This window comes from Pseudomonas sp. RG1, assembly GCF_025910115.1.
Lineage (GTDB): Bacteria > Pseudomonadota > Gammaproteobacteria > Pseudomonadales > Pseudomonadaceae > Aquipseudomonas > Aquipseudomonas atacamensis.
This window is the reverse complement of the sequence record NZ_JAPCIK010000040.1, coordinates 57,672-112,820: the sequence shown is the minus strand read 5'-3', so window position 1 is coordinate 112,820 and position 55,149 is coordinate 57,672. Positions and strand designations below refer to the sequence as shown.

Below are 55,149 nucleotides of genomic sequence, written 5' to 3'. Positions count from 1 at the left end.
CGCGCTCTTCAGCTCGCCACGCAATGGATAGGCACGGTCGACGGCTTTGATGCTCGACAGCTGAATGCCGTTGTCGGTGGCAATGACGCTGGAAAACTCCACCACTTGTGCATGATTGAGGCGCAGTTCGGTGCCGCTGCGGATTTGCTCCTCGCGGGCCGGCGAGCTGCCTTCAAGGACCAGATCGGCACCGAGAAACTCGGTAGCGCGCAGCATCATCGCGCCATTGAGGCGGGCGCCGAAATAGCCGATCGCGGTGCTCGCCGCGACGGCCACCACCAGCGCAAAGAACAACACGCGCAATTCTCCGGCGCGGGCATCGCGCATGAGCTGGCGCAGGGCAAGACTGAACAGACGCAACAGCGGCAGACGTGCCATCAAGGCTCCAGAGGGGCGACCAGCAGCCCGGCTTCAAGACGGATCAGGCGCCGGCAGCGATGGGCCAGGCGTTCGTCGTGGGTCACCAGCACCAGGGTGGTGCCGCGTTCCTTGTTCAATTCGAACAGCAAGTCGCTGATGCGCTCGCCGGTGTGGCTGTCGAGGTTGCCGGTCGGCTCGTCGGCGAACAGCACGTCCGGTTCGGCCGCGAAGGCGCGGGCGATGGCCACGCGCTGCTGTTCACCACCGGAGAGCTGGCGCGGCGAGTGGGTCAGGCGCTGGCCGAGGCCGACGCGCTGAAGCAATTGCGTGGCGCGCTCGCGGGCATCTTTGCGGCCGTCGAGCTCAAGCGGCAGCATGACGTTTTCCAGCGCATTGAGGCTGTCGAGCAACTGGAACGACTGGAAGACAAACCCGACGTGCTCGGCACGGATTCGTGCGCGCTGGTCTTCGTCGAGATTGCTCAGGCCCTGGCCGGCGAGGGTGACTTCGCCGCTGCTCGGCAGGTCGAGGCCGGCGAGCAGGCCGAGGAGGGTGGATTTGCCGGAACCGGACGCGCCGACGATGGCCAGGCTGTCGCCCTTGTTCAGTTCCAGGCTGAGTTCGTGCAGGATAGTCAGTTCACCTTCCGCGCTAGGGACCACTTTGCTGAGGTTCTTCGCGGTGAGAATGCTTGCGCCCATGGAGAATCCGATGCGTGTATGGTTTTTGAGTGCTGGCCTGGCCTTGATGTGCATGGCCCAGAACGCAGCGGCGGGTACTGTCCTGATCGTTGGCGATAGTATCAGCGCCGGTTTCGGCCTGGATACCCGTCTGGGGTGGGTGTCGCTGCTCGAGCAGCGGCTCAAACAGGAGGGTTTCGACGATAAAGTGGTCAACGCCTCGATCAGTGGCGACACCAGTGCCGGAGGCCAGGCGCGGCTGCCGGCGCTGCTTGCAGAGCATAAGCCGGAGTTGGTGATCCTCGAGCTGGGTGGCAATGACGGCCTGCGCGGGATGCCGCCAGCGCAATTGCAACAAAATCTTGCCTCGATGATCGACAGCTCGCGGCAGAGCGGCGCGAAAGTGCTGCTGCTCGGCATGCAGTTGCCACCCAATTATGGCAAGCGCTACACCGATTCGTTCGCCGAGGTTTACGGCAAGCTCGCCGAAGAGAAAAACATCCCGTTGGTGCCGTTTTTTCTCGAAGGTGTCGGTGGTCATCCGGACCTGATGCAGGCCGACGGTCTGCACCCGGCGGCCGGGGCTCAGAGCAAGTTGCTGGAAAATGTCTGGCCGACGCTAAAACCGCTCTTATGAGGCTTTTCTAGTGGCAGGCTTTCGGCTAATGTGGCGCCCCCTAATTTGGAGCCCCCGATGCCGCGTCCTGCCTGGTCCCTGTTTGCCTACCAACTGATCGAGCCTGACGAGCAGCTGGATCTGTTCGCCTGCCAGGAAGTGCGGGTGCATCTGGTGACGCGGCAGCTGGAACTCGGTGGCTCGGCCGATCGCACGCTGTGCGGCACTCTGCTGCCGGCGCAACCGCGTTGGTCGAATGTTGATCGTCGGGTGTTCCAGGATCAGCGTCTGTGCTCGCTGTGCCGGGCGATTCTTGAATCGCAGAAGCGCGGCACCTCGCCGATCTGGCCTGAGCTGCGATTCGAACTTTAAGATCAAAAGATCGCAGCCTCGTTGCACTCGTCAGCTCCTACAGGGAATGCGTTGCAAATCTAGGAGCTGACGAGTGCAACGAGGCTGCGATCTTTCAGGGCGTGACACGGTCTATCGGCGTGTCTCCCGAATCCCCAGGCCGCGGTGTACAATCGCGCCCTTATACCCTTGATGATCATGCGAAGGATTTTCCGGATGTTGCCGCGCTTTCCTGCCGTCACCCGCTGCCTGTCACTTGCCGCCCTGTGTGTGGCCGGTCCCGTTGCTGCATTGGAGCTTCCCCTGCCACCACCCGGCGAGGACATCGTCGGCCAGGTGCAGGTGATCAAAGCCAAGTACGAAGACACCTTCGCCGACCTGGGCACCACCTACGATCTGGGCTATTCGGAAATGGTTGCGGCCAACCCGGGCATCGATGCCTGGCTGCCTGGCGCCGGTACCGAGATCGTCCTGCCGACGCGCTTCATCCTGCCGCCGGGCCCGCGTGAAGGCATCGTCATCAACCTCGCCGAATACCGTCTCTATTACTACCCGAAAGGCCGCGACGTGGTGTACACCTTCCCGCTGGGTATCGGCCGCGAAGGCTGGGGCTCGCCGATCGCGCACACCTCGATCATCGCCAAGACACCGAACCCGACGTGGACGCCTCCGGCTTCGATCAAGGCCGAACACGCCGCTGACGGTGATCCGCTGCCGAATGTGGTGCCGGCCGGTCCTGATAACCCGCTGGGGCCGTTCAAGTTCACCCTCGGCACACCGGGCTACCTGATCCACGGTTCGAACAAGAAGTTCGGCATCGGCATGCGCACCAGCCACGGCTGCTTCCGCATGTTCAACAACAACGTGCTGGAAATGGCCGGCATGGTCCCGGTCGGCACCTCGGTGCGCATCATCAACGACCCGTACAAGTTCGGTCGCAGTGGCGGCAAGGTCTATCTGGAAGCGCACACGCCGCTCGACGACAAGGGCAACCCGTCGGTAGTCGACAAGCACACCGCGGTAATCAACGCGATGCTCAAGCGTGAAGACATCACCAGCAACCTGCGCATGAACTGGGATGTGGTGCGTGATGTGGTCGCCGCCGAAGACGGCCTGCCGGTAGAGATCGCCGTGCCGAATACCTCGGCGCCAATGGTGAGCAGTGCACCGATCGATCTGCAGCAATAAGAGCTGATTGAAAACCCGCCGATGCGTGCAGCGTCGGCGGGTTTTTTATTGCGCGGGGAAAAGCACCGGGCACAAAAAAGCCGACCCGGAAAACCGGATCGGCTCGATAACAATCCCGAGGGATTATTACTTGCGGCTAGCTTTTTCCAGCATGCGCAGAGCACGCTCGTTAGCTTCGTCAGCAGTCTGTTGTGCTTTTTGAGCAGCAGCCAGAGCTTCATCAGCTTTACGGTAAGCTTCGTCTGCACGAGCCTGGGAGCGAGCAGCTGCGTCTTCAGTAGCGGTCAGACGTGCTTCGGTTTCTTTCGATGCGCTGCTGCAACCGGTAGCCAGAACTGCGGCCAGAGCCAGAGCAGAGAATTTCAGAACGTTGTTCATCGTGTTCCCCTTCAAGGACTTTCAAATTAAGTGGCTGTCTCCTCACGATTGAGGAAATAGCCGGCGTACATACTACCCATTACTTGTAGTAAGTAAACTGACGTAGCGCAAGAAGCAAAAAAAATTGTAGGCGTTGATTCTTTTTCGAGCAACTTTTAACTGCGCTGTATAAAAAATATCCAGCTGCAAGCCCCGGCGTGAGCGACTCAAACGGAAAAAGTTCCCGCCCTCGTGCGCTGTTTTTGCGACTTCGGCTAAAGTCTTTCTAAATGAATTCGTCCACACTTTTGTTCAGGTTCTGCGAAGCGCTTCGCGTATCTTTGTTGATGTACAGGTGACTTTAAAAAAGGTTGCACGTCTTAAGTCTCAACATTCCGGCAATGTTCAGGCAAACGGCACGCAAAGATTGTCTTGCGGCCGAACCTGCGACCATCGATGCCAATGCACGCAAACCATCCGATGACGAGCGTACCTTGAGCATTTTCGCCAATGGTGCCTACTATTCAGCAGGTGTCAGATTGCGCGAGATCGGTGTGGCTCTTCTCAGTGTCCATCAGGCACGGGGTGGCGTAGATGTTCCTTCGCCGGAAAAACATCGGTAAGGTAGGGGTCACAATTCAAGACCCGCGAGGAGTAGTGATGAGCGAGGCGTTGTCCATCCACCATGACCAGGCTGGTCATCAATTCGAGACCACTGTGGACGGTCATCGTGCTTACCTGACCTACATGGATCTGGGCAAGCAGACCCTGGATATCTACCGCACCTTCGTGCCTAATGCCCTGCGCGGCCGTGGCATTGCCGCAGCGCTGACTGAACGCGCGCTGCAATACGCCGAAGAAATGGGCTACACGGTGATCCCGTCTTGCTCCTACGTCGAGCGCTACATGGAACGCCATCAGCGTCGCGCCGCGAAGATCTGAATCGCACACACAAAAACGCCGGACAATGTCCGGCGTTTTTTTATGCCCGTAAAACGCAGCTTACGTGCGCTGACGCTTCGGCAATACGTCCTTGAGCTTGGCGTGCATGCTGCGCAAGGTGTTTTCGGTAGCGGACCAATCGATGCAGGCATCGGTGATCGACACGCCGTATTGCAGGTCGGCGAGGTCTTTCGGAATCGCCTGGCAGCCCCAGTTCAGGTGGCTCTCAACCATCAGGCCGATGATCGACTGGTTGCCTTCGAGGATCTGGTTGGCGACGTTTTCCATCACCAGCGGTTGCAGGGCCGGGTCCTTGTTGGAGTTGGCGTGGCTGCAATCGACCATGATGTTCGGCTTGATCTTCGCCTTGTTCAGCGCCTGCTCGCACAGGGCCACGCTGACCGAATCATAGTTCGGCTTGCCATTACCGCCGCGCAGCACCACGTGACCGTAGGCGTTGCCTTTGGTGGTGACGATCGACACGCCACCTTCCTGGTTGATACCGAGGAAACGGTGCGGGCTGGACACCGACTGCAAGGCATTGATCGCCACGGTCAGGCCGCCATCGGTGCCGTTCTTGAAGCCGACGGCCGAGGACAGGCCGGAAGCCATTTCGCGGTGAGTCTGCGATTCGGTGGTACGCGCGCCGATGGCCGACCAGCTGATCAGATCCTGCAGATACTGCGGGGAGATCGGGTCGAGGGCTTCGGTCGCGGTCGGCAGGCCTTTCTCGGCCAGGTCGAGCAGCAACTGACGACCGATGTGCAGACCGTCCTGGATCTTGAACGAGTCGTCCAGATACGGATCGTTGATCAGACCTTTCCAGCCGACGGTGGTGCGCGGCTTCTCGAAATACACGCGCATGACCAGATACAGGGTGTCGGAGACTTCCTCGGCGAGCACCTTGAGGCGATCGGCGTATTCGTGGGCAGCCTTGATGTCGTGAATCGAGCACGGGCCGATCACGACGAACAGACGGTGGTCGGTGCCATCGAGAATGTTACGAATGACTTCGCGGCCCTTGGTGACGGTGCGCAGGGCGGCGTCGCTCAGGGGGATATCACGCTTGAGCTGATCGGGAGTGATCAGGGTCTCGTTAGAGGCGACGTTTAGGTCGTTGATCGGTAAATCAGCCATCGTTTACTCGTCAGGTCACGGGTGCCGGCCGCCAGCGATCCCCGCGCGGCGGAGCACAGCAGATTTAGCGCGTCGGGGGAGCCGAACCTTAGCGCGTCAGAGGCGGCTCGACAATGGGCAAACCGTGCTTTAGTCCAGCGCTGGCTGCGCAAAAGCCTTGCGCAGGTTGTCGTGGGAGAACTCTTCGGCGTGCTCCTCGACCCACTGCAGGGCCAGCGCCTGACTGTCCTGTAGATCGTCGTGGCTGTCCTGCATGCGTGAATAGCGTTCGATCTGACACACCTGCTCACCCATTCGCGCGCTGAACAGGGTCTGTTCGTCAGTGAAGGCGATTCCCACCAGATAGCCTTTTTTGCGCCGCAGACACCAGGCCACATAGCCCGGATAACAGAAGTCGGCATTCAGCGTCGGCATGCGCACTTGCAGCGCAGTGCCGTGGCGCCAGGCGCGGTGGTAATTGCAAGCGATGCCGCCGAGGCTGATAGTGTGCAGCTGTTGTCTGGAAATGCATTCAGGCTTGAGTAACGTCAATTCAACCGGCACTTCGTCCGGATGAGGAATGAAACGTCCCATGAGCACAGACTCCCTGTGTCGGCCATCTGACATTGTTTCCCCCAGTATAGTGGTCGAATCCGAGCTGACCGACTTCGACGCCGACCAGCGGCTGCTGGCGATGCGCGGGGTTTCTCTGGTGATCTTCACCAGCGTCGGCTGTGCCAGTTGTCGTTATGCCCGCGAGGTGTTGCCGGGATTGCCGCTGGCGATCGATCGGCTGTGCTGGATCGACGCCGGCAACAACGGCGGCCTGGTCGAGCGTTATCAGGTGTTTCATTTGCCGGCGCTGTTCGTAGTGCGCGACGGCGAGTTCTTTGGCGCAGTGCACAGCCGTCTGACGGTTGCCGAGGTCAATCAGGCAGTGGCGCAGGCGCTGGGTCGAATTGCAGAGGAGTTGCCATGAGCGAGACAGTCAGCAAACCGGTGGTGGGGATTATCGGCACCGGTGCAATTGGCGGGTTCTACGGGGTGATGCTGGCGCGTGCCGGTTTCGACGTGCATTTCTTGTTGCGCAGCGAATTTTCCGCCGTGGCTGAGAGCGGTTTGCAGATCAACAGTGCGGTGCACGGGCCGTTGACGCTGAATCCGGCCAATGCCTATTCCGCTGCCGAAGACATGCCGCCCTGTGACTGGCTGCTGGTCGGCACCAAGACCACCAGTAATGCCGGTCTGGCCCCGGCGATCATTCAGGCCGCCAAACCTGACGCAAAAGTGCTGTTGCTGCAGAACGGTCTGGATGTCGAAGACAGCCTGCGACCACTGTTGCCGGATTCGCTGCATCTGCTCGGTGGTCTGTGCCTGATCTGCGTGCACCGCGAAGGGCCGGGGCAGATTACCCATCAGGCCCTTGGCGCGGTGAATGTCGGTTATCACAGCGGCTCGGCCATTGATGAAGTAGCGCGCATGGCGATCGTCGAAGAGGGCGCCGGACTGTTCCGTGCCGCCGGCATCGACTCGCAGGCGATGGCCAACCTGCATCAGGCGCGCTGGCAGAAACTGGTGTGGAATATTCCCTATAACGGACTTTCGGTATTGCTCGGCGCGGGAACCGAAGCGCTGATGGCTGATGCTGACAGCCGCCTGTCGATTCAGGCGTTGATGGCGGAAGTGGTTCAGGGTGCCAAGGCCTGTGGTTACGAAATCCCGCCCGGCTATGCCGAGTACCTGTTCACCATGACGGAAAAAATGCCCGATTACTGGCCGAGCATGTACCACGACTTTGCACACAAACGCCCGCTGGAGCTGGAGGCGATCTACGCCCGGCCACTGGCGGCGGCGAACGCGGGGGGCTGCGAGTTGCCACGCATCGAGGCGTTGTATCGCCATTTGGGGTTTATCGACCGACGCAATACCTGAGTCGGTTGTTCTGGGGGAAGGCATGGCCAATAACATCGATGACAAACTGGTGCTGGCGATTTCCTCGCGCGCCTTGTTCGACCTGAGCGAAAGCCACAAGGTCTACCTGTCGAGCGGCGTCGAAGCCTATCGGCAATATCAGATCGAGCACGAAGACGAAATCCTCGCGCCGGGCGATGCGTTCCCGCTGGTGGAAAAACTCCTGAGCCTGAACAGCCGTCTCGGCCGCGCGCGGGTCGAGGTGATTCTGGTTTCCCGCAACAGCGCCGACACCGGTCTGCGCGTGTTCAATTCGATTCATCATTACGGCCTGGCGATTTCTCGTGCGGCGTTCGTCGGCGGGCGCAGTCCGTATCCGTATCTGAAAGCGTTTGGCTGCGACCTGTTTCTCTCGACCCACGCCGAAGACGTGCGTGCCGCGCTGGACGCCGGGTTCGCTGCGGCAACGATCCTGTCCGGTGGCGCGAGCCGTGCGGCCAGTGATGAATTGCGTATCGCCTTTGACGGTGACGCGGTGATCTTTTCCGACGAGTCCGAGCGCGTCTATCAGTCCGGCGGCCTTGAAGCGTTTCAGGCCAAGGAACGCGAATCGGCGCGCGAGCCATTGCGTGGTGGGCCGTTCAAGGGCTTTCTGGCAGCGCTCAATCTGTTGCAGCGCGAGTTTCCCGATGACGATTGCCCGATCCGCACGGCGCTGGTGACCGCGCGTTCGGCGCCGGCCCATGAGCGAGTGATTCGCACCTTGCGGGAATGGGATATCCGCCTCGATGAGTCGCTGTTTCTCGGTGGCCTGACCAAATCGGCGTTCCTCGAAGCCTTCGCCGCTGACGTGTTCTTCGATGACCAGACCGGTCATTGCGAGCTGGCTCGCGAAGTGGTCGCCACCGGCCACGTGCCCCACGGCATCAGCAACGAACCGCCGATCTAGAGCCTTTTTATTCAGGACGTTGCGTCGCACGTCGTACTCGCCAAGGCACTGCTAAGCTGAATCAATCTCCGCCATCGTTGGCTCGCGAGGAGGTCCCATGATTCGCTCAATGCTGTATGCCACCGACCTCGGTCTGTACGCACCGTTCGTGATGCAGCATGCCCTGGCCTTGGCGCGCACCTTCAATGCCGATCTGTATGTAGTACACGCGGTGGAACCCATGGGCCTGTTTGCCGAGTCGGTGCTGCAAAGCTATCTCGACGAACAGGCATTGAACGAATTCCATAGTCAGGGTCTGAAAACAGTCATCGCCAATATCGAACAGCGGGTGCTCGACAGCTTTCGTGAAGAACTGGGGGACGACGGCGAACAGGATCTGCAGCGCATACGCGCGGTGCGCGTGCTGCAGGGCGACCCGTCGCAGGTGATTCTCGACCAGGTGCACAAGCTCTCGGTCGATCTGCTGATCGTCGGCAGTCACAGCCATGGCGTCGGCGCGGAAACGCCGTTGGGGCGCACGGCGGCGCGGGTCCTGCAGTTGGCCAAGGTGCCGGTCTATCTGGTGCCGCTGATGGAACGCCGGCGGCGTGAGGATCGCTGAAGCAGGAATAATGGCGTTTTGATAAAAAAGTTCTAGATTTATTCTTCGAACCATTAATATAGTTATATACCGTCGCTGATGCCCGTGGCGTCTACCTGCTTTGAGGGATTGATATGAAGCTTCAACAACTGCGCTACATCTGGGAAGTGGCGCACCACGACCTCAACGTTTCCGCTACCGCTCAAAGCCTGTACACCTCGCAACCGGGCATCAGTAAGCAGATCCGCCTGCTGGAAGACGAGCTGGGCGTCGAAGTCTTCGCCCGCAGCGGCAAGCACCTGACCCGCGTTACCCCGGCCGGCGAGCGCATCATCACCACCGCTGGCGAGATCCTGCGCAAAGTCGAAAGCATCAAGCAGATTGCCCAGGAATTCTCCAACGAGAAGAAGGGCACCCTGTCGATCGCCACCACCCACACCCAGGCGCGTTATGCGCTGCCGCCGGTGATCAGCAATTTCATCAAGCAATACCCGGACGTGGCCCTGCACATGCATCAGGGCTCGCCGATGCAGATCGCCGAAATGGCCGCTGACGGCACCGTCGATTTCGCCATTGCCACTGAAGCGCTGGAGCTGTTCGGTGATCTGGTGATGATGCCGTGCTACCGCTGGAACCGCTGCGTGGTCGTACCCCATGGCCACCCGCTGACCAAGCTGCCGAAGCTGACCCTCGAAGCGCTGGCCGAATATCCGATCGTCACTTACGTGTTCGGTTTCACCGGCCGTTCCAAGCTCGACGAAGCCTTCAGCCATCGTGGCCTGACGCCGAAAGTGGTGTTCACTGCTGCTGACGCCGACGTGATCAAAACCTACGTGCGCCTGGGCCTGGGCGTAGGCATCGTGGCTAAAATGGCGGTCGATACCAAACTCGATAACGACCTGGTGGTACTGGATGCCAGCGAGCTGTTCGAGTCGAGCATCACCAAGATCGGTTTCCGTCGTGGCACCTTCCTGCGTGGCTTCATGTGCGACTTCATCGAGAAATTCGCCCCGCACCTGACCCGCGAAGTCATGGCCAAGGCCATTCAGTGCCACAACAAGCAAGAGCTCGAAGAGCTGTTCGACGGCGTCGAACTGCCCGTTCACTAAGCACCCGCTTCAGAGCACCTCGGTGACAGCAAACTGTTGCCGGGTACCCGCCACCAGAATCTCCACCTCATCGCCCGCGAACTTGCCCAGCAGGCTTTTGCCCAGCGGCGAGCGCGGGGTGATGACGGTAACCGGCTGACCCACCACGTCGACTTTCAGCCCCGCCGCATCCGGCGCCAGAAACAGCCATTGCTCGCGACCCTTTTCGTCCTCCAGACCGAGCAGGGCGCCGACTTCAATGCCGCGATTTTCGTCGTAGGCACGCAACGTCAGGTTCTGACACAGCACCAGTGACTGACGGATTTCCTCAACCCGCTTCGCCTGACCCGCCGCCAGATACGACGCCTCCAGCCCCAGCGTGTCGTACTTGTTTTCGGCGATGTTTTCTTCGTGGGTCGCGGTTTCGTAAGCGGTTTGCGCGGCGCGCTCGGCGATGTCGAGGTCGATGCGCAGCTTGTCGAGAATCAACTGGTGGACGCTGTGTTTGTTCATGATCAATCGCAGAATTGCAAAACGTTGGCGCGGCTCTTTTCGGTCGGCGCGGTCTGGTCCTGCTGCAGCCAGAACTGGCATTTCGGATTGGACGCGTTACGCGAATTGGCGCGCGCCTGATCCAGTCGGGCCTGCTGTTCATTCTTGCGCAGGTTTTCTTCGTACTGTTGGAACAGCGGACTTTGCGGCGGAATGTCCGGCTGAACCTGCACGGGCGCCACAGATGGGGGATTGACGCGCTGCTGCACCGCTTGCGCGACAGGGGCCAGTTGCTCGGGGAAGATAAAGCGCGAAAGCAGCCAGCAGGTCAGCGCAATCGCCAGGAACCCCAGCCACAGGCCCAGCGCAATGCTGCCGGTCAGATGCAGCGCGCTAAGCTGAACAGGCAAGGGACGACGGGGATTGGGACGGTAGGGCATGGCGGCCTCCTGGCGGATGGTTGCGGGCAAGCGGCGATTGTCGCACGAAGATTAATCGCCGTCGGCTCTTCTGCGCGAGCGCATTTATGCGGACAATCGAGGTTTTTTGCCAACGGGAGAACGGCATGCCTGAAGCGAAACCCCGCTGGGACATTTTTTGCACCGTGGTCGATAACTTCGGTGACATCGGCGTGACGTGGCGCCTGGCCCGGCAGCTGGTGGCCGAGCATGCCTTGCCGGTGCACCTGTGGGTGGATGATCTGCGCGCGTTCGAGCGCCTCTGTCCTGAGATCGATGTCGACGTTGTGCAGCAATGGCAGCAGGGCGTCGAGGTGCGTCAGTGGCCGAGCGAGTGGCTGCACGCCGAGGCGGCCGACGTAGTCATCGCCGCCTTCGCCTGTCAGTTGCCCACTGATTACATGGACAGCATGGCTGCGCGGGAAACGCCGCCGCTGTGGCTCAACCTCGATTATCTCAGCGCCGAAGACTGGGTCACCGGCTGCCACGGCTTGCCGTCGGTAAAATACAAAACGGTGCAGAAGTTCTTTTTCTTTCCAGGCTTCAAACCGGGCACCGGTGGCCTGCTCCGCGAACGCGGACTGCTCGAACAGCGTCGCCAGTTTCAGCAGGATCGGCCGGCCCAGCGACATTTCCTGCAAGCCTTGGGTATCGATCCTGCTCCGGACGCGCAACTGATCTCGCTGTTTGCTTATGAAAACCCCGGGCTGGCCAGTTGGCTGGACGTGCTGGCGGCCGATGCACGGCCGACTCACCTGATGGTTCCGGAAGGGCGGATTCTCGGCGATGTGGCGCGCTGGCTGAATGTGGAAACCCTGACGGTCGGCGCGATTCATGTGCGCGAGTCCCTGACCGTGCAAGTGCTGCCGTTCGTCCGTCAGGACCAATACGACCATCTGCTCTGGTGCTGCGATTTCAACGCGGTGCGCGGTGAAGATTCATTCGTTCGCGCGCAATGGGCTGGGCGGCCGATGCTCTGGCACATCTATCAGCAGGACGATGACATCCATCTGGACAAGCTCGATGCTTTTCTCGCGCTCTACACTCACGGCCTTTCACCCGCTGCGGCGCAGGCGATGAACGGTCTGTGGCGAGCGTGGAGTGCCGGGCAACCGATCGGCGAGCACTGGCTGGCGGTGCGAAATTATTGGCCGGAACTCGAGGAGAACGCCGAAGCATGGTGTCTGGAACAGGCCTTGCAGGCGGATCTTGCCACGGCGCTGGTACAGTTTTATGTAAATTGGATATGATACGCGGCCTAGATTTTTGTAAATCCCATCCAAATTCGGATATTCGCAATGAAAACTGGTAAAGAACTCAAACCCGGTACCGTGATCCGTATCGACAACGATCCTTGGCTGGTTCAGAAAGCTGAATTCACCAAGTCGGGCCGTAACAGCGCGATCATGAAGACCAAGCTGAAGAACCTGCTGACCGGTTACAAGACCGAAACCGTTTACGGTGCGGACGACAAACTGGACGACGTGATCCTGGATCGTAAAGAAGCCACCCTGTCGTTCATCAGCGGTGACACCTACACGTTCATGGACACCACTGACTACACCATGTACGAACTGAACGCCGAAGACATCGAAAGCGTTCTGCCTTTCGTTGAAGAAGGCATGACCGACGTTTGCGAAGCCGTGTTCTTCGAAGAGCGCCTGGTTTCCGTAGAACTGCCGACCACCATCGTGCGTCAGGTTGACTACACCGAAGGCTCCGCTCGCGGTGACACTTCCGGCAAGGTGATGAAGCCTGCCAAACTGAAGAACGGTACCGAGCTGTCGGTTGCCGACTTCATCGAAATCGGCGACATGATCGAGATCGATACCCGCGAAGGCGGTTCCTACAAAGGCCGTGCGAAATAAGCACTGCTTTTTGCGGAAAGAAAAAACCCGACCATTGAGTCGGGTTTTTTTGTGCCTGTAAGAAACACTCGGAACCCTGTGGGAGCGAGCCTGCTCGCGAAAGCGGTGTGTCATGACCGGACGCTTTCGCGAGCAGGCTCGCTCCCACAATGGGACGGTGGTTACTTCAAGTGTTGCTTCAGTTCTTCAGACGCCTGCAACATCGCCGAACGCACCGCCGGTATCTGGCTGACCACGTTGAGCAAGCCGTAATCATGGATCATGCCGTTGTAGCGCACCGAAGTTACCGGTACTCCGGCCTCGTCGAGTTTGCGCGCATAGGCTTCGCCTTCATCACGCAGCACGTCGGCGCTGGCCGTCTGCACCAGTGCTGGCGGCAGGCCTTTGAGCTGTGCGGTGGTGGCGCGCAGCGGTGAAGCGTAGATCTCGTTGCGCTGTTTGGCGTCGGTGGTGTAGTTGTCCCAGAACCACTTCATCATGTTGCGGGTGAGGAAGTGCCCTTCGGCGTACTGGTTGTACGAACCGGTGTCGAAGTTGGCATCGGTCACCGGCCACAGCAGCACCTGGAATTTGATCGCCGGGGTGCCCTTGTCCTTGGCCATCAGCGCAACCACTGCGGCCATGTTGCCACCGACGCTGTTGCCGGCCACGGCCAGGCGCTTGCCGTCGACATTGATCTCTTTACCGTGTTCCGCCACCCATTTGGTCGCAGCGTAGGCCTGATTGATCGCCACCGGGTAATGCGCTTCCGGCGAAGGGGTGTAATTGACGAACACCGCCGCCGCCCCCGAACCGACCACCAGATCGCGCACCAGACGTTCGTGCGTCGGGAAGTCCCCCAGCACCCAGCCGCCGCCGTGGAAGAACATGAACACCGGCAGCTCACCCTTGACCCCGGCCGGCCGGACGATGGTCAGGCTCAGCGGTTGACCATCGACCTGGATGGTCTTCTCGCTGACATCGGCTTTGGGCAACGTCAACTTGACCCCGGACTGCGCGCTGACCAGCACGGCGCGGGCATCCTTGGGCGACAGCTGCTCGATCGGCTTGCCGCTGCCAGAATTCAGCGCATCGAGGAATGCCTGGGTGTTGTGTTCGACATCACCGGCGAAAGCGCTGTGTACCGACAGGGCGAGAAGGGTACCGGTCAAGACTTTGCTGAAAGTGTTCATGTTCATTTTTCCTTGTTCGGGCCGGGGGCTTGAGTGATTACACAGTCACGTGCAGACGGACATCGACGTTGCCACGGGTGGCGTTGGAGTACGGGCAGACCTGGTGAGCCGCGTCGACCAGCGACTGTGCGTCGGCTTGTTCCAGACCCGGCAGGCTGATGTGCAAATCGATGTCCAGACCGAAACCGCCAGGGATCTGGCCGATGCCGACATGGGCGGTGATCGACGCGTCGTCAGGAATCTTGCGTTTGGTCTGGCTGGCGACGAATTTCAGTGCGCCGATGAAGCAGGCCGAGTAACCGGCAGCGAACAGTTGCTCAGGGTTGGTCGCCGCGCCGCCAGCACCACCGAGTCCTTTCGGCGTGGCCAGTTTGACGTCGAGTACGTTGTCGCTGGAGATCGCACGACCGTCACGGCCGCCAGTGGAAGTTGCGATTGCGGTATAGAGAGTTTGCATGGTGTGAGCCTCATTGGTTGTGGTTTTGCGCGCTAATTGTTTGCGCGCTAAGTAGGTGTGAAGAGAATGTATAGCGCTAATGTTTAGCGCGCAAGATAAATTTTTAATAAAAATCGCGTTTTGCTCAAGGGCATGGCGTGGAAGGGGCGGGTAAGGCTTGATTTAGAGCGCTTGACGAGGGAATGCAGGCGGGGAAAAATTTTTTTTGTTGGCGCTGAAATCACTGTGGGAGCGAGCCTGCTCGCGAAGGCGGTGGAACATTCAACGACTCGCTGTCTGATCGGACGCTTTCGCGAGCAGGCTCGCTCCCACAGGGGAATGTAGCGGGGCTTAATTCAGGCTGTCTTGCAGATGCCCGCGCAGCGCTTGCAGCTCTGCCTGCAATTTCTGCAGACGTTCAAGGGTGAAGCCACTGGCGCCAAGGATGCACTGCGGCACGGTCTGCGCCTTGTCACGCAAGGCGCGGCCTGCTGCGGTCAGTTCGACAATCACCACCCGCTCATCTTCACGACTGCGGGTGCGGCTGAGCAGGCCTTCGGCTTCCAGACGCTTGAGCAATGGCGTCAGCGATCCCGGATCGGTCAGCAGGCGTGCGCTGATTTCTCCGACAGTCAAGCCGTCCTTCTCCCACAACACCATCATCGCCAGATATTGCGGATAGGTCAGGCCCAGCGCCTGCAACAGCGGCTTGTAGACCTTGGTCATCATCAGCGAGGTCGAATGCAGGGCGAAGCACGCCTGATTGTCGAGCAGAAGGTCGTCGCAGTTGTCGCGTTCGCAAGTCATTGTCAAAGCCTTGATCGTTGATCGTTTTTTAATCTAGCGCTCGAATCTTTAAGGCGCCAGATAAATATGTCCGGCGTCAGTGCCGGGCGAATTGCCGTTGCAACGCCAGATCCCACGGCGGCACCGGGCTGAAGCGGGTTTTCAGGTATTCCAGCAACAACCGACTGCGCGAATGGACCTGCTGTTCCATGCGCAGCGCGTAAATGCCGGTGGACTCCGGCGGCGGCAGGCCGTTTTCACAAAACAGCGGCACCAGCTCGCCACGCAGCAAGTATTCGCTGGCCAGCCAGGTCGGCAGGTGTGCGACGCCCAGACCCGCCGCCGCGCCACACGCCAGGGCTTCGGCATTGTTGGCGCTCAGGCGCACCCGCGATGGCCGGTGCAATTGCATTTGCCCGTCCACTTCGAATTTCCAGGCAAACGGCGGCGCAAGGCCCTCCCAGTCGAGCCCGTCGTGTTCACTCAACTGCGCCGGGTGCTCGGGCACGCCACGCTGCTTGAGATAGTCAGGGCTGGCGCAGGCGACGCGGACCATGCTCGCCAATGGCGTGGCGACCAGGCGCGAGTCAGCCAACTGGCCGGTACGCAGCACCAGATCGACTTTGCCCAGGCTGCTGCCGGCCATGTCGCTGAAGCTGTCGATCAGGTGCATCTGCACATCCAGTCCCGGATACAGCAGGAGAAAATCGGCAATCACCGGCGCCAGATGCCGCCGCCCGAAGGCTGCTGGCGCATCGATGCGGATCAGGCCTTCCGGTGCACTGCTCAATGACACCGCTTCGGCACGCGCCAGTTGCAACTCGGCGATGATCCGTCGCGCCCGTTCGGCAAAGGCCAGGCCGGCCGAAGTCGGCAGCACGGCATGGGTGCTGCGCACGAACAGCTGACTGCCGACGGCACTTTCCAGGCTGTCGATGCGCCGGGCTACAGCGGAAGGCGTCAGCGGATGGCGGCGCGAAGCGGCAGAAAAGCTGCCACTCTCCAGCACATCGAGAAACAGGCCGAGCTGATCGGTCAATTGGTTGGGATTCATGGAAACCACGCTTGTGCAAAATCGGCATAGCCATTGTGCGTTGCTATGCGTTTCCCCGCTAGGCGCGAGTGCGTAGCATTGGCCGCCTGTCGTTAGAGGATTACCGTTGTGATGGATTTTCTGTTGTACCTGCTGTTCGGCGCCGCCCTGGGCACATTGGGCGGGATCTTTGGCATTGGCGGTGGCTTGATTGCGATTCCGTTGCTTGGCGTGTGGTTTGGGCTTGATCAGCAAATCGCCCAGGGCACGGCACTGGTGATGGTGGTACCGAACGTGATGCTGGCGCTGTGGCGTTATCACCAGCGCAATCGCATCGAATTGCGCCATGCGCTGCCGCTGGCGGTGATGGGTTTCTGCTTTGCCTGGCTTGGCTCGATCTGGGCGGTGGGCATCGATGCGCAGACCATGCGTATCGGCTTTGTCGCCTTTCTGGTGGCGCTGTCGGCCTACAACCTGTTGAAGATGTTCGGTCCGCGACCAGCGCCGACTGCCGAGATGCGCTATTCGTGGCCGTGGTTGGGCGTGCTCGGCGCCGCCTCAGGGACCATGGGCGGTTTGTTCGGCGTCGGCGGCGCAGTGGTGGCGACGCCGGTGCTGACCAGCCTGTTCGGCACCAGCCAAGTGGTCGCTCAGGGATTGTCGCTGGCGCTGGCCCTGCCGAGCACTGGTGTAACCCTGGTGACCTACGCCGTGCACCACGAAGTCGACTGGATGATCGGTCTGCCTCTGGCGGTCGGTGGTCTGCTCAGCATCAGTTGGGGCGTGAAAGTTGCCCACGCCATGCCGGAAAAAATTCTGCGCGGGCTGTTCTGCGGCTTCCTCGTGCTGTGTGCGGTGATGCTCGCGTTTAAAGTTTGAAGCCCTCGACGATGTGCTCGGCCAGGCACTCGGTGATCGGCGACGGGTTGTTCAGATTGCGGATCAGCATGATGCTCGCCTCGGGCAACAGTGGCAGATCTTCGGCGGCGCCAAGGATGCGCATGTCGGGGGTGATCAGACTCTCCAGTTGCGCGGTGATCGCCAGCCCTGCGCTGACCACAGCCATCAGCGCCGACAGGCTGCTGCTGTTGTAGGCGATGCGGTAATCGCGACCCATCGCGTCTAGCGCATTGCACGCCCACAAGCGGCAGAAACAATCACTGTTGAACATCGCCAGGGGCAGCGGCGTCTGTTCGTGGGCGCTGAAATTCTGCGCCTCGGCCCAGACGAAGCGCTCCTTGCGCAGCAACTGGCCGATCTCGTTGCCCGGCTCACGGGTGACGATCGATAAGTCCAGATCAGTGCGTTGCAGCAACTGCTTGCTCGACTCGCAATGCACTTCGATCTGGATCAGCGGATAGAACTGCGCGAACCGCGACAGGATCCCCGGCAGAAAACGCATCACATAATCATCCGGCGTACCGATGCGCACGGTGCCGACCATGTGCGGCTCGCGCAGGGTGTTGAACACCTCACTGTGCAGTTTGAGGATGCGCCGCGCATAACCGAGCAGCACTTGGCCTTCAGCCGTAAGCCGCACCTGACGGCCATCGCGCTCGAACAGCTGGCGCTGCAACACGTCTTCTTCCAGACGTTTCATCTGCATGCTCACCGCCGACTGGGTGCGGTTGACCATCTCGCCGGCACGGGTGAAACCGCCCTGATCGGCAATCGCGACGAAGGTGCGCAGGACATCGGTATCGATACTGGGGTAGGCGGACAATTGATGAATCTCCGTGATGCATGCCATCAGAAACATTCGTTGGATTGATCTTAGCGCCGGCGAGAGACTTGAGCCATCCACAAAAGGAGGCAAGACGATGAAAGGTCAAAGAGAGTATGCAAGCCAAGAACAGCTGTCCGGCCACGGCCATATCGTGTCCGATCTGCTGCACAAATTCAGCCGTTGGTATGAGCTGCATCGTGAACGGGAAATGCTCGCCGGTCTGAGCGATGAGGCGCTGAAGGACATCGGCATCAGCCGCGCCGATGTCGAACACGAAACCGTGCGGCCGTTCTGGGACGACCCGATGCATAAATGATGAGGCTATCGCTACACAAACCCCTTTCAGGTGAGGTAGGTTGCGAGCAGACATGGAGGAATAAATGCCCGCGACAGTGTCCTTTTCCCTCAAACAGGCGCGACGTCTGGCGCTGGCCGCCCAAGGGTTCAACGGGCGCCAGCCGCCGACCGTCAATGCCAGTCATCTCAACCGGCTGATCGAACGGTTGGGCCTGCTGCAAATCGATTCCGTCAATGCCGTGGTGCGCTCGCACTACCTGCCGCTGTTTTCCCGTCTCGGCTCCTACCCCTCTGACTTGCTCGACCAGGCTGCCTGGAGTTCGGGGCGTCGGCGCACGCTGTTCGAATACTGGGGCCATGAAGCGTCGCTGTTGCCGCTGTCGATGTACCCGTTGCTGGGCTGGCGTATGCAACGGGCCAAGCGTGGCGAAGACATCTATCAGCAATTGGCGAGGTTTGGTCGCGAACAGCAGGAAACCATTCGCCGCGTGCTGACTGCGGTTGAGGAGCGGGGCGCGCTGGGTGCCGGCAGTCTGTCGACCCGCGAAGACAAGGCCGGGCCATGGTGGGACTGGAGCGCTGAGAAACATGCGCTGGAATGGTTGTTTGCCGCCGGTGAGGTCACAGTGGCGGGGCGACGCGGTTTCGAGCGCTTGTACGATTTGCCCGAGCGGGTGATTCCTGCTGCGATCCTGCAACAGCCCACGCCGGACGAGACCGAGGCGCAACGCGGTTTGCTGTTGCATGCGGCGCAAGCATTGGGCGTTGGTACGGAAAAAGACCTGCGCGATTACTTTCGCCTGAGCCCTGCGGATGCTCGGCCGCGTCTGGCTGAGTTGGTTGAAGCTGGTCAATTGCAGATGTGTGAAGTCGCCGACTGGCGGCAGATCGCCTATTGCCTGCCGGAGCCCAAAGTGCCGCGCAAGGTCATTGCCAGTGCGCTGCTGTCGCCGTTCGACTCGCTGATCTGGGAACGCAGCCGCACTGAGCGTTTGTTCGATTTCCGCTATCGCCTGGAAATCTACACACCGCAGCCCAAGCGGGTTTACGGCTATTATGTGCTGCCGTTTTTGCACAACGAGCGGATCGCCGCGCGGGTTGATCTGCGTGCCGAACGGGCGGCAGGGCAGTTGGCGGTGCATGCGGTGCATGAGGAAGAATCGGGACTGGACGAGGAGGGCATGCTGGCGCTGGCACTGAATCTGCGGCGGATGGCGGGTTGGCTGGGGCTTGAGCGGGTGCAGTTGAATTGTCAGCGCGAGAGTGCGGGGCGGTTGCGGGGGGCATTGGCGCGGATTGAGGTTGCCTGAGCCGGCGCTTTCGCGAGCAGGCTCGCTCCCACAGGGAAACGCATTGCAAATGTGGGAGCGAGCCTGCTCGCGAACGGGGGCGACGCTGTCTAACGGCGAACTTGCTTCAGGGTTTCGGCAATCAAAAACGCCAATTCCAGCGACTGGTCAGCATTCATCCGTGGATCGCAGTGGGTGTGATAACGGTCGGACAAGCCGTCCTCGGTAATCGGTCGGGCGCCGCCGATGCACTCGGTGACATTCTGTCCGGTCATCTCGATATGGATGCCGCCGGCATAGCTGCCTTCCGCTTCGTGCACCTGGAAGAACTGCTTCACCTCGCCAAGGATCTGTGCGAAGTCACGGGTCTTGTAGCCGCTGCTGGCCTTGATGGTGTTGCCGTGCATCGGGTCGGAGCTCCACAGCACTTGCTTGCCTTCGCGCTGCACCGCACGGATCAGTGCCGGCAGATGATCGCCGACCTTGTTCGCACCCATCCGCGCAATCAGGTTGAGGCGCCCCGGATCGTTGTCCGGGTTGAGCACGTCGATCAGGCGGATCAGGTCATCAGGGTTCATGCTCGGGCCGACTTTGACCCCGATCGGGTTGTTCACCCCCCGCAGGAATTCAACGTGCGCGCCGTCGAGCTGGCGGGTGCGGTCGCCGATCCACAGCATGTGCGCCGAGCAATCGTAGTAATCGTTGGTCAGGCTGTCGCGGCGTACGAAGGCTTCTTCGTAGTTCAGCAGCAACGCTTCGTGGGCGGTGAAGAAACTGGTTTCGCGCAGTTGCGGCGAGCTGTCCATGCCGCAGGCGCGCATGAACGCGAGGGTTTCATCGATGCGGTCGGCGAGGTGGCTGTACTTCTCCGCCAGCGCCGAGTTGGCGATGAAATCCAGGTTCCACTTGTGCACTTGATGCAGGTCGGCAAAACCGCCCTGGGCGAAAGCGCGCAACAGGTTCAAGGTCGCTGTGGACTGATGATAGGACTGCAGCAAACGCTCCGGATCCGGCACGCGGCTCTTTTCGTCGAAGCCGATGCCGTTGACGATGTCGCCACGGTAGGCCGGCAGGGTTACGCCGCCGATGGTTTCGTCGTTGGCCGAACGCGGTTTGGCGAACTGGCCGGCCATGCGCCCGACCTTGACCACCGGGCAGCCAGCGGCGAAGGTCATGACGATTGCCATTTGCAGCAACACTTTGAAGGTGTCGCGGATCTTCGCGGCGGAAAATTCGGCGAAGCTTTCCGCGCAATCGCCGCCCTGCAACAGAAACGCGCGACCCTGGGTGACTTCGGCGAACTGGCGGCGCAGCTCGCGCGCTTCGCCGGCGAACACCAGCGGCGGATAGCTGGCCAGGGTCTGCTCGACCTGGCGCAGGTGCGCGGCGTCGGGGTATTGCGGTTGTTGCTGGATCGGCAGGGCGCGCCAGCTGTCAGGGCTCCACGGTTGGCTCATCACGGTCTCGAAGTTCGTACGCAGGGAAGCGCCATGTTAGCAGCAATTAGTGCGTGACCTGCTCCCGCCCCATCGCCGACAATCGCCGCTTTGCCACGGCGCCACAGCGGTGCCATCGCGTCACCGCGCCCGGTGACCATCAGGAGACGAAATGACTGAGGAGCGCGTCGAGCATCTGCTCGCCGAAGTACAGGATGAGTTCGGCGTGATTCGCGTGCTGGAAGTGGCCGATTACCGCTTTCTCGAGTTCGGCGATGCGATCGAGCAGAGCTGCGTGTTCACTGCCGACCCGAGCTGGCTGGAGTACGACTACACCCGCGCGATGCTGATCGGCGCGCTGTGCCACGAGCAGCCGGAGAGCGCGCTGTTTCTCGGTTTGGGCGCCGGCACGCTGACCCAGGCTTGCCTGAAGTTTCTGCCGCTGGAAGACGTCGAAGCCATCGAACTGCGCCCGGACGTGCCGCGCCTGGCCATCGAATATCTCGGTCTGGATGATGATCCGCGTTTGTATATCCGCGTCGGCGATGCGCTGGAATTGCTGCCGACTGCCGAGCCGGCGGATCTGATTTTCGTCGACCTCTATACCGATGTTGGTCCCGGTGTCGGGCATCTGGCCTGGAGTTTTCTCGGCGATTGTCAGAAGCGCCTGAATCCGGGCGGCTGGCTGGTGATCAACCAGTGGGCCACCGACGATGGCAAACCGCTGGGCGCGGCATTGTTGCGCGGGCTCTATCACCGGCATTACTGGGAGTTGCCGGTGAAGGAGGGCAACGTGATTCTGATCGTTCCGTCGGATCTCGATCAGGCGCTGGACATGCAGGCGCTGACCCAACGAGCCGAAGCGCTGGCGCCGCAGCTGGGTTATTCGTTGCAGTCGTTGATCAACGCGATTCGCCCGGCGACCTGAGCCGGCAGTACCGCCCCCTTCGCGAGCAGGCTCGCTCCCACATTTGAAATGCATTCTCCCTGTGGGAGCGAGCCTGCTCGCGAAGAGGCCCTGACAGGCAGCAGAATCTTCAGGCGCCTTTGAAGATCCCCGGACGCCGCTCCACCAACGATCGCACCCCCTCCCGGGCATCCTCAGTGGCGAGCAACTTCTTCACCAGCGCCGGTAACGCCTGCGCCGCCGCTGTCTCACCCTCATAACGCGCCTGTCGCGCTGACATCAAGGTCGCCTGCACGCCCAGCGGTGCCTGCCGGGCAATCCGTTCGGCCAGCTCGATCGCGCGGGGCAGCAAATCTTCGCTGGCCATCACTTCCTGGACCAAACCCAGATGCAACGCATCGTGGGCATCGAACTCATCGCCAGTGAGCAACCAGCGCATCGCATTGCCCCAGCCGGCAATCTGCTGGAAACGCAAAGTCGCGCCGCCAAACGGAAAGATCCCACGCTGCACTTCCATCTGCGCGAAGCGGGTATTGCTCGCGCACAGGTTGATGTCCGCCGCCAGCATCAGCTCGATGCCGATGGTCAGGCAGTAACCCTGCGCGGCGACGATGACCGGTTTGCTCACCCGTGGGCCGACGAAAACGCCCCAGGGATCGCAGCCGCCGCTCGGAACCTGCCAGCCTTCGGCCAGGGCTGCGCTGGCATTGACCAGATCGAGCCCGGCGGTGAAGTGCTCGCCGTGGCCGAACACCACGGCGACCCGCGCTTCGCGGTCGGCTTCGAACTCGCCGTAGGCCAGGCTCAGATCGTTGAGCAGGTCGATATCGAAAGCGTTGCGCTTGGCCGCCCGATCGAGGCCGATCAAGTGCACATGACCACGACGTTCTCGGCTGACGCGGCCGGCGCAGGGCTGATTCATGGCTAAATCCTCGAGCAGGAAGGGCGGGTGCGCGGCGCTTTGCCGCAGATCGGTGAACCGTTTAAGCGTCATCGCCCGCAGGGCCGGGCCTTTGCAAAATAGACCGTTGCGCGATTATCCGCAAAACCCCGTTACACGGCGGTGACACACGGATAAGGGCCACAAAAAAAGCTCCCTTTTCGGGCGAAATCCGGTATAGTGCGCGCCGGCCTTTAACCGGGCCGCGTTTAGGTAGCGCATTTCCCGAAGTCAGCTTCGGCTGCACGTCCGCATTGCGGGCTCTTCCTTGACGATTCATCTTCATTCATTCGTTTTCGCAAATCCCCGCCGACAAAGCTGCCAGGGCGACTCTTGAGTCTCAACACGGCATGCGCAGCTTTGGAGCATGGGTCTTTGCGGATGCACTTAGAGGCAGACCCATGACCCAGGAAACCGGCGGATTCGCCGCTTTTAATCTTAACCCGAATATTCTTGCAGCCGTCGCAGCGACTGGCTACGAAGAGCCTTCGGCGATTCAGCAGCAATCGATCCCGATCATCATGGCCGGCCAGGACATGATTGGCCAGGCGCAAACCGGTACCGGTAAAACCGCCGCGTTCGCACTGCCTATTCTGCACCGCATCGATCCTGCCAAGCGCGAACCGCAAGCCCTGATCCTGGCGCCAACCCGAGAGTTGGCGCTGCAAGTAGCAACCGCTTTTGAAACCTACGCCAAGCAAATGCCAGGCGTTACCGTCGTGGCTGTCTACGGCGGCGCGCCGATGGGCCCGCAACTCAAGGCAATCCGTAATGGCGCACAGATTGTTGTCGCTACTCCGGGTCGTCTGTGCGACCACCTGCGTCGCGACGAGAAAGTCCTGTCGACTGTGAACCATCTGGTTCTGGACGAAGCTGACGAAATGTTGAAGCTGGGCTTCATGGATGACCTGGAAGTCATCTTCAAGGCTCTGCCATCGACCCGCCAGACCGTGCTGTTCTCGGCGACCCTGCCGCAGTCGATCCGCGCCATTGCCGAACGCCACCTGCGCGATCCGCAACACGTCAAGATCCAGACCAAGACCCAGACCGTTACCGCGATCGAACAGGCTCACCTGTTGGTTCACGCTGACCAGAAAACCTCGGCCGTACTCAGCCTGCTGGAAGTCGAAGACTTCGACGCCCTGATCATGTTCGTGCGCACCAAGCAAGCGACCCTGGACCTGGCCAGCGCCCTCGACGCCAAAGGCTACAAAGCCGCCGCGTTGAACGGTGATATCGCCCAGAACCAGCGTGAGCGCGTCATCGACTCGCTCAAGGATGGCCGTCTGGACATCGTTGTCGCGACCGACGTTGCTGCCCGTGGTCTGGACGTTCCGCGCATCACTCACGTGTTCAACGTTGACATGCCGTACGACCCGGAATCCTACGTGCACCGTATCGGCCGTACCGGCCGTGCCGGTCGCGAAGGTCGTGCACTGCTGCTGGTGACTCCACGTGAGCGCCGCATGCTGCAAGTGATCGAGCGCGTAACCGGGCAGAAAGTTGCCGAAGTACGCCTGCCAGACGCTCAAGCCGTTCTCGATGCACGCATCAAGAAACTGACCAACAGCCTGTCGCCGCTGGTTGCTGATGCCGAATCGACTCACGGTGAACTGCTTGATCGCCTGACTGCCGACATCGGTTGCACCCCGCGTGCACTGGCTGCTGCGCTGCTGCGCAAGGCTACCAACGGTCAAGCGCTGAACCTGGCAGCGATCGAGAAGGAACGTCCACTGGTGCCGAACAACGCACCGCGTGGCGACCGTCCTGAGCGTTCCGGTGATCGTCCTGATCGTGGTGACCGCGAGCGTCGCGCGCCAATGCCTTTGGGCGAAGGCCGTGCTCGTTGCCGTACCGCGCTGGGTGCGCGTGACGGTATCGCTGCGAAAAACCTGCTGGGCGCCATCCTCAACGAAGGCGGTCTGGCCCGTGAAGCGATCGGTCGCATCCAGGTCCGTGACAGCTTCAGCCTCGTCGAACTGCCGGAAGAAGGTCTGGAAAAGCTCCTGACCAAGCTGAAGGACACTCGCGTGGCTGGTAAGCAGCTCAAGCTGCGTCGCTACCGCGAAGATTGATCCGCCTTTGGGCTGATTGATCGAACATAAAAAATCCCCGACTGGTTCGGGGATTTTTTTTGCCTGTTCATTGGCTGCTGTGGGAGCGAGCCTGCTCGCGAAGGCCTCAACCGAAGCGATAAATATCCATACCCAGCGCCCCCATCGTGAAACCCTGATGCGCCACGCTGAAAACCCCGCCAGCACCGCGAGCAAAATACAACGGCAACAAATGCTCATCACTCGGGTGACTGCGCACCGCATTTGGCGCCTGCTGGCGATAATCATGCAGCGCCGTTTCATCGTCGGCCGCCAGTTTGTCGATCATCCAGTCACGAAAATCCCGCGCCCACGGTTCAATGCTTTCCGGGCCGGCATGCCAGTCCAGCTCGCGGAGGTTGTGGGTGATGCTGCCGGAGCCGATCAACAGAATGCCGTGTTCGCGCAGGCTCGCCAGCGCACGGCCAACCCGCGTCTGTAACGCCGGCCCGCCACGACTCGGCAGCGAGACCTGCACCACCGGAAGGTCGGCCTGCGGATACATCAACGACAGTGGCACCCAAACACCATGATCAAACGGTCGTTGCGGATCGAGCCGCGCCGGCAAGTCATGGGCGTTCAGCAGTTCAGCCACTTCGGCGGCCAGCTGCGGATTGCCCGGTGCCGGGTACTGAACTTCAAACAGCGCACGGGGGAAACCGCCGAAGTCGTGCCAGGTTTCCGGATGCGGGTGGCTGCTGACCAGCAGTTCCTGGCTTTCCCAGTGCGCCGAGACGATGACGATGGCTTTGGGGCGCGGCAGTTCAGCGGCTAGTCGCGCCAGTGCCGGGCCGCTGGCACCGGGCTCCAGCGCGAGCATCGGTGAACCGTGGGAGATAAACAGGCTGGGCAACATGGACGGGCTCCTGAGCGCTAAGATGAACCATCTTCAGTCAGATCACCGATCTGAATCCAATATAAGTTTCTGCGGTTTTTCATCGGTTTTTCGGGAGTGATCCATGCAGCCTGAGTTTTGGTACAAGAAATGGGATTCGAACCAGATCGGCTTTCATCAGGCCGAGGCCAACCCGTATTTGCAGCGCTACTGGCCGGAGCTGGCGATTGCACCGTCGGCACGCGTGCTGGTGCCGCTGTGCGGGAAAAGTCTGGATCTGCTCTGGCTTGCCGGGCAGGGACATCAGGTGCTTGGAGTGGAGCTAGCGGAAAAGGCTGTCGAGGAGTTTTTCAGCGATCATCGATTGCAGCCGCAGATCAGCGAGCAGGGCGCATTCAAGGTTTATCGCACTGTTGCGTTCGAATTGTGGTGTGGTGATTTTTTTGCGCTGACGGCAGAGGATGTTGCTGGTTGCACGGCGCTGTACGACCGCGCCGCGCTGATTGCCTTGCCGGACGCGATGCGCCAGCGCTATGCGGCGCATCTGCAGCACTTGCTGGCGCCGGAGATGAAAGGGCTGGTGATTACCCTGGATTACGATCAGACGCAGATTCCCGGGCCGCCGTTTGCGGTGAATGATGATGAGGCGCAGCGGCTGCTGGGCCAGGGTTGGCAGCTGGAGAAACTGGAAGAGCGGGATATTCTGGCTGAGAGCCCGAAGTTTCAGCAGGGCGGGGTTGAGTGGTTGGTGGAGCGGGTTTATCGGGTTTCTTCCAGATAGTTTTCTGTCAGCAGCTCCGGCGTCTTCGCGAGCAGGCTCGCTCCCACAGTGGGATGCATTCCAAAGGTGGGAGCGAGCCTGCTCGCGAATGGGGCTTTGCCGACAACGCATGATCTGGAGATACAAAAAAAGGCCCGCATCGCTGCGGGCCTTCTTTTTCACTTCGGTCAAATCAACCGCGACGACGCAGTGCGTCAATACGCTCTTCCAGCGGCGGGTGGCTCATGAACATGCGGGCGAAGCCCTGTTTGATGCCACCGTTGATGCCGAAGGCGTTCAGGGTATCGGGCATGTGCACCGGCAGGCCCTGTTCGGCACGCAGGCGTTGCAGAGCGCCAATCATCGCGCTGGTACCGGCCAGGCGGGCGCCGGCTTCGTCGGCACGGAATTCGCGCTTGCGCGAGAACCACATGACGATTGCGCTGGCGAGGATGCCCAGCACCAGTTCGGCGAAGATGGTCGCCACGTAGTAGGCGATGCCCTGGCCTTCTTCGTTCTTGAAGATGACCTTGTCGACGAAGTTACCGATGATCCGCGCGAAGAACATCACGAAGGTGTTCACCACGCCCTGGATCAACGCCAGCGTGACCATGTCGCCGTTGGCGACGTGACCGATTTCGTGGGCCAGTACGGCTTTCACTTCATCGGGCGAGAATCGCTCGAGCAGGCCTTGGCTGACCGCGACGAGCGCGTCGTTCTTGTTCCAGCCGGTAGCGAAAGCATTCGCTTCGTAGGCCGGGAAAATCCCGACTTCAGGCATCTTGATCCCGGCTTCCCGGGACAATTGCTCGACCGTTTGCAGCAGCCATTGCTCATGACGAGTGCGTGGCTGGCTGATGATTTGCGTACCGGTGCTCATCTTCGCCATCCACTTGGAGATGAACAGCGAGAACAGCGAGCCGGCGAAACCAAAGACCGCACAGAAGACCAGCAGCTGACTGAGGTCGAGGTCGACCCCGTTGGCCGCCATGAACCCGTTGAAGCCGAACAGGCTCAGGGTGATGCTGGCTATCAGCACGACCGCCAGGTTAGTGGCCAAAAACAGCAGGATGCGCATCATGGTTGTAGAACTCTCCTCAAGCTAAAGATGTAGCGTACTGCGGGGTATATAAGGTGCGGCACCGGGCTATTCAACCGAGTGACTATTTCAAACTGTGTCCTACAGCGGTTTCCTGAGCAAAAAGAAAATTCCCACCCTCGATTCCAACACGGATGACACAGCCTTTCGCCCCGCCGCCATTAGGTCAGATACGTCTGTACGGCTCGCATCGCAAGTGTAGAAGGGCTGCAAAGGCGCGGAACAAAGATGTGTTGCTGAATCAGACAGTGCGCAACAGCCAATCCGTTGCGCACTGCTGGCCCATTACTGGCGGTAGGACTTGAGGAAGTTGCCGATGCGGCCGATGGCCATTTCCAGATCATCGACGCGCGGCAGGGTGACCACGCGGAAGTGATCCGGCCACGGCCAGTTGAACGCCGTGCCCTGCACAACCAGCAGCTTCTCGGAAAGCAGCAGATCAAGCACGAACTTCTCGTCGTTGTGGATCGGGCAGACCTTCGGGTCGATTTTCGGGAACGCGTACAACGCGCCCATCGGCTTCACGCAGCTGACGCCGGGAATATCGTTAAGCAACTCCCAGGTGCGGTTACGCTGCTCCAGCAGGCGACCCTGCGGCAGCACCAGATCGTTGATGCTCTGGTAGCCCCCCAGCGCGGTCTGGATCGCGTGCTGGCTCGGCACGTTGGCGCACAGGCGCATGTTGGCCAGCATGTCGATGCCTTCGATGTAACTCTGCGCGTTGTGTTTCGGCCCGGAAATGGCAATCCAGCCGGAGCGGAAACCGGCCACGCGGTAGGATTTCGACAGGCCGTTGAAGGTCAGGCAGAGCAGGTCCGGGGCCAGCGAAGCGGTGCAGATGTGCACGGCGTCGTCATAGAGAATCTTGTCGTAGATCTCATCGGAGAACACCACCAGATTATGCGCCCGGGCGATTTCCAGCATGCCCAGCAACACTTCCTTCGAGTAAACCGCACCGGTCGGGTTGTTCGGGTTGATGATCACCATGGCCTTGGTGTTCGGGGTGATCTTGGCCTTGATGTCGGCCAGATCCGGGAACCAGTCGGCGCCTTCGTCGCACAGATAATGCACAGCGTTACCGCCAGCGAGGCTGACGGCAGCGGTCCACAGCGGATAGTCCGGGGCTGGCACCAGCACTTCGTCGCCGTTGTTGAGCAGCGCCTGCAGCGACATCACGATAAGCTCGGACACACCGTTGCCCAGGTAGATGTCTTCGATGCCGACACCTTCAACCTGCTTCTGCTGGTAGTACTGCATCACCGCCTTGCGCGCGCTGAACAGGCCTTTGGAATCGCTGTAGCCCTGCGCGGTCGGCAGGTTGCGGATCACGTCCTGGAGGATTTCGTCCGGCGCTTCGAAACCAAACGGCGCCGGGTTGCCGATGTTCAGCTTGAGGATGCGCTGGCCTTCCTCTTCCAGTCGTTTGGCGTGCTTGAGCACCGGGCCGCGAATGTCGTAGCAGACGTTGGCGAGCTTGTTCGATTTGCTGAACTGCATGGCGATGTGATCCCGAAAATGAACGATCCAGGCGGCAAATGGACAACCGTACTGGGATTGCTGCGTCTTCGCACAGGCGGAGGTCTGGCGCTTTTGCGCTCAGAATCCGTTTGAATGCGCCCGGTCTGGCTGCCAGACTGGCGCGTGACGAGGCGCAATCATACGTGCCGCCCGATCCGTGGAAAAGGTACAGATCGGGCTTTTTCAGCCGCTGAGGTGTGATGATGGAAAAGTTGCAGAAAACCCTGGAAGAATGGCGTGCCATGCTCGACCCCGAGCAGTACAACGTCTGCCGTCTGAGTGCCACCGAGCGTCCCTTCTCGGGCAAATACAACGACACCAAAACCGACGGTGTCTACCACTGTGTGTGCTGCAACGAGCCTTTGTTCGATTCGAAGACCAAATTCGACTCCGGCTGCGGCTGGCCGAGCTTTTACGCGCCGATCGGCGATAGCGCGATGGCTGAGATCCGCGACACCAGCCACGGCATGATTCGCACCGAAGTGAAATGCGCGCGCTGCGATGCGCATCTGGGGCACGTATTCCCGGATGGCCCGCCACCGACCGGCCTGCGTTATTGCATCAACTCGGTGTGCCTGAATCTCGAGCCGCGCGAATAACCGAAACAGGCGACATTGCGTCGCCTTTTTATCGAGCAATTAGATTGCACGCAATTCAATTGCTCGTTATGTTTGCGCCTTCCTCACCATTGCGGAGCCGACCCATGAGCAACAACCTGCTGAATATTCCGTGCACCACCATCAAGGGTGAGCAAAAGACCTTGGCCGATTTCGCCGGTAAAGCGGTGCTGGTGGTCAATACCGCGAGCAAGTGTGGCTTCACTCCGCAATACAAGGGCCTCGAAGAACTCTGGCAGACCTACAAGGACCAGGGGCTGGTGGTGTTGGGTTTCCCCTGCAACCAGTTCGGCAAGCAGGAGCCGGGCAATGAGGGCGCCATCAGCGAATTCTGCGAACTGAATTTCGGCGTCAGCTTCCCGCTGTTCAAGAAGATCGACGTCAACGGCGCCGATGCCCATCCGCTGTTCGTGCAGTTGAAGAAGCGCGCCCCGGGCCTGCTCGGCTCGCAGGGCATCAAGTGGAATTTCACCAAGTTCCTGATCGGCAAGGATGGCCAGTTGGTCAAGCGTTTCGCCCCGACGACCAAGCCGCAAGACCTGAGCGGCGAGATCGAAGCTCTGCTGAAATGAGCCTGGCGGTTGATTCGCTGAAGCTCGACAGCCAGTTGTGCTTCAAGCTGTACGCGGCCTCGCGGGCGGTGATTCGCGCCTACAAGCCGATGCTCGATCAGTTGGGTCTGACCTACCCGCAGTACCTGGCGATGCTGGTGCTGTGGGAATGGCAGGATGCTGCGCCGGAGCAACCGACGGTCAAGGCCTTGGGCGAACGTCTGGCGCTGGACTCGGGGACGTTGACGCCATTGCTCAAGCGTTTGGAGCAGATCAATCTGGTCCAGCGTCGGCGCTCGGCACGTGATGAACGCGAAGTGCATTTGAGCCTGACCCCTGCCGGAGCAGCATTGCGCGAGCAGGTCGGTCCGCTGAAAGCGCGCCTGCTCTGCGACAGTGGCGTTGATCTGGACCGGCTCAACGACTTGCGCGCCGGCCTCGATCATTTGCTCGGGCAAATCAAAGCGCTGGCGTAGTCGGCATCCACTGATCGAGCAGCGCGGCGAGTTCTTCGCGGCGAAACGGTTTGGCCAGATAGTCGCTCATGCCCGCCGCGCGGCAGCGTTCGCGTTCCTCAGACATGGCATTGGCGGTCAGCGCGACAATCGGCAGATTCGGCCAGCGCCCGCTCTGGCGAATCTGCCGACTGGCTTCATAGCCATCCATCACCGGCATGTTGCAGTCCATCAGCACCAGATCGAAATCGGCAAACTCCAGCTGATCCAGCGCCTCGGCGCCATGCCCCGCCACCACCACATCGCAGCCAAGCTTGCCAAGCATGCCTTTTGCCACCAGTTGATTGACCGGGTTGTCCTCGACCAGCAGCACCTTGCCCCGACGCGCGGACGGCGAGGCGTCCGCTTGCGCTTCGGTGAGGGCGGCGACCTCCGGTTGCAGAATCCGTCGCAGATGCTGGTACAGCGCGTTGCGCGCCAGCGGCCGGGCCTGCTGCTGCAAGGGGGCGAGGGCGGTGGCTTCTTCGCTGGGCAGAAAACTGCCATAAGCAGTCACCAGCAGAATCGGTGCGGTGATGCTCGGGCGCAAACCGAACAGGCATTCCGGACAATCGGTGATCAGCACATCCGGATTCAGGCCCAGCAGCGAATCATCAATGGTGCGCTGCGTGTATTCCAGGCCCCACACCGGCAACAGGCTTTTCAGCAATTCCGCCAAGCCACTGCTGGCAGCGGTGATGGCGAGAACCTTGCCGCGTAACGGTATCGGCGGCAGCGCGCGGGTGTGAGAGGGCAGTGGCAGTTCGGCGCAGAACTGGCTGCCGAAGCCGCTTTCGGAACTGATGGTCAGTCGACCCTGCATCGCCTCGCACAGGTTGTACGTCAGCGCCAGCCCCAGCCCGGTGCCGCCGTACTGACGGGTGATACCGGCGCCGGCCTGGGTGAACGGCTGGAAGATTTTCACCTGCGCTTCCTGGGCGATGCCGATGCCGGTGTCGCAGACTTCGATGCGCACGCCACCCTTGTGTGCCGACAGGCGCACATCGACCCGACCGAAGCGGGTGAATTTCAGCGCGTTGGACAGCAGGTTGCTGACGATCTGCCGCACCCGGGTCGGGTCGCCCAGCACCAGCGCCGGGAAGTGCGGCTCGATCAGGCAGGTCAGCTCTACGCTCGGCGCGGCGTTCTGCGAGAGCAGGTTGGCGGTGTCTTCGATCAGCGAGCCGAGGTCGAACGGGATGTTTTCCAGCTCCAGTTGCCCGGCGTCGAATTTCGACAGGTCGAGAATATCGTTGAGCAGTTCCACCAGCACCTTGCCCGAGTCGTGGGCGATCGACAGTTGTTGCTGCTGCTCGGCGTTGAGCGGGCCGTCCAGTGACAGTGCGATCATCCCCAGCAAACCGTTGAGCGGTGTGCGGATTTCATGGCTCATATTGGCCAGAAACGCCGAACGCGCTTCGGCCATGTCCAGCGCTGTGCGGCGTGCTACTTCCAGTTCTTCGTTTGATTGACTGAGGCGGGCGTTGATTGCCTTGAGTTCGGCGGTGCGCGCCGAGACGATATCTTCCAGTTGCGCGAGGTATTCGGTCAGGCGGTTTTCCGCGGTGCGCCGTTGCTGGATTTCGGTGGCGATGTTCTCGAACTGCTGATTGGCGACCTTGACCAGCACGCCGATCTCATCGTTGCCGTGGCCGGCCGGGCACTCGAGCGTGGTCGGCTCGGCGCTGCGCGGGTCGCGGCCGCTGAGCTCACGGATGACCCGCACCAGTGGCTTGGTCAGCATCACGTAGAACAGCGCCAGGAGGATCCCGGTCAGCAGCAGGCTGCGGGCGAAACCGTTGAGCAGGGTGACTTCCGCGCGGCGCAAGAAGCGGCTGCCAAAGGCGTAAGTGTCGACTTCCAGTTTGAGGACGCCGAGGGATTCGTTGGGCAAATGGTCGAGGTACAGGCGATCTTCGAAATGACGCTTGGCGCCGAACAGGAAGTCGCTGATCAGCCGATAGCTGCTCTGCAGTTCCGGGCGTTTGACGTTGGCCAGGACGGTCTCGTTGTTGTCGATCAGTTGCGCGGCGATGATCGCCGGCGAGCGCAGCAGGCCGAGGGTGAGCTCCTGCGCCAGTTCGGCATCGATGTTGTAGGCGATGCGCGAGGCCGGATTGTGGCTGATTTCCAGCAGTGCGAGGATTTCCCGGTTGATGGAAGCGTCTTCGCTGGCATAATCGATGCCGATCTGCAGCAGACTGAGCAGGGTGCCCAGAATGAACCCGACCAGCACGGTAAGCCTGGCTTGCTTGTAAGACAGCCGGTGGGTGAATTTGATATCCATGGGTTGTTGAACCACTTCCGTTTCCCTTCGCTGCTCAAGCATAGTCGATCATGCAGGGATACCGAGGTTCCCGAATCGCCTTGTAACAAGGCTTGCTGAGGCGATTTTATCTGTGTGTCGTCGCTGGATCGTCATCATCACTGTGAAAGTGCCCGAGGAGAAGACGTGGATTCCCGATTGAATGCTTTTCTTGAACGCGCCGAGTCGGTTCTGGCGCGAATCGAACCACTGTTGCCGGCACCGCGCCCCGTTATTGACTGGAACACATGCCTGGCAGCGCGCTGGCAGCGTGACGGTCGCAGCGGCTACCTGTTGCCGCTGGAAGTCAGCCTCGACATGCGTCTGTCCGACCTGATCGGCGTCGACCGGCAGTTGGAGCAGTTGGGGCGCAACACACAACAATTTCTTGATGGCATGCCGGCCAACCACGCCTTGCTCTGGGGCTCGCGCGGTACCGGCAAGTCTTCGCTGGTGCGTGCGTTGCTGGCTGAGCACGCCGCTGCCGGCCTGCGTCTGATCGAGATCGAACGCGATCACTTGGCTGACCTGCCACGGGTGGTCGAGCAAGTCGCCAAATTGCCGCAACGTTTCGTGCTGTTCTGCGATGACCTGTCGTTCGAATCCGGCGAAGGCGACTACCGCGTGCTGAAAAGCGTGCTCGACGGTTCGCTCGAGCAGGCACCCGACAACGTCTTGCTGTACGCCACTTCCAACCGACGCCACCTGGTGCCGGAAAAGGAAAGCGACAACGAAAACTGGAAGCGCGTCGACGGCGAACTGCACCCGAGCGAAGCGGTGGAAGACAAGATCGCCCTGTCTGATCGTTTCGGTCTGTGGCTGTCGTTCTACCCGTTTACCCAGGAACATTTTCTCAACGTCGTCGAGCACTGGATCGGCCAGTTCGCCGCCAAGGCCGGCCTGAGCTGGCAGCGCGACGAAGCACTGGACATCCTCGCCGTGCGCTGGGCCACCGGCCGCGGTAATCGCAACGGACGTTGCGCGTATCAATTCGCCCGCTACTGGGTGGGACTGAAATTGCTGGAGCACAAGGCATGATTGATTTGCAACAAAGCGGCCAGGGCCTCGAAGGCTACGGTATGTTGGCCGCGCAACTGGAATCGCTACTGGCGGACGAACGCGACTTCATCGCCAATGCCGCGCAGTTTTCCGCATTCCTGTTCAACCAGCTCGATGATCTGAACTGGGCCGGTTTCTACCTCAATCGCAACGAAGAGCTGGTGCTCGGCCCGTTTCAGGGTCAGATCGCTTGCGTGCGCATCCCGTTCGGGCGCGGTGTTTGCGGCGCTGCCGCTGCCAGCCTGCAAACCCAGCGCGTCGAGGATGTACATGCCTTCCCGGGCCACATCGCCTGCGACAGCGCGTCCAACAGCGAACTGGTAGTGCCCTTGGTCAAGGACGGACGCCTGATCGGTGTGCTCGACCTCGACAGCCCGAAGCTGGCGCGTTTCGGCGCCGAGGATCAGTCCGGCATCGAGCAACTGGCGGCGATTTTCCTGCGCCTGACCGACTGCTGATCAACCGCTGAGGCCAGCCTTGTGCAGCAGGCTGGCCGTATCCACGCTGTCGATTTGCGCGGGATCAAGAAACCGCGTCGCGTACTGCATGTACACACCCTCATTGATGAACAGGCCGAACAGCGGCGCATCGATGTGCGCTTCACGGCACATGGTCGCCATGATCCCCAGCGCCTCGCTCAACGACTTGGCTTTCTTGTAAGGGCGATCGGCGGCGGTCAGCGCTTCGAAAATATCGGCAATCGCCATCATCCTCGCCGGCAGGCTCATTTCCTCGCGCTTCAGCCGTTTCGGATACCCGGTGCCGTCCATTTTTTCATGATGGCCGCCGGCGATCTCGGCAATGCTGTCCAAGTGACCGGGGAAGGGCAGGTGGCTGAGCATCATGATCGTCTGCACCATGTGATGGTTGATGATGTAGCGCTCTTCGCGGGTCAGCGTGCCACGGGCGATCTTCAGGTTGTACAGCTCGCCGCGGTTGTACTTGTACTCGGGTACATCGAGTTTGAAGCCCCAAGGGTTGTCCTCGGGGATCAGCTCGTTCTTGTCGCGTTCGATCAGATGCTCGGGTTTGTCGGCCAGCAGTGTTTCACTGACGGGCAGTGTCGGCGCCGATGTTTTTGCCTGGCGGCGGTTTTCTTCCCAGGACACACCGAGGCGATCATCAAGTGTGCGCAGCCATCTGCGTTGCGCGACTTGCTCGAGGCGCAGCAGATCGGCCTCGGCCATGGCCTCGCCACCGAGATTGCAGCGGGCGACAAAGGCGAAGTCGTCGTCGAGCATCAGCAACTCACTATCACGGGCGCGGGCCAGCGCCGCTTCGTCTCCACCGCTTGCCAGCGTCTGCCAGTAGTTGATCCACACGTCACGCTTGAGCACCTCGAAGCGGGTGCGGATTTCGTGGATGCGGTCGTTGATGGTCTCGAGCTTGGTGGCTTTGTCGACCACGTATTCCGGCGTCGTGACCTTGCCGCAATCGTGCAGCCACGCTGCGATGTGCAACGCCTCCCATTCATCCTCGCTCGGCTGGTAGCCGCTGAACGCCGGGTCCTGGCTTGCCGCAGCGGCCTGGGCGAGCATCAGCGTCAATTCCGGAACCCGCTGGCAGTGGCCACCGGTGTAGGGGCTCTTGGCATCGATCGCGCTGGCGAGCAGTTGGATGAAGGCATCGAGCAGTTGTTTCTGCCGCGCTTGCAGACGCTGACTTTCGATGCTCACCGCCGCCGCGCCGGACACCGCCTGCAAGAAGGCGATACGGTCGGGGCGTAGCTTTTCCAGGTCGCCCGGCGCGCCGCTGTCATTGACCAGCAGAATCAGCAGGCCGATGGTTTCATCGTGCTGGTTGTGCAGGCGGATGCCGATCAGGTGAATGCGCGGTGATTCCATGGCCAGGAGGATTTTCTGCAAGTCGCCGGCCTGATCGAAGCCCAGATGGCTGACGGTATTGTTGGCGCTGGCCAGTTGCTCGAACCACGCCGGGCCAGTGTTTTTATGCAGCTCGCGTCCCTCAATGTCGAACGCCTCCAGCTTCTGCGGCACGCCATCAATCACCAGTCCATAGGGTTCCATGCGCGCGCCGTCGGCTTCGCGCAGGTAGATCAGACCGGCCTGCGCCTGAGCGATCTGCACGGTTTCGAACAGCACGCGTTCGAGTAGCGGGGCAAAACGGGTTTCGGCGCAAAGGCTGTCGGTGATGCGGAAGAAACTGCCGAGGGTTTCTTTCATCCGCGCCATCGACAGGCTCAATTGATCGACTTCCAGTACGGGCGAGCGGCGCGCCAGCGGAGAACTGAAGTCGAAGCTGCGGATCGCGTCGGCTTCCTTGACCAGGGCATGCAGCGGCTTGACCAGAATCCGCGAAATCACCCAGCCCAATGGCAGGCACAGCAACAGGATGGCGAGGGTGATCAGCGCGCCTTGCCAGCGCATCCGGAACGCATCCACCAGCAATTCGTCTTCCGGCACCAGCAGCGCCAGTTGCAAACCTTTCGGCCCGCCTTCCTCGATGCTGGTGCGCGCGACGATCCATTGCCGGTCGTTTACTTGCAGACGCTTGCCGATAGTGTCGGAGCTGAGCAGCGCGTTCAGTTCAGGGCTGAGATCGGCCGCTCTGGCCAGACGCGCAGTGCGGTCATCGACGATCAGGCGATGGCTGTCGTGATAGGCCACGGCGTTGCCATCGGTGTCGTACAGCGCGATCTCTGTCGAAGGCGTGACCCGGTGCTTGCCCAGGGCGGTCGACAGCGAAGCGAGGGTCAGATCGGCGCCAATCACCGCGTTCTCGCCGCTGCGCCGGGCCAGCGTGGTGCCGACATTGTGGGTCGAGAAAAATACATAGGGCTCGGTGGTGATTTGCCCGGCCTGTTGCAGGGCGTCGCTGAACCAGGTCCGGCTGCGCGGATCGTAAGGCTCGTCTGGATGATCGCGGCGGCTGAGCGGCGTCAGGGCCTGATCAAAGAACAGTGATTGCGAGCGTACAGTGCCTTGCGGCTCGTGCTCGATGCTCCAGACCTGATAGGCCGCCGCTTCCGGCGCCTGAAGCTGTGCCTTCAGAGCCGGAGTGCGCAGCGCGCGCACCATGAAGAAATCGCCATTGGCGTAACCCAGATACAACGACGCCAGCGCCGGGTTATCGGTGAGCGACTGGCTGAAGGGTTTGAGCAACGGCAGGCGTTGTTGCAGATCGCTCGCCTGGGCCGCCGGGGTGTCCGCCAGCAGGCTCAGCAGGTTGCGGATCGGCTGATAGGTTGCCTGCAGATCGAGGCGTACATCCTGCTCGATGCGGTCAAACAGCTTTTCGCTGCTCGACAGGATGATCTGCGTGGTCTGGTGGTAATTGAAAAGGCCCAGCACCACGCCCGTGAGCAATAAAAGAAAGGTGAACATGACGCTGATGTGCACGTGCAGCGGCAACCGGCGTTGCTCGGGGCGCAGTGGGCTGTGCATTGCTGGCTCTCCATGAATGTTTAACTCACTGCTCAGCGTCCAAGCATAGTTAAGACTCGCTGACTGTGCCTTGATCGGCCAGGGTCAATTGCTGCTGCAGGGCCTGCGCCAGTTCGAGCATCGCCTGGCTGGTTGCCGCCCAGCGACGGGCAATCTCCTGTGGCGCGAGCGCTTGCTCGCAAGCGGTCTCAAGCTCATCACAACATTCAATCAGCCGCGAGGCCTGCGCGATGCGTGCTGCGCCCTTGATCTTGTGCGCAACCACCGCCAGCGCTTCGCGATCATCCTCGGGTGACAGCCTGAGTAGTTCCTCGCGGTCGAGGCGGCTGCTCTTGAGGAGCTCCACCAGCATGCGTCGGGTTTGCCCGGGGTTGTTGCCGGTCAGCAAGCTCAGACTTTGCAGGTCGAACACCGAGGCCGGTGATGCCGGCGTGATGCCGTCGATCCACTGTCCGAGCAGGGTCAGACTCAACGGTTTGAACAGGCAGTCGTCCATGCCGGCGAGCTTGCAGCGCTGGACTTCTTCCGGCTGGGCATTGGCGGTGAAACCCAGCACGGTGCACGGCGGGCGATGGTTTTGCAGTTCAAGCTGGCGAATCCCACGGGTCATCTCGTAGCCGTTCATCAAGGGCATGTTGCAGTCGACGATCACCAGATCGAAATGATCGGCCTTCCACCGTTCGAGGCCGCTGCAGCCATCTTCGGCAATGCTGAAGCGATGACCGAGAAATTCCAGTTGCTGACACATGAGCAGACGGTTGGCCGGATGGTCGTCGACAACCAGGACATGTAACGGCGTTGTCGCAGGCTTGATCAACGGTTCGCTTTTCGGCGGATTCGCCTTTGCCGGCAGGCTGTCCAGCGGCAGCGATATGCACACCTGAGTGCCGATGCCGGGCTGGCTGCTCAACTGCAGTTGTCCGCCCATCATTTCGCACAGGTTGCGACTGATGACCAGCCCCAGTCCGGCGCCGTTTTTTGCCTGCCGACTGCCGTTTTCCGCCTGCGAGAATGGCTCGAACAAGCGCTGTTGATCTTCGGCGCTGATGCCTGAGCCGCTGTCCTGCACGGTCAGCTGCATCAATGTTCGACCAGCAGCGTCTGCCGGGATCAGGTCGAGGGTGATCCGCACGTGGCCGCTTTCGGTGAACTTGATAGCGTTGCTGACCAGGTTGGACAGCACCTGCTTGAAGCGTAGCGGATCCAGATGTACATCCACAGCCGGGTGCGGTGGGTTGAAGACGACTTGCAAGGCAAGGTTTTTCTGCCGCGCGAGGCCGTCGAAGATGCGTGCAACGGAGGTCACTGTGTCGACCAGATTGATCCACTCCGGGGACAGGCTCAGACGTCCCGACTCAATGCGGGCAATGTCGAGGATATCGCCGATCAGCCCGAGCAGATCCTTGGCCGAATGGTAGGCCGTGTCGATCGATGCGCGATCGGGGTGTTGCGGATCGATGCGTCGCAGGGTCAGTTCGAGCATGCCGATTACGGCGTTCATCGGCGTACGGATCTCATGGCTCATGGTTGCCAGGAAGGTACTTTTGGCCCGGTTCGCCTCGTCCGCCTGCTCTTTGGCTGCACGCAGTTTTTCAAACAATTGGCGGCGTTCACTGATGTCTATCCAGCCGCCGATAATCCCTTGAACGTCACCGCTGGAGTCGCGGTAGGGAAGAATCCAGTGGTAAATCGTCAAACGGCGGTTGCCGATGTGCAGGGGCCGGTCGAGTATCAACGGAATGCCTTCGGCAATGACTCTCTGGTAATCGGCCTGGAATGCCTCGGCCTCGCATGCGTTGCTCAGGGTGCCCTGCATCACGCCTTTGCCGATGATGTCCTCGCGTCTGGCGTTGAACGCTTCGAGATAACTGTCGTTGCAACTTTGCAGCAGACCCTGGCGATCTCGCACGTAGATCGGGTGCGGCGTGCCGTTGACCAGCGAGCGCATGAACTCCAGTTGATCGTTCAGTGCACGTTCGGCAGCCTGGCGTTGTTTGATCTGGTGGCGCATGTAGGCGTTCCAGGTCAACAACAGCAGCAGGATCAGGCCGGCGGCTGCGACCACTTGGTAGAACAGGCGCTGGTAGTTTTGCCAGATGTTCTGTGATGCCGTGGAGTAACCGCGCCAGCGGCCGTTGATCACGCCGAGCTCCTCGGGAGCGATGCTCAGCAGCGCCTTGTTGATGATCGAGGCCAGTTCGGTGTTGTCACGTGCGGTCGCCAGCGAGAAGGCTGCCTGACTGGTGCCGATCGTGGTGGTGATTTGCAATGGCCGATCGAATATGCGCGATGAGATGAAGTAGTTGGCGATCACCAGCGAGTTCACCGCACCGTCGACATGGTTGTCGGCCAGCATCGACACGGCGCTGAACGTGTCGGGGGTTTCGATCAGTTCGATGCCCGGAAAATTCTCATGCAAGTAGGCGACCAGCGGATTGCCTTGGGCGATCGCCAGACGCTTGCCTTTGAGTTGGCCCAGATTGGTCGGGCTGTCGGCGCTTTTGCGGGTCAGCAGCACGTAGGAATTTTCCAGATACGGGCGACTGAAGCTCAGGTTTTTTTCACGTTCGGCGCTGGGCAGCAGGGCGGCAATCAGATCGGCCTTGTGATTGTCGATCTGCCTGATCATTTCCGCATCGTTGCGGCTGCGCTGAACCTCGAAACGCAGGCCGGTACGCAAGCGGATCAGCTCGAGCAGGTCGGCGCTGATGCCGCGGAAATTGCCGGCGCTGTCGAAGAAGGTCAACGGTGCGTAAGCTTCATTGACCACCACGCTGACGACGGGGTGCTGCTTGAGCCACTTTTCCTCACGATCAGTCAGCTGCAGTTTTCTGTCAGTGAGCAGCAGGTCGCTGCCGGCGCTCCAGCGCTTGGCGATGTCGTCGCGCTGACTGCTCGGGATCGCCGCGAGCACCGTGTCGATGATGCCCAGCAGCTGCGGATTGCTGCGCCGCACGGCGAAGCTGAAGCCATGGGCTTCCTGCTTGCCGAAGTTGGCCATACGGACATTGTTGAGATAGCCCTTGTTGATCATGTAATGGGTGGAGAGGGTGTCGCCGAGAAACACATCGGCCTGGTCGAAGGCCACCGCGTTGATTGCGTTCTGGTAGGACGGATAGCAAGTGATCAGCGCTTTGGGATACAGCGCTTTGATCTCGGGCACCGGCAGATAGTGATACACCATGCTCAGGCGCAGGCCGGCGAGGCCTTCGGTCAGCGAGCGGGTTTCGTCCTCGCGGGTTACCAGTACCGGCTGATCGACCGCATAGGGTCTGGAAAGCGCGAGGTTGGCATTGCCTGCTTCGTAGCCGTTGGCTGTGCCAAGCAGGTCGATCTGGCCATCGATCAAGGCGCGAATTGCAGCCTCGCGCGAGGGAAAGCGTTGCACGCGAATCGGCAAACCGGTGGCCTGACCGAGAATCCCTGCGTAATCGGCGGTCAGTCCCTCGTAGTCCTGGCCACTGACGGTCATGTCGAATGGCGGGTAATCAGGTGCGGAGGTACCCAGTTTCAGTTCGCTGCGAGTCTGCAGCCATTGCCGTTGTGACGGCTGCAGGACAGTTTGCACGGCCTCGGTGGCCGAGCGGCTGAGCAATGCATAGTCCGGTGAAGCGCTTGGCGCGGCGAGGGCATTGGCGCTCAGGTACAGAACAGCGCTCAAGGCAATCAGGTAGTCCTTTACACGGCTGGGCATGCGGAGTCTCACACGAGTGCGTTACGTTTGGCCATCTCGATAAGTTCTACAAGGGATCTGGCTTTGAGTTTTTGCATCAGACGCTTTTTATAAGTGCTGACGGTCTTGTTGCTCAGAAACATGCCCTTGGCTATTTCCTTGTTGGTACGTCCCTGAGCAAATAACTGCAATACCATCAGTTCGCGGTCATTGACGGATTTGAACAGTTCAAGTTCAGCGTATCGAGTGTCGTCGGCGCGCACCGGATTAAGCGCTTGACTGGGGAAATAGTTATAACCGGAAAGTACCGCTTTGATTGCGCTGACCAATTCGCTCAAGTCTTCCTGCTTGCAGACATATCCCGATGCGCCGGATTGCATGCAACGAATGCCGAACAGCGTAGGACACTGCGCCGTCAGAATCAGAATCTTGAAATTCGAACCCATGGTGTTGAAGCGGGCCAGCACTTCGAGGCCGTCCAGCTTGGGGATGCTGATATCGAGAATGACCAGGTCGGGCATGCATTCACGGACCATCTGCATGGCATCGACACCGTTATCGGTCTCGCCGACGACCTTGTAGCCTTCATGTTCCAGGAGCATTCGCACGGCGAGGCGGATGACCGGATGATCGTCCACAATAAAAACGGAGTTCATAAATAGAGTCCCATGCAAGCATGAATAAAGCGCGCACCTTAGCTCAGATGCATGAGCACTCGCATGGACTGGTAGTGTCGCGACTACGTTATCGGATTAATCCTACGCGTAATGAGGAAAGAGACTACGTTGAAATTAGGTTCGGCGTAAGGAAGGGCGAGCAATCAATTGGCCGAAGATTGAAATGATCCGAAGGCCAATATTGATATTCAATTATTTGTCGATGTTTAAAGTTGCGTTTAATCAGCGGTGTTTATTTGATCGGGTTAATGGGTCAAGCGTAGTTGAATCTCACTCGGTGCACAGGGGCATTCAGCGAAACTCTCATGGTGGTCAGCCGGTCAGGTGACCGGCCGACCACCATCAGACTCAGTGACTTGAACGCCCGGTCATTTCCAGTGCCATGTCACTGGCGTAACTGTCGGTCATGCCGGCGATGAAATCGATCATGCGCAGAAACGAACTGTGCAACGAACCCTGCGGATCCGGCGCATTGTTGCCAAGCAAATCGAGGATGCGCCGGCTCTTGAACGACGGCGTGCGACCGTTGTGCTGCTCCAGCGCGGCGCCGCAGAACGAATTGAGCAGGATCTCCAGCGTCGTGTACGCGCCGATCTCATGCAGGGTCTTGCGTTTGTCCTGAAAGATTTTCTTGCGCGCGATGTCCTTGGCGTTCAACACGCAGCGCTTCGCCGGCCCGTGCATGTGTTCGACCAGATCGCCGGGCAGCGTGCCGGCGAGCAGAGCATCCTGCTGTTCGACAAATGCCCGCGCCGCCGCGTTGGTCAGGTGCTCGATGGCCTTGCCGCGCAGGATCGCCAGTTTACGCCGCCGGGAATCCTGCGGGCCGAGCTGGCGATAGGTTTCCGGCAAGTCGTCACCGACGAGACCGAGCAGCAGTGACTCGACTTCGGCGTATTCGAGCAACTCCATTTCCAGACCGTCTTCGAGATCGATCAGCGCATAGCAGATGTCATCAGCGGCTTCCATCAGGTAGACCAATGGATGGCGTGCCCAGCGCTGGTCTTCGATTTGCGGCAGACCGAGTTTGTGCGCGATCTGTTCGAGCAATGGCAGCTCGCTCTGATAGCAGCCGAATTTGTGTTTCTTGTAGCCGAGGGAGTCGGCGTGGCGCGCGGTCCATGGGTATTTCAGATAGGTGCCCAGCGTCGCGTAGGTCAGGCGCGTGCCGCCGTCGAACTGGTGATATTCCAGCTGCGTCAGCACGCGAAAGCCTTGAGCATTGCCTTCGAAATTGAGGAAATCACCACGCTCGGCCTCGCTCATGCCGTCCAGCCAGCCACGCCCGGCGGCTTGTTGAAACCAGTGGCGAATCGCGTCTTCGCCGGAATGGCCGAACGGCGGATTGCCGATGTCATGCGCCAGGCAAGCCGATTGCACGACCATGCCGAGGTCGGCCGGGTCGCACCAGTCTGGCAGCGCGCTGCGCAAGGTTTCACCGACACGCATGCCCAGCGAACGGCCGACGCAGCTGACTTCCAGCGAGTGGGTCAGGCGGGTATGAATGTGATCGTTGCTGGTGACCGGGTGCACTTGGGTCTTGCGCCCGAGGCGGCGGAAGGCACCGGAGAAAATGATGCGGTCATGGTCTTTGTGAAAAGGGCTGCGGCCGAGTTCTTGCGGGCTGTGCAGCGGCTTGCCGAGGCGTTCGCGGTTGAGCAGGGTTGGCCAATCCAAGGCTGATTCTCTCCGTCTGGTAACTGATCGCCCTAGCTTCCCGGTTCGGCCCTGTGCCTGCAAGCAGAACTACAGGCCTGCTGCGTCGATATCGATCAACAGCAAGCGTTCACCGTTATCGAAAAACTGTCCGGCAGTCAGGCAATACTGGTTGCTGGTGGCATCGCGATAGGTGTTCGACAGGGTCAGGCGGCGTTCTTCCCAGCCTTCGGCCAGCAGATGATAGAAATACGGTCGCCACGACCAGTTGTGCCCCAGATAGCGGTCATCGGCAAACCAGCCGTCATGGCGCCATTCGAGGTTGGGCGTCAGTTGCGTGCCGTGGCGATCGCACTGATAAAAGCGCAGCAGCCAGGGAAACGCCTGCAATTGCGGCAACGCACTGAGCGGGGCGCGGGCCTGCGCCCATTGCTGCAGAATCGCCATCAGTTCGCTGAGCTGCTGACGCATCTGCATCAGCCTTCCGCGCTCGCTGAGTTTCTGTTTTACGTAGCGCTGCCTGAGTTGGGCGAAATGCGCGACGAAAGCATCCGTAGCGAAGAAGTCTTCCTGCGCCCGGGCGAAAAGAAAACCTTGTACGTAGCGCGAGCCGCACTCCAGGGCGAAATTCAGCTGTGCTTCGGTTTCGACGCCTTCAGCGATGATCCAGCAGCCGGTTTTTTCGGCCATCTGCGCAAGTGCTTTGACCACGTCACTGCTCGGTCCGCCGAGGGCCGCAGCCTGAAACAGGCGCATGTCGAGCTTGAGAATGTCCGGTTGCAGGGCCAATACCCGATCCAGCTGCGAATAGCCGGCGCCAAAATCATCGATGGCGATTCTCGCCCCTGCGTTACGGTAGCGCCCGACCACGTGGGCCAGGCGTTCGCTGTTACCGCCCAGTTCGGTGATTTCGAAAACGATGCGCTGCGGATCAACCTGGTGTCGCGCCAATTGCTTGAGGCTTGGCAGCGCTTGATCGGCGCGCAGGCGACTGATCCAGCGTGGCGACATGTTCAGGCTGAGGAACCACTCCGCCGGCGCTTCATGCAGGCGGCTGAGGGCGTGGTCACGGATCTGCCGATCGAGACGGCGCAAGGCAGTGGCCGGTGTCCGTGGGTCGGCGAACAACGGTCCGACCGAGGTCAGTTGACCATCGCTCTGGCGCAAGCGACCGAGTGCTTCGACACCAGCGATGCGGCCGGTGGCGGTATCGATGAAAGGCTGAAAACAGGCGAGCGGTTGCCCGTCGATCACGGCAAGTCCTTAATCTTGTTTTTGGTTTGGCCGCGCTTGCCGGATAGGCACGCGGGATGGAATCTCCCGATAAGGAGATTCATCCCGGCGCTATTGCAAGAATGTAGCCAGATGGGCGCTTCAGCGTTTGCCCGAGCTGTGCATGACCAGTCTGATCAGCGGCCCAAGCGTCGTGCCCAGACGCAGCAGTCGCGTCAAACCGCCGCCACTGCTGCGTTTCGAGCCTTTGCCGGTGAGGAAACCCAGCAGCGTCACCGCCGCCACGCCCCACAACGGCGCGTGCTTGATGCCAAAACCGTCCTGCACGTTCTGCTTCATGCCACGCATGCGCTGCAACGGTTGCAACACTTGCGCGGTTTCGTGGCGGATTTCCTGACGGTGCATTTCCATGCGCAGGCGGATCAGCGCCTTGCGCATTTCCCGGCGTGAGCTGTTGTGCGGAAGTTCAGGCAGGCTCATGGCAGCAGGCGCTCCCGGTCGTTGGCCAGCTCTTCGAGCGTGCCGTGGAAAGGCGAGGACTCATCGAAAATCGCCGCTTTGAGGCGTAGGCCGCAGAAGATCGACGCCAGCGTGTAAAACACGCACAGGCCGATGATCGCTGCCAGGCGGTAGGTGTCCCAGAAGATGATCATCACCAGCGTCGACAGACCCACCAGCAACAGCAGGGCAAACACCAACGCCAGGCCGGCGAACAGCAGCAGGCTGACAGTGCGTGATTTCTGCTCCTGCAGTTCGATGCCGAACAGTTCGACATGACTGTGCAGCAGGCCCAGAACGGCAGCGCCGAGGCGACGTGTGGAGGAGGCGGTGCCCGCAGTCGGGCCGGATTCACCGATCGACATGATCAGCGCCGAGTTGCCAGCAGGCCGATCAGAAAGCCGACGCCGGCAGCGATGCCCACCGACTGCCATGGGTTGGCCGATACATAGTCTTCAGTAGCGGTGACCGCCGCCTGACCGCGCTCGCGCAAGGTGTCTTCAGTCACTTTCAGGGTTTCCCGGGCACGCAGCAGGCTGTCGTGAATCTGGGCACGCAGCTCATCGGCCTGATCGCCAGCGAGGGTCTTGGTGTGCTCGAGCAGGCGTTCGGTGTCGGCGACCAGAGTCTGGAAGTCGTTCATCAGGATTTCTTGAGCAGTCTTTGCCTTGATGCTGGCCATGGGTGGATCTCCGTAGGTGGCTTTGAAGCGTTCGAGTATGAGCCTTGCGCGAAGGTTCAGTGCAAATGCCTGGTACAACTTTTGCTGTGTCGTGGTGCGTCGCTCGGCGTATGTGCGCTGTTGCCGGGCGTCCGAGCAGAAAACTCTAATTCATTTGCTCGCGGTTCGTGATCGGACATCGATATATGCGCCAAATCAGTTCATCAACCCTGCCGTTGGATATTTGATGAGTCGTAATTTGGTGCATGAAATGCCCGCATGAACCGCTTTGGTGCCTTTTAGCCTTGGGTCTGCCTCCTCATGGAAAATCTGCAAAGCGCTGTGGACTCGCTGGTTCACAGCTCCAACACGTTGTTCATTCTGATCGGTGCGGTGATGGTACTGGCGATGCACGCCGGTTTCGCCTTTCTGGAGGTCGGCACGGTCCGGCAGAAGAACCAGGTCAACGCGCTGGCGAAAATCCTCAGCGACTTCGCCGTCTCGACCCTGGCCTATTTCTTTATAGGCTATTGGATCTCCTATGGCGTCACCTTCATGCAACCGGCGGCGGTGCTCACGGCTGACCACGGCTATGGCCTGGTGAAGTTTTTCTTCCTGCTGACCTTTGCTGCCGCCATCCCGGCGATCATTTCCGGCGGCATTGCCGAACGCGCGCGTTTCGTCCCGCAGTTGTGCGCGACGGCGCTGATCGTAGCGTTTATCTATCCGTTTTTCGAAGGGCTGATCTGGAACGGCAACTTCGGCTTGCAAGGCTGGCTGGCGGAGCAGTTTGGCGCGGCATTCCATGATTTCGCCGGCTCGGTGGTGGTGCATGCCGTGGGCGGTTGGCTGGCATTGGCCGCTGTTCTGCTGCTCGGCCCGCGCAATGGTCGCTACCGCGATGGGCGCCTGGTCGCGTTCGCGCCGTCGAGTATTCCGTTTCTGGCGCTGGGCTCGTGGATCCTGATTGTCGGCTGGTTCGGCTTCAACGTGATGAGCGCGCAGACCCTGCAAGGTGTCAGTGGCCTGGTCGCGGTCAACTCGCTGATGGCCATGGTCGGTGGCACCGTCGCCGCGTTGATCGTCGGGCGCAATGACCCGGGCTTTCTGCACAACGGCCCGCTGGCCGGGCTGGTGGCGATTTGCGCCGGCTCCGACCTGATGCATCCGGTAGGTGCGCTGGTAACCGGCGCGATCGCCGGAGCCTTGTTTGTCTGGTGCTTTACCGCTGCGCAAGTCAAATGGCGCATCGACGATGTGCTGGGCGTATGGCCGTTGCATGGTTTGTGTGGCGTGTGGGGCGGGATTGCCTGCGGCATCTTCGGTCAGTCTGCGCTGGGTGGCCTGGGCGGTGTCAGCCTGATCAGCCAGTTGATTGGCACTGCGCTTGGCGTCGCGGTCGCGCTGGTCGGCGGCTTCGTCGTCTACGGCGCGATCAAGGCATTGCATGGGCTGCGCCTGAGTCAGGAACAAGAGTATTACGGCGCCGACCTGTCGCTGCACAAGATCGGCGCGGTGAGTCAGGACTAGATTTCCTCATCATTGGCTCCGGGATAGAAACCGTGGAGCAGGCGATAGCGATCGATACGCACTTGATCGACCTTCTCCTGCACTTTGTGCGCGGGCAGGCCGAGCATGATCAGCGCATGTGAAGCGAGCATCAGGCTCGACTCCAAAAGCTCCGGCACCACCTCGGTGGCACCGGCGGCTCTGAGTTCCGCCGATTGGCTGTCGTCACGGGTGCGTACCAGAATCGGCACCTGTCGGTTGAGTCGCCGGGCTTCGCGCAGAATGCGCAACGCCACGTCGCTCTGATCCACGGCGATTACCAGCAGCCTGGCGCGCAACAGGCCAACCGCAGTAAGCAGATCGCCACGCGCCGAGTCGCCGTAATGCACGTCGCTTTCCGCGGATGCGGCTTCCTGCACCCGCACCGGATCGTTGTCCAGCGCAACATAGGCTTGCCCGGCGTTGCCCATGAAGCGGCCGATGGATTGGCCGACGCGCCCGTAGCCGCAGATCACCACGTGCTGGTCGAGGTCGGCGTTGAGCGCGCTGATCTGTTCGATCTGCGCTTCCTGATTGGGCTTGCGGTGCAGCACGGCGGCAATGCGCGGCGCCGCACGCAACAGCAGTGGCGTGAGCAGCATCGAACAGAACGTCGCCGCGAGCAGCAGGGCGCCCGGTTCGGCCGGCAACAGGCTGTTCTGCTGCATCTGCGCCATCAAGGCAAAACAGAATTCGCCACCCTGGGCCAGGGCCAGGCCGCTGCGCCATGCGGTTTCGCTGTCACTGCCGCGCCACTTCACCAGCAGCGCGACCACGATGCCCTTGATCAGCATCAGGCCGAGCGTCAGGCCGATGATCAACAGGCTGTGACTGACGAACAATTGCAGGTCGATCAGCATGCCGATGCTGACGAAGAACACGCCGAGCAGAATGTCGCGAAAGGGCCGGATGTCGGCTTCGATCTGGTGCCGGTAATGGCTTTCCCCGAGCAACATGCCGGCGAGGAAAGCGCCGAGTGCAGGCGACAGCCCCAACAAGTGCGTGAGCCAGGCAGTCAGCAGCACGATCACCAGCGCCAGCAGGACGAACAGCTCCGCAGAGCGCGAGGCCGCCACCTCATGAAACAGCCGTGGCAATAACCAGCGACTGGCGAGCAGCAGGCCGAAGAACAGCACCACGGTTTTGCCCAGGGTCAACGGCAAGGCCCAATACCAGGCCTGCTCGCTGGTGCCGGCGAAGACCGGAACCAGTGTCAGCAGCAATACCGCGACAACGTCCTGAAACAGCAACACGCCGACCGCGTTCTGGCCGTGGCTGCTGAATACTTCACCAAGACTGCCCAGCTCCTTGGTCACGATCGCCGTGGATGACAGCGATAATCCGGCACCGAGCAACAGCGCCGGCATCAGCGGCATGCCCAGGCCCATCAACAGTGTGCCGAGCAGCGCTGTGCTGATCAACACTTGCTGACTGCCGAGGCGAAACACCACCTGACGCAGCGCAATCATCTTCGACAGGGAGAACTCCAGACCCAGCGAAAACAGCAGAAACACCACGCCCAGCTCGGCGACATCGGGCAGATGTTCGCTCTCGTTGACCCAGTCGAATGCGTTCGGCCCGACCAGTAATCCCACGCACAGGTAACCCAGCACCGGCGGCAGTCGCAGGCGCCGGAACAGGGCAATCACCACCAGGGATGAGGCGAGGATGATCAACAGATTTGCAAACACGGGACACTCCGCTGTCAGGGCGTTGGCCTCTGAAGCGTAGAGGCAAAAAGTCCGCGAGGATGACGCATTTGCAATTTGCGCTGAATGATTTGCGTCAGGATTTTGCGCCGGGAGCGCTGGGTCCTTTGGGCGGCGCCGGGTCGACGAGGGTTTAGTGGCGTCCTAGAATGGGCTCACTTGTTTTCCGGTAATGCCGTCATGCCTCCTGAATGTCAGCTGTTCGGCACCCTCGGGTGTCACCTGTGTGAAGTCGCCGAAGCCGAGCTGATGCCCTTCGTCGAGCATGGTCTGCTGGTTGAACTGGTGGACATCGCCGAAGACGAATCGTGGTTCGAAAAATACAGCTTGCGCATCCCGGTACTGCGGCGGGTCGACACGGGCGCGGAGCTGGATTGGCCGTTCAGTGGCGATGAAATCGCGGCGTTTTTACGATGATGAGTTTCACTACCGTTCTCCCGCTGGTCGCAGCAATACATCCTTGCGTTGGCGCTCGCGGAATTCTTCGGTTACTGTATGTCCATACAGCAATCGAGTCAGAGGGATGAACCGTGGTCAATGTCGAACAGTTGAAGAGCAGCGTTAACCGGATGTCGGTGGACGTGGTGCGCGAGGCCGTCCTCGAATTGCGCCTGGACGGGCTGGTCACGGAAGGCAAGACGCCATTCAACAAGCTGCATTTCAATACCTGCTTTGCCGAAATCGAAGCCCTTTTTCAACGCGCCGGTTATCACAAGCAGCTGGATGTGGTCGGTTATCAGGGACTGTTATACGCGTTGTACGACCCGGGGCGCTGGGAGGCGGTCGATGTCTTGCGCTGGCTGAAGGAGTTCACCGAAGCAGCGGCTCTCAAATCGATTCCGGCCTGATCAAACTGCGCTAGGTGGCTTCGCCTCACTGTTGGATAATGCCGGCTTGCATTGAGGAATTCTGTTTCGTATGTCCAGTCCCGTATTTTCCGCTGCGCACAATCAGGCCAGCACCTTGTACTTGCCGCCCGGTCCCTGGCTGACGGTACTCGATTGCCTGTGCGAGCACTTCAGTGCCATCGGCCGCGAACAATGGCTCGACCGGATTGCTCGCGGACGGGTGCTGGATGCGCAGGGCCAGCCGATTGCGCTGGACTTGCCGTACAGGGAAGGGCTGCGCATTCATTACTTTCGTGAGGTGCCGGACGAAAAGCCGATCCCGGTTCTCGAGTCGATTCTCTATGCCGATGAACACTTGGTGGTGGCCGACAAACCTCACTTTCTGCCAGTCACCCCGGCCGGGGAATATGTCGAACAAACCCTGCTGCGGCGGCTGATCCGTAGGCTGGACAATCCGCATCTGGTGCCGCTGCACCGCATCGATCGGCATACGGCGGGGCTGGTGATCTTTTCGGCCAATCCGCAGACCCGCTCGGCCTATCAGTCATTGTTTCCGACCCGGCAGATCGACAAGCGCTACGAAGCGATCGCCCCGGCGCTGCCCGAGCTGAATTTCCCTTTGGTGCACAAGAGCCGTTTGATCGATGGCGAGCCGTTTTTCCGTATGCAAGAAGGGCCTGGCGCCAGCAATACCGAAACGGCGGTCGAGGTGCGTGAGAAAAATGGTGATCTGTGGCGCTATGGTCTGTATCCCGTGACCGGCAAAAAGCATCAGTTGCGGGTGCACATGACGGCGCTGGGAGCGAGTATTTGCAACGACCCGTTTTATCCGACGGTGTTGAAAGATGTCGAGGACGACTACGCCAACCCGTTGAAGCTGCTTGCGCAGGGCCTGCGCTTCATTGACCCGGTGACCGGGGAATTGCGGGAGTTCGAGAGTCAAATCACCTTGCAGTGGTAATGCTGAAACTGCTTTCCGAGCGCCCATGAAAAAGCCCGCATGACAATGCGGGCTTTTCTGTATCCGGTAACGACGCGGAGCCTTACAGCTCTTTAACGGTACGAACCTGATCCTTGTTGATGCGGGTCTCTTTGCCGTCCAGCTGCTGGAACTCGTAGAAGCCCGAATCATCATCGTATTTCGGGGTGTCGACGGCCTGGATTTCGCGACCGTCATTCAAGGTGATCACTGTTGGCGAGGAGCAACCTGCGAGGGTGGCCAGGCCCAGTGCGAGCATGAAAGTGGCGAGGGTCCGTTGAGTCATGAGTGTGTCTCCGAATGGGAAATCTTCTGGTTACTGAGCTTGAGACGTAAACAAGGCGTGAGAGTTCCTTGGATAATGTCAGTCTGACACAGTGTTGTGCAGATGTAACAATTCCGGGGTGTTAAGGTTGGCCAGTCGCGGGTCGTTGTCTGGACATTGCAATGCAACGGCACCGAGGCTGCGCATCACCCGACCCGGGCTGCGCTCGCCTGCATTCCAGGCTGCTTCGAATGCCGGCAACAGCGCCACGGGAATCACGCACAGCAGCGGTTCCCAATGCTCGCCGTGGCGCAGCATTAAAGGTTTTTCACGTTGCTGATCGGCAGTATTCAGCATGTCTTCGAGCAAGGCCTTGTCGATTCGCGGCACATCACATGGCAACACCAGCAGATGCGCATGGCGCGCCGCTTTCAGCCCGGCACGAATACCGGCCAGCGGCCCGGGGAAATCGCCTTCATCATCCATCACCAACTGATCGGCAAACCCGGCATAACGCTCGCGATTGCGGTTGCAGGAGATGATCAGATCGTCGGTCAACGGCCGTACCTTGCGCTGCAAATGCGCGATCAACGGCTCGCCCAGCCACTCGATGAGGCCCTTGTCCTGACCGCCCATGCGTTGACCGCGTCCACCGGCCAGAAGCAGGACGGAGCAGGGTGGCAACGGGTTGTTCGAGGGCATGACGACTCTCCAGAGGGGCGGCGGAAAAATGAGCCGCTGTGATATAACACCGGGCTGTTTCCCCTACAACTGGAAGAGCCTATGAAAGCCAAGGCTGATGTACCTTTCGTGCCGCTCAATATTGCGGTGCTGACTGTCAGCGACACCCGAACCCTGGAAACCGATACCTCCGGCCAGGTCTTCGTTGATCGCTTGATCGCGGCCGGTCACGCGCTGGCCGAGCGGGTTTTGCTTAAAGATGATCTCTACAAAATCCGTGCGCAAGTCGCCAACTGGATTGCCGACGATGTGGTTCAGGTTGTGTTGATCACCGGCGGCACCGGCTTCACCGGGCGTGACAGCACGCCGGAAGCGGTGGCATGCCTGCTCGACAAACAGGTCGACGGATTCGGCGAACTGTTCCGCCAGATTTCCGTAGCCGATATCGGCACTTCGACTGTGCAGTCCCGGGCCCTGGCCGGTCTGGCCAACGGCACGCTGGTGTGCTGCCTGCCGGGTTCGACCAATGCAGTGCGCACCGGTTGGGACGGCATTCTCGCTGAGCAACTGGACGCCCGTCATCGTCCGTGCAACTTCGTCACCCATCTGAAGCAGGCGGCGCCTTGTGAATCCCGTGGGTAAGCTGGGCAAGACCGGCAGTTTGCTGCCTGTCGAAACGGCGCTCGAGCGTTTGCTGGCCATGGCTGATGCGTCGCGCATTGTCGAGCGCGAGCACTTGCCGCTGGCTCAAGTCGAAGGGCGGGTGCTGGCGGAAGATCTGATCTCGACACTGGATCTGCCGCCATGGCCGAACAGCGCCATGGACGGCTACGCCTTGAACCTGGCGGATTGGCAGGGCGAGCCGCTGCCGGTCAGTCAAAAGGTCTTCGCCGGGCAATCTCCGCAACCGTTGGAACCAGGCACCTGCGCACGCATCTTCACCGGGGCACCATTGCCGCCGGGCGCCGACTGTGTCGAGATGCAGGAAAACGCCGAAGTTCAGGCCGATGGCCGAGTGCGCTTCCTCGAGCCTTTGAAAGCCGGGCAGAACATTCGTCCGCAGGGCCAGGAAACTACGGTCGGCGAATTGGTGCTGCAAGCTGGAACCCGGCTCGGACCGATTGAGCAGGGCCTGGCTGCTTCGCTTGGCTGTGCCGGCCTCAATGTCGTGCGCAAACCTCGCGTCGCTGTTTTGTCCACCGGCGACGAGCTGGTTGAACCCGGCCAGACATTGGGACCAGGCCAGATCTACAACAGCAATCGCGTACTTCTGTGCAGCTGGCTGCAGCGTCTGGGCTGCGAAGTGATTGATGGCGGAATTCTTCCCGACGATCTACCCGCGACGCGGGCGCGGCTGGGCGAGCTACAAAATGTCGATCTGATTCTGTCTACCGGCGGTGTCTCGGTCGGTGAGGCGGATTTCCTCGGTATTGCCCTGCGTGAAGAAGGCGAGTTGGCCCTGTGGAAGCTGGCCATCAAGCCCGGGAAGCCGTTGACCTTCGGCCAATTTCGCAACGTGCCGGTGATTGGCCTGCCCGGCAATCCCGCCTCGACGCTGGTGACGTTCGCCCTGCTGACGCGGCCTTATCTTTTGCGTCGCCTGGGTGTGCAAGCCGTCGAACCGCTCAAGTTTGCAGTGCCAGCAGGTTTTGTCTGGTCGGTGGCCGGCAACCGTCGTGAATTTCTGCGCGGGCGCTTGGAACAGGGGCGGGCGATCATTTACCGCAACCAGAGTTCGGGTGTGCTGCGTAGCGCCGCGTGGGCCGACGGGTTGGTGGAAGTCCGAGAGGGCCGCACGCTGAGCGAGGGTGATGAAGTGAGCTTCATTCCCCTCAGTGACCTGCTGGGGTAGCCGGTCTTGCCCATGCACGCGTCGGCGGGTAAGCACGGCGCGTGCAACAATTGATTCGGTCAGTTGCTGATCAACGTCACCAACTGGTCGAATCGGCTGTTGGCCACCCATCCCAGCAGACCAAGGATGACAGCGGTAGCACCCGCCGAATACGCCAGACGGTGTTTGATCGTCCGCACATCATTGAGCACTTCGTCCATGTCGCGGCGCATGTATTTGAAGTGAGTCTCCAGCTCGCTGACTCGGGGTTCCATATCAAACTCTCCAGGGGTCTTGGCGCTGTTACAGAAGTCTGGTTTCTTGCTGGCACGACTTTCGGCGAGAGCGGCGACCGGGCTCACCGGTGCCTTGGTTTCATGGTTGCGCATGGAAGTACTCGCTGGTCGTAGCAACTGCACGCTTGCTGATTATTCCATTGCTCGATTCATGGAAATGAATCGCGGGGTATCCGTTCATTACCGGCACATCCTTGTGTTATTGAGTTGAAAGTTGGTGCTGCCGGCACACGGTGACGCAATGATCGGACGGGGTCAATTAAGCCGATTCCTCTTGTTCCGTACGAAAAAATACCGCTGTGTAGGACGCTGGCCGTTTGAAAAGCAATTAATTGCCATCCCTGCGGCTTTTTTAACGCGCGCAGTGGTCAAGATGTTTCAATCGATTTCAATTCTTGGAGTGACGTTATGAGTGAATGCCGGGCACTGCTGATCTTGCATGGCAAACAGGCACTCAACGAAGATGTCCGCGCTGCCGTCGAAGCCAAGCGTGAGCAAGGCTGGGAACTGGCTGTCCGAGTGACCTGGGAGGCTGGCGACGCCCAGCGTCTGGTCGATGAAGCGTTGGCGGCCGGCTACAGCAAAATCATCGCCGGTGGCGGTGATGGCACGTTGCGCGATATTGCCGAGGCGCTGGCGCAGCATCCGCAAAAAGCCAGTCTTGTGTTGCTGCCGCTGGGGACCGCCAACGATTTCTCCCGCGCCGCCGGTATTTCCCTGGAGCCTGCTGAAGCCCTTGAGCTACTGGATGTTCAGCCCTCGGATATCGATCTGGGCGAAGTGGGCGGGCAGATTTTCCTGAACATGGCGACCGGCGGATTCGGCAGCCAGGTGACCGCCAATACTTCGGAAGACTTGAAAAAGGTCTTGGGCGGTGCCGC

General features: G+C 60.4%; 59 protein-coding genes (2 of these 59 running past the window's edge). 29 read left to right on the top strand and 30 right to left on the bottom strand.

Features of this window, described 5'->3' with window-relative positions:
• Both OK411_RS19975 and OK411_RS19970 read right to left on the bottom strand, forming a co-directional pair.
• A protein-coding gene (locus OK411_RS19975) for an ABC transporter permease (RefSeq protein ID WP_264365585.1) crosses the window boundary here: on the bottom strand, positions 1–378 show its 5' end (the start). The gene continues 2,127 nt to the left of window position 1, outside the view; the window shows 378 of its 2,505 coding nt (coding positions 1–378); its start codon is at positions 376–378; the stop codon falls past the left edge of the window.
• Positions 378–1,061, bottom strand: a complete 684-nt coding sequence (locus tag OK411_RS19970) for an ABC transporter ATP-binding protein (protein WP_016770883.1) — start codon at positions 1,059–1,061, stop codon at positions 378–380. The genes OK411_RS19975 and OK411_RS19970 overlap by 1 nt, the downstream gene beginning before the upstream one ends.
• Before the next feature lie 10 nt (positions 1,062–1,071).
• Here OK411_RS19970 and OK411_RS19965 point away from each other — a divergent pair, with 10 nt between their 5' ends.
• The 3 genes from OK411_RS19965 (at position 1,072) to OK411_RS19955 (ending at position 3,195) form a co-directional block, all read left to right on the top strand.
• Positions 1,072–1,677, top strand: a complete 606-nt coding sequence (locus OK411_RS19965; RefSeq protein WP_217878623.1) for an arylesterase — start codon at positions 1,072–1,074, stop codon at positions 1,675–1,677.
• Between the two features lie 57 nt (positions 1,678–1,734).
• Positions 1,735–2,028, top strand: a complete 294-nt coding sequence (locus OK411_RS19960) for a hypothetical protein (RefSeq protein ID WP_016770881.1) — start codon at positions 1,735–1,737, stop codon at positions 2,026–2,028.
• Between the two features lie 195 nt (positions 2,029–2,223).
• Entirely contained in the window at positions 2,224–3,195 is a 972-nt protein-coding gene (locus OK411_RS19955; RefSeq protein ID WP_024013783.1) for a L,D-transpeptidase family protein, read from the top strand.
• Positions 3,196–3,321: 126 nt separating this feature from the next.
• Here OK411_RS19955 and oprI read toward each other — a convergent pair whose 3' ends face one another.
• Positions 3,322–3,573 (bottom strand): outer membrane lipoprotei OprI, encoded by a 252-nt coding sequence (gene oprI / locus OK411_RS19950; RefSeq protein WP_003183784.1) that lies wholly within the window; start codon positions 3,571–3,573, stop codon positions 3,322–3,324.
• A gap of 639 nt (positions 3,574–4,212) precedes the next feature.
• Here oprI and OK411_RS19945 point away from each other — a divergent pair.
• Positions 4,213–4,494: a GNAT family N-acetyltransferase gene (locus tag OK411_RS19945; RefSeq protein ID WP_016770879.1), complete on the top strand. Its 282-nt coding sequence runs from the start codon at positions 4,213–4,215 to the stop codon at positions 4,492–4,494.
• Positions 4,495–4,554: 60 nt separating this feature from the next.
• On the opposite strand, the gene OK411_RS19940 is transcribed toward OK411_RS19945, so the two are convergent.
• Positions 4,555–5,631, bottom strand: coding sequence for a 3-deoxy-7-phosphoheptulonate synthase (locus OK411_RS19940; RefSeq protein ID WP_016770878.1), 1,077 nt, complete (start codon positions 5,629–5,631; stop codon positions 4,555–4,557).
• 129 nt (positions 5,632–5,760) lie between these two features.
• Entirely contained in the window at positions 5,761–6,204 is a 444-nt protein-coding gene (locus OK411_RS19935; protein WP_024013780.1) for a PilZ domain-containing protein, read from the bottom strand.
• Between OK411_RS19935 and OK411_RS19930 the strand changes: the two genes are divergently transcribed.
• From OK411_RS19930 to cysB, 5 genes are all read left to right on the top strand, one after another.
• Positions 6,203–6,589, top strand: a complete 387-nt coding sequence (locus OK411_RS19930) for a thioredoxin family protein (protein ID WP_051600514.1) — start codon at positions 6,203–6,205, stop codon at positions 6,587–6,589. The genes OK411_RS19935 and OK411_RS19930 overlap by 2 nt on opposite strands.
• Entirely contained in the window at positions 6,586–7,542 is a 957-nt protein-coding gene (locus OK411_RS19925; protein ID WP_024013778.1) for a putative 2-dehydropantoate 2-reductase, read from the top strand. The genes OK411_RS19930 and OK411_RS19925 overlap by 4 nt, the downstream gene beginning before the upstream one ends.
• Positions 7,543–7,564: 22 nt before the next feature.
• Positions 7,565–8,470 (top strand): 5'-nucleotidase, encoded by a 906-nt coding sequence (locus tag OK411_RS19920; RefSeq protein WP_024013777.1) that lies wholly within the window; start codon positions 7,565–7,567, stop codon positions 8,468–8,470.
• A 97-nt stretch (positions 8,471–8,567) separates the two neighbouring features.
• Entirely contained in the window at positions 8,568–9,071 is a 504-nt protein-coding gene (locus OK411_RS19915; RefSeq protein ID WP_016770874.1) for a universal stress protein, read from the top strand.
• A 113-nt stretch (positions 9,072–9,184) separates the two neighbouring features.
• Positions 9,185–10,159, top strand: a complete 975-nt coding sequence (cysB, locus tag OK411_RS19910) for an HTH-type transcriptional regulator CysB (protein ID WP_016770873.1) — start codon at positions 9,185–9,187, stop codon at positions 10,157–10,159.
• A 9-nt stretch (positions 10,160–10,168) separates the two neighbouring features.
• On the opposite strand, the gene OK411_RS19905 is transcribed toward cysB, so the two are convergent.
• Both OK411_RS19905 and OK411_RS19900 read right to left on the bottom strand, forming a co-directional pair.
• Positions 10,169–10,651, bottom strand: coding sequence for a GreA/GreB family elongation factor (locus OK411_RS19905; protein ID WP_264365584.1), 483 nt, complete (start codon positions 10,649–10,651; stop codon positions 10,169–10,171).
• Positions 10,652–10,653: 2 nt separating this feature from the next.
• Entirely contained in the window at positions 10,654–11,070 is a 417-nt protein-coding gene (locus OK411_RS19900) for a hypothetical protein (protein WP_223631219.1), read from the bottom strand.
• 125 nt (positions 11,071–11,195) lie between these two features.
• On the opposite strand from OK411_RS19900, the gene earP reads away from it, so the two are divergent.
• Both earP and OK411_RS19890 read left to right on the top strand, forming a co-directional pair.
• Positions 11,196–12,338, top strand: coding sequence for an elongation factor P maturation arginine rhamnosyltransferase EarP (gene earP, locus OK411_RS19895; protein WP_264365583.1), 1,143 nt, complete (start codon positions 11,196–11,198; stop codon positions 12,336–12,338).
• Positions 12,339–12,386: 48 nt separating this feature from the next.
• Entirely contained in the window at positions 12,387–12,956 is a 570-nt protein-coding gene (locus OK411_RS19890; RefSeq protein WP_003226785.1) for an elongation factor P, read from the top strand.
• Positions 12,957–13,117: 161 nt separating this feature from the next.
• On the opposite strand, the gene OK411_RS19885 is transcribed toward OK411_RS19890, so the two are convergent.
• The 4 genes from OK411_RS19885 to OK411_RS19870 all read right to left on the bottom strand — a co-directional run bounded on the left by OK411_RS19885 (position 13,118) and on the right by OK411_RS19870 (position 16,404).
• Positions 13,118–14,128: an alpha/beta hydrolase gene (locus OK411_RS19885; RefSeq protein ID WP_264365582.1), complete on the bottom strand. Its 1,011-nt coding sequence runs from the start codon at positions 14,126–14,128 to the stop codon at positions 13,118–13,120.
• 37 nt (positions 14,129–14,165) lie between these two features.
• Positions 14,166–14,585 (bottom strand): organic hydroperoxide resistance protein, encoded by a 420-nt coding sequence (locus tag OK411_RS19880; protein ID WP_264365581.1) that lies wholly within the window; start codon positions 14,583–14,585, stop codon positions 14,166–14,168.
• A gap of 330 nt (positions 14,586–14,915) precedes the next feature.
• A complete protein-coding gene (locus tag OK411_RS19875; protein WP_073472431.1) occupies positions 14,916–15,371 on the bottom strand; it encodes a MarR family winged helix-turn-helix transcriptional regulator in 456 nt (151 codons plus the stop codon).
• Between the two features lie 76 nt (positions 15,372–15,447).
• Positions 15,448–16,404, bottom strand: a complete 957-nt coding sequence (locus OK411_RS19870) for a LysR substrate-binding domain-containing protein (protein ID WP_016770867.1) — start codon at positions 16,402–16,404, stop codon at positions 15,448–15,450.
• Positions 16,405–16,515: 111 nt separating this feature from the next.
• On the opposite strand from OK411_RS19870, the gene OK411_RS19865 reads away from it, so the two are divergent.
• Positions 16,516–17,262: a sulfite exporter TauE/SafE family protein gene (locus OK411_RS19865; RefSeq protein ID WP_221264894.1), complete on the top strand. Its 747-nt coding sequence runs from the start codon at positions 16,516–16,518 to the stop codon at positions 17,260–17,262.
• Here OK411_RS19865 and OK411_RS19860 read toward each other — a convergent pair.
• Entirely contained in the window at positions 17,252–18,106 is an 855-nt protein-coding gene (locus OK411_RS19860) for a LysR substrate-binding domain-containing protein (protein WP_172667885.1), read from the bottom strand. The genes OK411_RS19865 and OK411_RS19860 overlap by 11 nt on opposite strands.
• Before the next feature lie 97 nt (positions 18,107–18,203).
• Here OK411_RS19860 and OK411_RS19855 point away from each other — a divergent pair, with 97 nt between their 5' ends.
• Together OK411_RS19855 and OK411_RS19850 are read left to right on the top strand one after the other, a co-directional pair.
• Positions 18,204–18,425 (top strand): DUF1127 domain-containing protein, encoded by a 222-nt coding sequence (locus OK411_RS19855; protein WP_016770864.1) that lies wholly within the window; start codon positions 18,204–18,206, stop codon positions 18,423–18,425.
• Positions 18,426–18,489: 64 nt separating this feature from the next.
• Positions 18,490–19,716 (top strand): winged helix-turn-helix domain-containing protein, encoded by a 1,227-nt coding sequence (locus tag OK411_RS19850; RefSeq protein ID WP_264365580.1) that lies wholly within the window; start codon positions 18,490–18,492, stop codon positions 19,714–19,716.
• Between the two features lie 89 nt (positions 19,717–19,805).
• Here the strand turns inward: OK411_RS19850 and OK411_RS19845 are convergent, their stop codons facing one another.
• Positions 19,806–21,152 carry a class II 3-deoxy-7-phosphoheptulonate synthase gene (locus tag OK411_RS19845; RefSeq protein WP_038861070.1) on the bottom strand — a complete coding sequence of 449 codons (1,347 nt, stop codon included), beginning with the start codon at positions 21,150–21,152 and terminating at the stop codon, positions 19,806–19,808.
• A gap of 151 nt (positions 21,153–21,303) precedes the next feature.
• Here OK411_RS19845 and OK411_RS19840 point away from each other — a divergent pair, with 151 nt between their 5' ends.
• Entirely contained in the window at positions 21,304–22,059 is a 756-nt protein-coding gene (locus tag OK411_RS19840; RefSeq protein WP_125926341.1) for a spermidine synthase, read from the top strand.
• Between the two features lie 109 nt (positions 22,060–22,168).
• On the opposite strand, the gene OK411_RS19835 is transcribed toward OK411_RS19840, so the two are convergent.
• Positions 22,169–22,960 carry a crotonase/enoyl-CoA hydratase family protein gene (locus OK411_RS19835; protein ID WP_024013767.1) on the bottom strand — a complete coding sequence of 264 codons (792 nt, stop codon included), beginning with the start codon at positions 22,958–22,960 and terminating at the stop codon, positions 22,169–22,171.
• Between the two features lie 419 nt (positions 22,961–23,379).
• On the opposite strand from OK411_RS19835, the gene OK411_RS19830 reads away from it, so the two are divergent.
• The gene (locus tag OK411_RS19830; RefSeq protein ID WP_016770859.1) at positions 23,380–25,053 is read left to right on the top strand and encodes a DEAD/DEAH box helicase; all 1,674 of its coding nucleotides are present in this window, start codon (positions 23,380–23,382) and stop codon (positions 25,051–25,053) included.
• Positions 25,054–25,159: 106 nt separating this feature from the next.
• Here OK411_RS19830 and OK411_RS19825 read toward each other — a convergent pair whose 3' ends face one another.
• Positions 25,160–25,927, bottom strand: coding sequence for a DODA-type extradiol aromatic ring-opening family dioxygenase (locus OK411_RS19825; protein WP_123443528.1), 768 nt, complete (start codon positions 25,925–25,927; stop codon positions 25,160–25,162).
• A gap of 103 nt (positions 25,928–26,030) precedes the next feature.
• Here OK411_RS19825 and OK411_RS19820 point away from each other — a divergent pair, with 103 nt between their 5' ends.
• Complete coding sequence (locus tag OK411_RS19820; protein WP_264365579.1) at positions 26,031–26,687, top strand: thiopurine S-methyltransferase; 657 nt, start codon at positions 26,031–26,033, stop codon at positions 26,685–26,687.
• Positions 26,688–26,859: 172 nt separating this feature from the next.
• Here OK411_RS19820 and htpX read toward each other — a convergent pair whose 3' ends face one another.
• Together htpX and OK411_RS19810 are read right to left on the bottom strand one after the other, a co-directional pair.
• Complete coding sequence (gene htpX / locus OK411_RS19815; RefSeq protein WP_007908619.1) at positions 26,860–27,747, bottom strand: protease HtpX; 888 nt, start codon at positions 27,745–27,747, stop codon at positions 26,860–26,862.
• A 303-nt stretch (positions 27,748–28,050) separates the two neighbouring features.
• Positions 28,051–29,262, bottom strand: a complete 1,212-nt coding sequence (locus OK411_RS19810) for a pyridoxal phosphate-dependent aminotransferase (RefSeq protein WP_016770856.1) — start codon at positions 29,260–29,262, stop codon at positions 28,051–28,053.
• A gap of 224 nt (positions 29,263–29,486) precedes the next feature.
• On the opposite strand from OK411_RS19810, the gene msrB reads away from it, so the two are divergent.
• The 3 genes from msrB (at position 29,487) to OK411_RS19795 (ending at position 30,927) form a co-directional block, all read left to right on the top strand.
• A complete protein-coding gene (msrB, locus tag OK411_RS19805; protein ID WP_016770855.1) occupies positions 29,487–29,882 on the top strand; it encodes a peptide-methionine (R)-S-oxide reductase MsrB in 396 nt (131 codons plus the stop codon).
• 104 nt (positions 29,883–29,986) lie between these two features.
• The gene (locus OK411_RS19800) at positions 29,987–30,472 is read left to right on the top strand and encodes a glutathione peroxidase (protein WP_071173117.1); all 486 of its coding nucleotides are present in this window, start codon (positions 29,987–29,989) and stop codon (positions 30,470–30,472) included.
• A complete protein-coding gene (locus OK411_RS19795; protein ID WP_217878613.1) occupies positions 30,469–30,927 on the top strand; it encodes a MarR family winged helix-turn-helix transcriptional regulator in 459 nt (152 codons plus the stop codon). Before OK411_RS19800 ends, OK411_RS19795 begins: the two co-directional genes overlap by 4 nt.
• Here OK411_RS19795 and OK411_RS19790 read toward each other — a convergent pair.
• The gene (locus OK411_RS19790; protein ID WP_217878612.1) at positions 30,911–33,232 is read right to left on the bottom strand and encodes a response regulator; all 2,322 of its coding nucleotides are present in this window, start codon (positions 33,230–33,232) and stop codon (positions 30,911–30,913) included. The two genes, OK411_RS19795 and OK411_RS19790, sit on opposite strands and share 17 nt — an antisense overlap.
• A 165-nt stretch (positions 33,233–33,397) precedes the next feature.
• On the opposite strand from OK411_RS19790, the gene OK411_RS19785 reads away from it, so the two are divergent.
• Positions 33,398–34,288 carry an ATP-binding protein gene (locus tag OK411_RS19785; RefSeq protein WP_264365578.1) on the top strand — a complete coding sequence of 297 codons (891 nt, stop codon included), beginning with the start codon at positions 33,398–33,400 and terminating at the stop codon, positions 34,286–34,288.
• Positions 34,285–34,767, top strand: a complete 483-nt coding sequence (locus tag OK411_RS19780) for a GAF domain-containing protein (protein WP_130887914.1) — start codon at positions 34,285–34,287, stop codon at positions 34,765–34,767. Before OK411_RS19785 ends, OK411_RS19780 begins: the two co-directional genes overlap by 4 nt.
• On the opposite strand, the gene OK411_RS19775 is transcribed toward OK411_RS19780, so the two are convergent.
• From OK411_RS19775 to OK411_RS19740, 8 genes are all read right to left on the bottom strand, one after another.
• On the bottom strand, positions 34,768–37,713 hold the full coding sequence (locus OK411_RS19775) for an HD domain-containing phosphohydrolase (RefSeq protein WP_264365577.1): 2,946 nt from the start codon (positions 37,711–37,713) through the stop codon (positions 34,768–34,770).
• Positions 37,714–37,762: 49 nt separating this feature from the next.
• Positions 37,763–41,407, bottom strand: coding sequence for a transporter substrate-binding domain-containing protein (locus OK411_RS19770; RefSeq protein ID WP_264365576.1), 3,645 nt, complete (start codon positions 41,405–41,407; stop codon positions 37,763–37,765).
• 8 nt (positions 41,408–41,415) lie between these two features.
• Positions 41,416–42,042, bottom strand: a complete 627-nt coding sequence (locus tag OK411_RS19765) for a response regulator transcription factor (protein ID WP_016770847.1) — start codon at positions 42,040–42,042, stop codon at positions 41,416–41,418.
• 369 nt (positions 42,043–42,411) lie between these two features.
• A complete protein-coding gene (locus OK411_RS19760) occupies positions 42,412–43,740 on the bottom strand; it encodes a deoxyguanosinetriphosphate triphosphohydrolase (protein ID WP_264365575.1) in 1,329 nt (442 codons plus the stop codon).
• 69 nt (positions 43,741–43,809) lie between these two features.
• Positions 43,810–44,973 (bottom strand): EAL domain-containing protein, encoded by a 1,164-nt coding sequence (locus OK411_RS19755; RefSeq protein ID WP_024013699.1) that lies wholly within the window; start codon positions 44,971–44,973, stop codon positions 43,810–43,812.
• A gap of 120 nt (positions 44,974–45,093) precedes the next feature.
• Entirely contained in the window at positions 45,094–45,432 is a 339-nt protein-coding gene (locus OK411_RS19750) for a hypothetical protein (protein ID WP_016770844.1), read from the bottom strand.
• Positions 45,429–45,815, bottom strand: coding sequence for a phage holin family protein (locus OK411_RS19745; RefSeq protein WP_008079909.1), 387 nt, complete (start codon positions 45,813–45,815; stop codon positions 45,429–45,431). Before OK411_RS19745 ends, OK411_RS19750 begins: the two co-directional genes overlap by 4 nt.
• Before the next feature lie 2 nt (positions 45,816–45,817).
• Positions 45,818–46,132, bottom strand: coding sequence for a DUF883 family protein (locus OK411_RS19740; protein WP_016770842.1), 315 nt, complete (start codon positions 46,130–46,132; stop codon positions 45,818–45,820).
• A 300-nt stretch (positions 46,133–46,432) separates the two neighbouring features.
• Between OK411_RS19740 and OK411_RS19735 the strand changes: the two genes are divergently transcribed.
• On the top strand, positions 46,433–47,641 hold the full coding sequence (locus OK411_RS19735) for an ammonium transporter (RefSeq protein WP_264365574.1): 1,209 nt from the start codon (positions 46,433–46,435) through the stop codon (positions 47,639–47,641).
• Here the strand turns inward: OK411_RS19735 and OK411_RS19730 are convergent.
• Entirely contained in the window at positions 47,638–49,350 is a 1,713-nt protein-coding gene (locus OK411_RS19730) for a cation:proton antiporter (protein ID WP_016770839.1), read from the bottom strand. The genes OK411_RS19735 and OK411_RS19730 overlap by 4 nt on opposite strands.
• Before the next feature lie 198 nt (positions 49,351–49,548).
• On the opposite strand from OK411_RS19730, the gene OK411_RS19725 reads away from it, so the two are divergent.
• The 3 genes from OK411_RS19725 (at position 49,549) to OK411_RS19715 (ending at position 51,177) form a co-directional block, all read left to right on the top strand.
• On the top strand, positions 49,549–49,785 hold the full coding sequence (locus OK411_RS19725) for a glutaredoxin family protein (RefSeq protein ID WP_016770838.1): 237 nt from the start codon (positions 49,549–49,551) through the stop codon (positions 49,783–49,785).
• A gap of 113 nt (positions 49,786–49,898) precedes the next feature.
• Positions 49,899–50,216: a hypothetical protein gene (locus OK411_RS19720; protein WP_016770837.1), complete on the top strand. Its 318-nt coding sequence runs from the start codon at positions 49,899–49,901 to the stop codon at positions 50,214–50,216.
• A gap of 70 nt (positions 50,217–50,286) precedes the next feature.
• The gene (locus OK411_RS19715) at positions 50,287–51,177 is read left to right on the top strand and encodes a pseudouridine synthase (RefSeq protein ID WP_110601498.1); all 891 of its coding nucleotides are present in this window, start codon (positions 50,287–50,289) and stop codon (positions 51,175–51,177) included.
• Positions 51,178–51,259: 82 nt separating this feature from the next.
• On the opposite strand, the gene OK411_RS19710 is transcribed toward OK411_RS19715, so the two are convergent.
• Positions 51,260–51,481: a YgdI/YgdR family lipoprotein gene (locus OK411_RS19710; RefSeq protein ID WP_016770600.1), complete on the bottom strand. Its 222-nt coding sequence runs from the start codon at positions 51,479–51,481 to the stop codon at positions 51,260–51,262.
• 78 nt (positions 51,482–51,559) lie between these two features.
• Complete coding sequence (gene mobA / locus OK411_RS19705) at positions 51,560–52,162, bottom strand: molybdenum cofactor guanylyltransferase MobA (protein ID WP_125917348.1); 603 nt, start codon at positions 52,160–52,162, stop codon at positions 51,560–51,562.
• Positions 52,163–52,243: 81 nt separating this feature from the next.
• On the opposite strand from mobA, the gene moaB reads away from it, so the two are divergent.
• Together moaB and glp are read left to right on the top strand one after the other, a co-directional pair.
• Positions 52,244–52,783, top strand: coding sequence for a molybdenum cofactor biosynthesis protein B (moaB, locus tag OK411_RS19700; protein ID WP_016770598.1), 540 nt, complete (start codon positions 52,244–52,246; stop codon positions 52,781–52,783).
• Positions 52,767–53,993 (top strand): gephyrin-like molybdotransferase Glp, encoded by a 1,227-nt coding sequence (gene glp, locus OK411_RS19695; protein WP_264365573.1) that lies wholly within the window; start codon positions 52,767–52,769, stop codon positions 53,991–53,993. Before moaB ends, glp begins: the two co-directional genes overlap by 17 nt.
• A 59-nt stretch (positions 53,994–54,052) precedes the next feature.
• Here the strand turns inward: glp and OK411_RS19690 are convergent, their stop codons facing one another.
• Positions 54,053–54,361, bottom strand: a complete 309-nt coding sequence (locus tag OK411_RS19690; RefSeq protein WP_016770834.1) for a hypothetical protein — start codon at positions 54,359–54,361, stop codon at positions 54,053–54,055.
• A 315-nt stretch (positions 54,362–54,676) separates the two neighbouring features.
• On the opposite strand from OK411_RS19690, the gene yegS reads away from it, so the two are divergent.
• Positions 54,677–55,149, top strand: partial view of a lipid kinase YegS gene (gene yegS, locus OK411_RS19685; RefSeq protein ID WP_264365572.1) — the 5' portion only. It continues 445 nt past the right edge of the window; the window shows 473 of its 918 coding nt (coding positions 1–473); the start codon lies at positions 54,677–54,679; its stop codon lies beyond the right edge, outside the window.

Coding starts and splice junctions, on each gene's coding strand:
- OK411_RS19970 (WP_016770883.1), bottom strand. CDS start 1,061: ATGGGCGCAAGCATTCTCACCGCGAAGAACCTCAGCAAAGTGGTCCCT.
- OK411_RS19965 (WP_217878623.1), top strand. CDS start 1,072: ATGCGTGTATGGTTTTTGAGTGCTGGCCTGGCCTTGATGTGCATGGCC.
- OK411_RS19960 (WP_016770881.1), top strand. CDS start 1,735: ATGCCGCGTCCTGCCTGGTCCCTGTTTGCCTACCAACTGATCGAGCCT.
- OK411_RS19955 (WP_024013783.1), top strand. CDS start 2,224: ATGTTGCCGCGCTTTCCTGCCGTCACCCGCTGCCTGTCACTTGCCGCC.
- oprI (WP_003183784.1), bottom strand. CDS start 3,573: ATGAACAACGTTCTGAAATTCTCTGCTCTGGCTCTGGCCGCAGTTCTG.
- OK411_RS19945 (WP_016770879.1), top strand. CDS start 4,213: ATGAGCGAGGCGTTGTCCATCCACCATGACCAGGCTGGTCATCAATTC.
- OK411_RS19940 (WP_016770878.1), bottom strand. CDS start 5,631: ATGGCTGATTTACCGATCAACGACCTAAACGTCGCCTCTAACGAGACC.
- OK411_RS19930 (WP_051600514.1), top strand. CDS start 6,203: ATGAGCACAGACTCCCTGTGTCGGCCATCTGACATTGTTTCCCCCAGT.
- OK411_RS19935 (WP_024013780.1), bottom strand. CDS start 6,204: ATGGGACGTTTCATTCCTCATCCGGACGAAGTGCCGGTTGAATTGACG.
- OK411_RS19925 (WP_024013778.1), top strand. CDS start 6,586: ATGAGCGAGACAGTCAGCAAACCGGTGGTGGGGATTATCGGCACCGGT.
- OK411_RS19920 (WP_024013777.1), top strand. CDS start 7,565: ATGGCCAATAACATCGATGACAAACTGGTGCTGGCGATTTCCTCGCGC.
- OK411_RS19915 (WP_016770874.1), top strand. CDS start 8,568: ATGATTCGCTCAATGCTGTATGCCACCGACCTCGGTCTGTACGCACCG.
- cysB (WP_016770873.1), top strand. CDS start 9,185: ATGAAGCTTCAACAACTGCGCTACATCTGGGAAGTGGCGCACCACGAC.
- OK411_RS19905 (WP_264365584.1), bottom strand. CDS start 10,651: ATGAACAAACACAGCGTCCACCAGTTGATTCTCGACAAGCTGCGCATC.
- OK411_RS19900 (WP_223631219.1), bottom strand. CDS start 11,070: ATGCCCTACCGTCCCAATCCCCGTCGTCCCTTGCCTGTTCAGCTTAGC.
- earP (WP_264365583.1), top strand. CDS start 11,196: ATGCCTGAAGCGAAACCCCGCTGGGACATTTTTTGCACCGTGGTCGAT.
- OK411_RS19890 (WP_003226785.1), top strand. CDS start 12,387: ATGAAAACTGGTAAAGAACTCAAACCCGGTACCGTGATCCGTATCGAC.
- OK411_RS19885 (WP_264365582.1), bottom strand. CDS start 14,128: ATGAACACTTTCAGCAAAGTCTTGACCGGTACCCTTCTCGCCCTGTCG.
- OK411_RS19880 (WP_264365581.1), bottom strand. CDS start 14,585: ATGCAAACTCTCTATACCGCAATCGCAACTTCCACTGGCGGCCGTGAC.
- OK411_RS19875 (WP_073472431.1), bottom strand. CDS start 15,371: ATGACTTGCGAACGCGACAACTGCGACGACCTTCTGCTCGACAATCAG.
- OK411_RS19870 (WP_016770867.1), bottom strand. CDS start 16,404: ATGAATCCCAACCAATTGACCGATCAGCTCGGCCTGTTTCTCGATGTG.
- OK411_RS19865 (WP_221264894.1), top strand. CDS start 16,516: ATGGATTTTCTGTTGTACCTGCTGTTCGGCGCCGCCCTGGGCACATTG.
- OK411_RS19855 (WP_016770864.1), top strand. CDS start 18,204: ATGAAAGGTCAAAGAGAGTATGCAAGCCAAGAACAGCTGTCCGGCCAC.
- OK411_RS19850 (WP_264365580.1), top strand. CDS start 18,490: ATGCCCGCGACAGTGTCCTTTTCCCTCAAACAGGCGCGACGTCTGGCG.
- OK411_RS19845 (WP_038861070.1), bottom strand. CDS start 21,152: ATGAGCCAACCGTGGAGCCCTGACAGCTGGCGCGCCCTGCCGATCCAG.
- OK411_RS19840 (WP_125926341.1), top strand. CDS start 21,304: ATGACTGAGGAGCGCGTCGAGCATCTGCTCGCCGAAGTACAGGATGAG.
- OK411_RS19835 (WP_024013767.1), bottom strand. CDS start 22,960: ATGAATCAGCCCTGCGCCGGCCGCGTCAGCCGAGAACGTCGTGGTCAT.
- OK411_RS19830 (WP_016770859.1), top strand. CDS start 23,380: ATGACCCAGGAAACCGGCGGATTCGCCGCTTTTAATCTTAACCCGAAT.
- OK411_RS19825 (WP_123443528.1), bottom strand. CDS start 25,927: ATGTTGCCCAGCCTGTTTATCTCCCACGGTTCACCGATGCTCGCGCTG.
- OK411_RS19820 (WP_264365579.1), top strand. CDS start 26,031: ATGCAGCCTGAGTTTTGGTACAAGAAATGGGATTCGAACCAGATCGGC.
- htpX (WP_007908619.1), bottom strand. CDS start 27,747: ATGATGCGCATCCTGCTGTTTTTGGCCACTAACCTGGCGGTCGTGCTG.
- OK411_RS19810 (WP_016770856.1), bottom strand. CDS start 29,262: ATGCAGTTCAGCAAATCGAACAAGCTCGCCAACGTCTGCTACGACATT.
- msrB (WP_016770855.1), top strand. CDS start 29,487: ATGGAAAAGTTGCAGAAAACCCTGGAAGAATGGCGTGCCATGCTCGAC.
- OK411_RS19800 (WP_071173117.1), top strand. CDS start 29,987: ATGAGCAACAACCTGCTGAATATTCCGTGCACCACCATCAAGGGTGAG.
- OK411_RS19795 (WP_217878613.1), top strand. CDS start 30,469: ATGAGCCTGGCGGTTGATTCGCTGAAGCTCGACAGCCAGTTGTGCTTC.
- OK411_RS19790 (WP_217878612.1), bottom strand. CDS start 33,232: ATGGATATCAAATTCACCCACCGGCTGTCTTACAAGCAAGCCAGGCTT.
- OK411_RS19780 (WP_130887914.1), top strand. CDS start 34,285: ATGATTGATTTGCAACAAAGCGGCCAGGGCCTCGAAGGCTACGGTATG.
- OK411_RS19775 (WP_264365577.1), bottom strand. CDS start 37,713: ATGCACAGCCCACTGCGCCCCGAGCAACGCCGGTTGCCGCTGCACGTG.
- OK411_RS19770 (WP_264365576.1), bottom strand. CDS start 41,407: ATGCCCAGCCGTGTAAAGGACTACCTGATTGCCTTGAGCGCTGTTCTG.
- OK411_RS19765 (WP_016770847.1), bottom strand. CDS start 42,042: ATGAACTCCGTTTTTATTGTGGACGATCATCCGGTCATCCGCCTCGCC.
- OK411_RS19750 (WP_016770844.1), bottom strand. CDS start 45,432: ATGAGCCTGCCTGAACTTCCGCACAACAGCTCACGCCGGGAAATGCGC.
- OK411_RS19745 (WP_008079909.1), bottom strand. CDS start 45,815: ATGTCGATCGGTGAATCCGGCCCGACTGCGGGCACCGCCTCCTCCACA.
- OK411_RS19740 (WP_016770842.1), bottom strand. CDS start 46,132: ATGGCCAGCATCAAGGCAAAGACTGCTCAAGAAATCCTGATGAACGAC.
- OK411_RS19735 (WP_264365574.1), top strand. CDS start 46,433: ATGGAAAATCTGCAAAGCGCTGTGGACTCGCTGGTTCACAGCTCCAAC.
- OK411_RS19725 (WP_016770838.1), top strand. CDS start 49,549: ATGCCTCCTGAATGTCAGCTGTTCGGCACCCTCGGGTGTCACCTGTGT.
- OK411_RS19715 (WP_110601498.1), top strand. CDS start 50,287: ATGTCCAGTCCCGTATTTTCCGCTGCGCACAATCAGGCCAGCACCTTG.
- OK411_RS19710 (WP_016770600.1), bottom strand. CDS start 51,481: ATGACTCAACGGACCCTCGCCACTTTCATGCTCGCACTGGGCCTGGCC.
- mobA (WP_125917348.1), bottom strand. CDS start 52,162: ATGCCCTCGAACAACCCGTTGCCACCCTGCTCCGTCCTGCTTCTGGCC.
- moaB (WP_016770598.1), top strand. CDS start 52,244: ATGAAAGCCAAGGCTGATGTACCTTTCGTGCCGCTCAATATTGCGGTG.
- OK411_RS19690 (WP_016770834.1), bottom strand. CDS start 54,361: ATGCGCAACCATGAAACCAAGGCACCGGTGAGCCCGGTCGCCGCTCTC.